This window comes from Peribacillus sp. FW305-BF15 (assembly GCF_058783805.1).
In genome coordinates this window covers 1-46,715 of the sequence record NZ_JBYSYV010000032.1, presented here as the reverse complement: position 1 = coordinate 46,715, position 46,715 = coordinate 1, and the positions used below count along the sequence as shown (strand labels likewise).

Sequence of the window (46,715 nt, the reverse complement as noted above, 5' to 3'; positions counted from 1 at the left end):
CAGGAAAAAATTCAAAGGGAATCTCAAAAAGGGGTTCGGAATTTTTTAATTCCGAACCCCTTTTGTCTACAAACTGAAAGGGGGAGTTTATCCCCCTTTCAGACTGAAGACAAATTCGAAGAAGCGAGTTTGTCTACTTTTTTATGGTGAAAATTATATTCGATTTCAGAAATCCGCTCCCTTTCCGCCGACTGTCTGCCAAGCCTCCTCGACGCAAGTGTCTCGGCTAGCCAGTTATTCGGCAGGAGTGTCGCAATCCTGTGAGTTTCAATTAAAACAGTAACAATACATGTGGATTACTCGGTCTTGTTTTAAAATCATGGCAATGATCCCATGATAAAATTTCATTCGGGATAAGACCATTCAATCCTCATTAGGCCGACTGACCGAACGGGTGTTTTACCTCTCTATTTCTTATGATTCAAAGTCTTTTGCACTGACTCAAACGCGCTCCAGCATTCTGTTTAATGCTAGGATGGCATTATCCGCAATGTTCTTCTCCACTTTTATCGGATTGATGATGATACCTTCTTCAATGGATTCAAGCGCCCATAGCAGGTGAGGCAGATCAATCCGGTTCATTGTAAGACATGGACACATATTCGGATTTAATGAGATGATGTTCTTGTCAGGATTATTGGCGATAAGACGCTTGACAAGGTTCATTTCCGTGCCGATTGCCCAAGAACTACCTGGTTCGGCTTTTTCAATCATATTTATGATGTACGATGTCGAACCCGCGTAATCTGACAGGGCGACTACCTCACGGCGGCATTCGGGATGAACGATGATATTCATTTCAGGCTGCTCCGCTCTAAGCGTTTCAATATTCGCCGTAGTGAAATTTTCATGGACTGAACAATGTCCTTTCCAAAGAAGTACCTTCAGATCTTCCAGTTCCCCTTCATAGATCAATTCATCCTTATGCGGGTCCCAGACAGCCATTTCATTCAATGGGATTCCAAGGTCAAAGGCGGTATTCCTCCCAAGATGCTGATCGGGAAGAAAAAGGATTCTTTCTTTTTGCGAGAGGGCCCACGAGACCATCCCTTGTGCATTGGAAGACGTCACCGTCGCCCCGCCATTTTTCCCTACAAAAGCTTTGATGGCCGCAGTTGAATTCACATAAGTTAGCGGAAGGATCGTATCGCCAAAAAGATCCTGAAGCTTTGTCCACGCCCGTTCCGTTTGTTCAATATCGGCCATATCCGCCATGGAGCAGCCTGCACGCATATCAGGAAGGATAACCGTCTGCCCTTCTTCCGTCAAAATATCCGCTGTTTCAGCCATGAAATGCACGCCGCAAAACACGATATAATCCGCTTCACGATTTTGCGCGGAAAGCTGGGCCAATTGAAGTGAATCCCCCGTTGAATCCGAAAATTGAATGACTTCCTCCCGTTGATAATGATGACCTGGGATATAAAGACGGTTCCCCAGACGTTTCTTGATGTCATGGACCCGATTCTCCATCTCTACCTTTGTCATCGTTTTATACTTTTCAGGCAATGTATTTCCTGCTGTTTTAGCCATCTCCAATATGTTCATTTCAATATCCCCTCCTGCTCTTTGACCTTTGCGCTGATATCAAGTGCCCTGACACTGTGCGTCAAGCTGCCCAACGAAATATAATCTACCCCTGTTTCCCGATATGAGGCTAGATTGTCTAAATGGATTCCTCCAGAAGCTTCAGTAATGATGTGGGCGGGAACCAATTTGATCAGTTGCTTGATTTCTTCGGGGCTCCGGTTATCGAACATGATGATATCTGCACCGGCTTCCACTGCTTCAAGCACCTGCTGTGGTGATTCCGTTTCCACTTCCACCTTAGTGGTATGTCCCAGTTTGGATTTTACCGTTTGAACCGCTTTCGTTATGGACCCAGCGAAAGAAATATGGTTGTCCTTTATCATGACTGCATCATACAGACCATATCGGTGATTGAATGCCCCGCCGGAACGGACCGCATATTTTTCAAGCATCCGCAGGCCCGGTGTGGTTTTCCTCGTATCAGAAGCTCTCGTCTTCGTCCCCGCTAATATCATGGCAGCTTTATGGGCCTGTGTCGCAATTCCGGACATACGCTGCACCAAATTCAAAACGACCCGTTCCCCTTTTAAAAGGGAGGCCATATCGCCGGTCATTTTTGCAAGCTGCTGTCCTTCTTCGAAAACTTCGCCATCTTGAACAAAAAGGAAAACCTCGATTTGCTCATCCAGCAATGCAAATCCCGTCTTGATGACGTCCCCTCCACTGAAGACCCCGCCTTCTTTTGCGATGAACGTCAAAGTACCTTGTTCACCTTGATCAAAAATCGTATCGCTCGTTACATCGCATTCCCCTATATCTTCCATTAAAAATTGTTGCAGCATCTGCTTAAGCTTCAATATATTCATATAGTCGTCTCCCTTTCACTCGGTTTTTTACATCCGTGCAAGCAAGGATAACCGAATTTTCAAGCCATTGGGTGTCATCTTCGTTAGGATAGTCACTGCGGAAATGACCGCCCCTGCTTTCCGTTCTGGTCAATGCGGATTCGGCAATCAGCCACGCCACGATGATGGCATTGATTTTCGTTATTTCCTGTATCGGTAATGCCGTCACTTCCATTTGCAGCAATTTTTCGATATTAAATGTCTCAAGATAATCCTTCAGTCGGGTTAAACCCGCTTCATTTCGAACGATTCCCGCTTCGTTCATTAATTTTTCCTGCAATGTCGTGAGTTCAGGTAGAAAGGAAATTTGACTGGAACTTTTGGTCTGCTCTTTTTCTTGCGGTATCGACCTTGCCGGCACTTTAGCAAGGAAACGGCCAAGCGTATTTCCAAAAACCAATCCTTCGAGAAGGGAGTTGCTTGCCAATCGGTTTGCACCATGTACACCAGTGCATGCCACTTCACCAACTGCATACAAAGAGGGTACAGAGGTTTGCCCCGATTCATCCACATCAATCCCTCCCATTAGAAAATGGTTTCCAGGTGCAACCGGGATTTTCCCCAATTGAAGGTCCAGCCCGCTTTTTTCACATAATGAGCTCACTGTCGGAAAACGATTTTTAAAATCCTTGAACATCGAAATATCCAAAAATACCTTTTCACCGCGCTTCAAATAAGAAAAAATCGTCTGTGCAACAATATGCCTTGGTGCTAGATCCTTCAAGCTATGGACATCCTCCATGATCGGCTTTCCCATTTCCGTCACTAATCTCGCACCATCCCCGCGAACCGCTTCTGAAACCAGCCCTTTCACTTTGCCATTCACAAAAAGCAGGGTCGGATGGAATTGTATGAATTCCATGTCACGCACTTTTGCACCGGCCTTGAATGCAAGTGCGATCCCATCACCTGAAACCGTTTGTGAATTTGAAGTGAAATGGTATAGGGAACCACAGCCGCCTGTTGCCAAAACCGTCCGTTCCGCGTGATAGGCAACAAGTTCCCCTGCCTTATCAAGTGTTTTGACGCCTATGCAAGAATCATCTTTCCCGATGATCAACTCCACTGCAGCAACATTCTCCATCACAGTAACCGATGATTTTTTCAAGCAGCCTATAAGATGTTCCATCATGTACTTTCCGGTAGCATCCCCGTGACTATGGAGGATTCTTCGTTCACTGTGGGCCCCCTCCATGCCGAGCAATAAAGTTCCGTCATCATCTTGGTCAAATCGCATACCCGAAGCAATAAGTTCAGCTATAACCGAAGGTGCCTCTTCAACGAGTTTTTCCACTGCCTTCACCTTGTTATATCGCTGACCAGCCGCCAGCGTATCTTTTTTATGAAAGGATATTCGATCACGATCAGATATTGCAGCAGCAATCCCGCCCTGGGCTAAATAAGAATTACCATGACGGATATTTGATTTTGTGATGAGTATCACATGCTTATGTTCACTTGCTTCCAATGCCGTTTTCAAGGCAGCAATCCCACTGCCTATCACGATGATATCCGCTTTTACCATTATTTCATTCCTCCTGTTTATGACAGGTGTCTTGACAACTATATTTACATATTATTAAACTATTATCAAGAGTTTTTTAAGTTTAAAGGATGGAAGTGATTTCTTGATTTATTTGGATTACGCCGCTACAACTCCGATTGATGAGGAGGCTCTTGACGTATTCAGCCAAGCATCCCGGAAGTTTTTCGGGAATGCGAGCAGTTTGCATGATATTGGCTCTGAAGCGGCACGTTTATTGGATATGTCACGGCAGCAACTCGCAGAAATGCTGAACATAAAAAAGGAAGGAATCATCTTTACGAGCGGCGGATCAGAAAGCAACATGCTTGCGATAGATACTTTCATCGCTTCGAAACCATCCTGGCAGAACCACTTGATTGTAAGCCGGACTGAACATGCATCTCTTGCCAACTTCGTCGAAAAGCTTGAACAAGATGGCTTCGAGGTTACTTATTTACGGCATTTGAAAGATGGCCGTGTTGATATTGAACATCTGCAGGAATGCATGTCGGAGAGAACATGCTTAGTCATTGTCCAACATGTGAATTCGGAAATCGGGGTCATTCAACCCATTGAGCAAATAAGTGAAATCGTTCGAAAACACCAGGCTTTTTTTCATGTGGATTGCGTCCAATCATTTGCTAAATTACCGCTTGGCAAGATAGCCGCCTCATGTGATGGACTATCCGTTTCCAGTCATAAAGTTTATGGTCCAAAAGGGACTGGGGCCGTCATTTTCCCGGCCATCCATCAGTTGAAGGCTTCGGTACCGAATATCACTCATGAATATGGTTTCAGACCAGGAACAGTGGACGTCCCCGGGATAGCTTCCTTCGTGACCGCTGCTAAGAAATTGGGCGACATCATGGAAGATGAACGAAAACGGATCTCCGCACTTAGGACGCAATTGATTCAACGGCTGACGGAAAGGAAAATTGATTTTCAAATCATCGAAGCAGAATACGAGCAATTGCCTCACATATTGGCGCTGACCTTCGCTGGATTGCAAGGACAGTACATCATGCTGGAATTAAACCAGAAAGGATTCGCCGTTTCGACGGGAAGCGCCTGCCAAATCGGTAAACAGGATCCTTCAAAAACGATGATGGCCATTGGAAAAAGCGAAGATGAAGCCCATCAATTCGTCCGCTTTTCCTTTGGCAAAAACACGACGGCCGACGACATTCACAAGTTGGCGGACTGCATCGAAGGAATTGCTTCCATTCGATAAAACCCTCCAATCTGTGTTAGAATGTTTGTAATTAAAGAGGTGAATGTTTATGGAAAGAAAGAAATTACTTGGGGAAGAAAGACGGACGAAACTCTTACATTTATTGCAAACAAGCACGGAGCCTGTAACGGGCAGCGAGCTTTCGCAAATAACGAATGTAAGCCGGCAGGTTATCGTTGGTGACATTACCCTCCTGAAAGCGCGGAATGAACCTATCATTGCCACAAGCCAAGGCTATCTGTACCTGCAATCGGGGAGCACGCAGAAGCCGGAAAGGATCATTGCTTGCCAGCACGATCCTTCCCGGACCCAAGAAGAACTATATTTACTAGTGGATATCGGTATCACGGTGAAAGATGTCAAAATCGAGCACCCCGTATACGGCGACCTAACCGCTTCCATCATGGTCAGCAGCCGTAAGGAGGTCCAGCAATTCCTTTCAAGGGTGACGGCAACGAATGCATCGTTTTTATCGGAACTAACGAACGGCATCCATCTCCATACACTGAGCGCATCATCTGAAGAACTGCTCGACGAAGCGGAGTGCGCTTTGAGGGATGCCGGCATTTTAGTCGATTGAATGAACGAAAAATCCTCAAAAGATAGGGCTTTTGAGGATTTTTTTTATGGACTCGCATGCTCACTCATCATTGAAATTGCTTTCATTTGAGCTTCCATTCCCGGAGTTTTCATCTTCGTTACTTCTCAACTGCCCTATAAGGCTAATGACGGAACCGACCGCCTGTACCCAGCCCCCCACCACTTGGATTAATTCTCCATCAGATGGCTTCTCTTCCAAATTAGGATATTGATATTTTTGCTGTTCCTGCTCCTTATCTTGTTCATCTTGTTCTTGATCCTTATCTTGGTCTTTTTCTAGAATGCTATTTTTAAGTTCGGCAATTCCACCCATCGCTTGCATCGAATTCCCAATCGCCTGCAACAAATTTCCCGTAGCATTGAAGGCCTGTTCCGGTTCATCCGGATTTTCGTATGCCCCCGCCAAAGCGGTTCCTCCTCCCAACGCTTGAATCAGATTGCCTTTGATGATTAATTCCTGTTTCGTTATTTCATCAAAATCAATGACTAGGCCTAAGATAACAGTCGAATTTCCGATTGCCTGTATTATATTCCCAAATTTATCCAGTGACCAGGTTTCTTCCGCGTCGGCCAATAAGGCATTTCCTGTTGCTTGAAGTTCATTTCCAATCAAATCCAAGTTAGTGCGAAATTTTTCGTCCAAGACATGTGAGGGTGTACCCGCTATAGCAGAAATGACAGTTCCTATCGCTTGAATCCAAGAACCGAAAGTTTCTTTGAATTGATTATCCATCTCTGCTGATCACCACCCTCTCCCTGTATTTTTTTTGATAAAAAAGGTGCATCCACTGAATTAGTTTTCAAAATATGTATTGCGAGTTCCACATGTGGCCCACCGAGATTTACTTATTGTATTTGCTTTCAGCACAATCGGTGTTTGTTTTCCATCCAGAATCATAGGCACTTTTTATCATGAAAAACTTCGCCATCTTCCCAAAATCCAATAAACCTGCCTATTGCTATATATTTCATCAAATGACAGCCCACCATTTTAGGAACTTGTACACAAAGGAAATACAAATCTTAACGAACACAAAAAATGCCCCGGAAATAATCCCGGGGCACCCTTCTTATTCATTGTACTCAGCTTTTAACATTCATCGTTGCGGTACACCAGTTTGGACTTTAAAGCATGTATAGCTTCCCATGATCGATACCGTACATCCTAAGGCCTCGAGCTCAGAGATCGCTCCTGGGATCAGGACATCGTCAAGGGACATTTCGATGTCGATGATGAAGAAGTAATTGCCTAATCCTGTTTTCATGGGTCTTGATTCAATCTTGGAAAGGTTAAGTTTCCTCCAGGAAAAAGCGGAAAGCACTTGGTGCAGCTGCCCTGAGTGGTCGGCAGGCAGCTGAATCATCAAGGTCGTTTTCTTATCCCCTTCAACGGTCAAATGCCCTTCATAGTCGACTTCACTGTTGGATACGACGATAAACTTGGTGTGATTATGTTCATAATCGTGAATATTTTGTTTGACAATCGTCAAACCGTACTCCTCTGCAGCCATATCATTTGCAATCGCCGCAATATTGATATCGGGATTCTCCATCACCATCTTCGCAGCGGCTGCAGTGGATGTGACATACTCATACGGAATGCCCCTTAGCTCATTATGTAGGAATTTGCGGCATTGAGCGATGGCATGGGAATGCGAATAAACCATGTCAGGTTTGAAACCAGGATATGCATGATCCGGGTGCACCATATAATGCTGTTGGATTGGAATCGTCACTTCGCCTTTCATCGGCAATGTGACTTCATGGACTAAGTAATCCATCGTTATATTTACCGAACCCTCTAAAGCATTCTCGATCGGCACGAGCGCGTGATTAACTTCCCCGTCCCGAACAGCATCAAGGCAGTCCGGAATCGTGTTCATCGGTATTTTTATATCATAAGGAAATAGTCGCGATACAGCTAAATCCGTGAACGTTGCTTTTGGTCCAAGAAATGCAATTTTCGCTGTCATATTATAAACTCCTTTTCACGGAAAATCTATTGTTTATGTTATGCCATTTTCTGATTTTTTACAATAGTTAATCGTTAATTTCCTCTTACAAATGAAAACAGCCTGAAGACAAACCCGATAATAAATGAGTTTGTCTTCAGGCTAATTTATGTTTTTAAACGTTGACCGTTGATTTTCGCTCCAGGCACTCGCTTTCCGCGGACGGTCACCTGTTTGAACAGATTTACTATTGCATCTTAATGAAAGCTTCCGGATTATTTCGCGGAGCTACTATCTACGGTCTGCACCGCATGAAACGAATAGGCAAACTTTTTTGTTCAGTATCAGTTGGAAAAGGTTTGGGAAACCTTTTGTCTACAAACTGACAGCCTGTACATGTGTCATGTACAGGCTGTTTTCATGCGCCGTTACCAATGATTTCGACTTTTTCGACGAACTCCATTTTACGCAGTTTAGTGAGCAGTTCATTAATATCCATCGTCATCCCACCCGTATTCAGGGATAGGGTGACATTCGCACGTCCCTGTAAAGGAATCGTTTGGTGGATGGTCATGATGTTGCAACCGGATGAGGCGACGAGCCGTAAAAGCTCCGATAGAGTACCAGAACGATCTTCGAGATAGAAGAACAGTGTAATCAGCTTTTCCTTAACAACTGTATGAAACGGAAAAACCGTGTCACGGTATTTGTAAAAAGCACTCCTGCTTAGGTCCACTCGCTGTACCGCTTCCCAAACTGATTCCGCTTTTCCCCGTTCAATCATTTCTTTTGCATCCAGCGTTTTTTTCATCGCTTCGGGAAGGACATCCTCTCGAACGAGGAAAAATTTCTGATCGGACTTATTCAAACTCCGCACGCCTCCTTTTGCCTGCCATCATGGTCTCCAATCAATCAACAAATTCAAATTCATATTCAAGGATACGGACGATATCGCCATTTGTCGCACCTTTTTGGCGAAGGCCTTCGTCGACTCCGAATGAACGAAGCTGTCTGGCGAAACGACGTATGGACTCTTCACGGGTGAAGTCAGTCATTTTGAATAGACGCTCGATCTTGAATCCTGATACGGCAAAGCTGCCATCGGGTTCGCGTTCAATGTTAAATTCATCCGACTGTGATGTATGTTTATATAGAACCCGGTGGATTCCAGTATTCTCTTCTTCATGTTCAAGAGGGAACTCAGGGGTCTCTTCGATTTTATCAGCGATTGCATAAAGAAGCTCACGGATCCCTTCACGCGTCACGGCAGAAATCGGGAAGACAGGATAGTCTTCTTCCAGCTTTTCTTTGAAAGCAGCTAAGTTATCTTCCGAGTCCGGCATATCCATTTTACTTGCTACAATGATTTGCGGACGTTCAGTCAAGCGCAGGTTATACTCTTCCAATTCTTTATTGATTGTTTGGTAGTCTTCATATGGATCCCGGGCTTCAAGACCCGACATATCGATTACATGAACGATTACCCTCGTTCTTTCAATATGGCGCAGGAATTGATGTCCAAGTCCCACTCCTTCTGAAGCGCCTTCAATCAGACCAGGTAAATCGGCCATGACGAAGCTGCGGTGATCTTCCGTTTCCACCATTCCGAGGTTCGGTACGATCGTTGTAAAATGATATTCGGCAATTTTTGGCCTTGCTGCGGATACGACAGAAAGCAAAGTGGATTTCCCTACACTTGGGAAACCAACCAAACCGACATCAGCCAACAGTTTCAATTCCATGACGATATCGCGTTCTTGGCCGGGTTCGCCATTCTCCGCGATTTCAGGTGCAGGATTGGCAGGCGTGGCAAAACGGGAATTTCCCCGGCCTCCGCGGCCACCTTTGGCGATAACGGCGCGTTGTCCATGCTCAACTAAATCAGCAATGACTTCCTTCGTTTTATCATCGATGACAACGGTGCCAGGTGGAACCTTGATGACCATATCTTTTGCAGCCGCACCATGCATGTTTTTGGACATGCCATGTTCTCCGCGAGGTGCCTTAAAGTGACGTTGGTAACGGAAATCCATTAATGTACGCAAGCCCTCTTCCACTTCAAATACGACATTGGCACCATTACCGCCATCTCCGCCAGCTGGTCCGCCTTTAGGTATGAATTTCTCACGACGATAAGCAACTATCCCGTTACCACCGTCTCCGCCTTTTACATAGACTTTCGTTTGATCGACAAACATGCTATCACTTCCTTGTTTTCTGCAAGTCAATTCTTGCTGTATACTTCTCTAAAAGTTAATATCCATCTTAAAAAATATTTCATCCTCATTACATTCAAGAATTTCAATTGATTGCTCGGCCGTTAATGAACTCTCCAAAAACTCGATCACTGGGGATTGATCAATGAACCTGCCTTGCATATGAAATGTACAGTGCATATCGCTCACTTCTTTTTTACACATAGAAACAGCGAGTATATTTTCAAAAAACGGATCCAGGTTTTTATCCAGAATCTTGAAGAAATCGTTTGTCCAGCGATACATCAGCCCGTCCATCTCGGCTGAGCCTTCAAAAACATCAATGATTTCATATTCGCAATAAAATGATCCATTATTCCAATTCGACGTCAACAGCATCTCGGTGAACTTAGGCAAATTCAAACTGGAAAGTCGTGCTTCATTCTGGGTTTCAACAATGATTTCATCAATGATGCCCTTGACACGATCAATTCTGTTCAACTCCAGATTCCCTTTGATGATTTGAATTTTATTCAGCCAGTCATGCCTGGTTTGACGCAGAGTTTCAATAGTCGTCCAATTTTTATCCATTATTAACACCTTCAATTATGATAAAGAAACTTTTTTCAGCTCTATCATGTTGAATACTTCCATTTGTACAGTATATCAAAAAAACAACAAACAGGAAATGAAGCTCGATTCACATGCCTTCACATGAAAGCCCCCGTCCAAAAAATACAGCCGCACACCCTGAGTTCTTTGGACGATGGTAGAGCCATTTGAACTAAAAAAGAGAATGGGCCTTATTTATGCACCAATTGGAGATATTATAGTTGAATTGGAGTGTCTATTTGGTTTAACCAAATCGGATGGATGAATAATCTTGGATTTACCCCCTGAAAGTTTAAGAAAGCCCGCCTATTGGCGAGCCTTTTGTAAGTCAGAGGTTGTTTCCTTATACTAATGACTAAAGTCTCCTGCAAAATGCTGGTTCGTTCCTATAGTATAAATAAAGGGCCGGACCCCTTCATCACTATATAGCATACCATTATTAATAATGACGCGGTATATAGTGTCTTGTAGAAGGAATCAGACCCTTTTGAGTCAGCCTCTGTTCAAAGATGCCAATTATGCTTCTTGTGCAACTGGATATACGCTTACTTTTTTACGGTCACGTCCGAAACGTTCGAATTTAACAACACCGTCTACTTTAGCGTATAGAGTATCGTCTCCACCACGGCCTACGTTCTCACCAGGATAGATTTTTGTTCCGCGTTGACGGTAAAGGATAGAACCACCAGAAACGAATTGACCATCTGCACGTTTAGCGCCAAGACGCTTAGATTGAGAGTCACGTCCGTTCTTTGTAGAACCTACTCCTTTTTTCGAAGCGAAGAACTGAAGATTTAATCTTAACATTTGTTCCACCTCCTATTGGTTGAGGATAATTTTCATGTATTTACCATAATCACGTTCGATAGTTTGCAGCGATATGAGCATTCCGTTCAAAAGCAGCTGAACCTTCTCTTCCGATTCCGGCGAAAGATTCCCCGGAATGGCGCAGCGAAGATAGCCGCCTTCTCGCCCTTGCTCAATCTCAGGCTCTACGTCCGTTAAGGACATGATGGCATTGACTGCCCCGAAGGAAACAGCCGATACACCTGCACAAACGATATCAGAACCTTTTTTAGCAAAATTAGCATGTCCGCTTAAGGTGAACGAAGCAATCCGTTCCTGCGGAGCATCAAATACAACTTTAATCATCTAGAATCAGCCCTTACGCGTTGATTGCTTCGATAACAACTTTAGTGTATGGTTGACGATGACCTTGTTTTTTACGATTGTTTTTCTTCGCTTTGTATTTGAAAACAGTGATTTTCTTTTGCTTACCTTGTTTTTCGACAGTACCTGTTACAGTAGCGCCTTCAACTAGTGGAGCACCGACTTTCACGTCTTCGCCACCTACGAATAAAACTTTGTCAAATGTAACAGTTTCGCCTGCTTCTGCGTTTAATTTTTCAATGTAAACCGCTTCGCCAGCTGCTACTTTAATTTGTTTACCGCCAGTTTCGATAATTGCGTACATACTTGCACCTCCTTAAATGTCTCAGACTCGCCAATCACAGGCGTTTTACCAAAAAGGCAAAAGCTTAAAACCTGATGTTGAGCGGTTGTAGCACGGGTGCTACAAACATAACATTAAAATCCTACCATGAAACAGGAAAGGCTGTCAATATATTTATAACAATTCCCGCTCTTCACTCGAAAGCCCGCCCGATTTCCTGAATGCTTCCGAATCGCTTGATGGAATAGGCATTCGTCAAACCTGGGATAAAAGACAGGAATATCTTTTTAGCGATCAATTCCTCCAATGCCGGCCGATATGATTCCTTTTCACCAAGCAGCACGTCCGCCACCGCTTTACTGACCTCCACCCATACCGCTTCATCATCCGTCTTCCTGTGCTCCAGCAGTTCACGTTCCAACCGGAAGGCCACCGTTTCCGGGCTCTCGATTTTACCGCTTCCGCTGCACACAGGGCAAGGTACCGTCGTCATTTCACTTAAAGACGGGGAGGTTCGCTTTCTCGTCATTTGTAAAATGCCCAGTTCCGTAAAACCGATGACCTGGATTCGCTTTTCATCCCTCACCGCTTCCTTTTTGACGATTTCGATGATTTCCTGCTTATGCCGGGACTGGTCCATATTGATGAAATCTATCAGGATGATTCCGCTGATATTCCTCAATCTCAGTTGACGGGCGACCTCTTTCGCCGCAGCCTGATTGACCGCAAACAATGTTGCTTCCTTCTCCACCTTGCCGGTGAACTTACCTGAATTGACATCGATTACGGTGAAAGCTTCCGTTTCTTCAAAAATTAAATATCCGCCATTATCAAGCCAAACGATTTTCTTGGCCATTTTCTCAACTTGCGCTTCCACATTCCATTCGGAAAAAATATTCCTGGTACCCGCTACATGGGATATTTCCCACTCCTTACGGTTTTCCTGTATCCACTTTTTCAACTCGAGATAGGTCTCGAAGTCATCGATGGCAAGTTCCCCGTTCGCCGTTCCCGACATTTCGGAAATGATCATATCAAGGTATGCGTCCCTTTCATAGAGAAGGGACGGGGCCTTTAGGGACGCAGCCTTGACTTCAAGCCCTTTATGTAGCTCCCGCAATCCAGTTAACCTGTCAAGGAAGACCGATTCACTTTCGTTCTCCATCGAGGTGCGGACAATCAGTCCCTCATCAGGATTTTTATGCTGCATGGCCGTTTCCCGCCATTGCTTCTGAAGATCGTCGTTTTTGAATTTCTTTGAAACACCAACATAATCTATTCCATGTATGTAAACGAGGGACTCCGTTGAAAACTCGATCAGCCCCGTCAATTTAGCTCCTTTTGTTCCCGTTTCATCCCGGGTCACCTGAACTAGCAGCTTTTCTCCCTGACGGATAAATTGACCGATGGGTGCTTTCCCATCACTTTTTTTTGTAAGCTGGAAGGAGGGAATCTCGTCACGGTGTAAAAAACCATTCTTCTCTGCACCATAATCAATGAAGGCGGCATCCATTCCCGGCAGCACCTTCGTCACCTTCCCAAGATAAATATTACCGACCGTACTGCGCTTTTGAGGCGGCATGATTTCAAGTTTACGTAAAACATCATTCTCAAGGACGGCCACTCTTTTTTCGCGTGAAGCTAGGTTCGCGATCATTTTTTTCATCAAAAAAAATCCTCTCCTCAATTTGAAGAAAGGATAACATATTTAATAAGAATATAATAGGTCGCCGATTTTCCCGTTCGTCATTTTCTCCGAAAAATAGGCGTGAAGGATTTCCGTTTCATCCAACGAGCCGCTCTCTTTCCCGTTTTTCATGATGATGACGGGGTGTTTACAGCCGCGTTGAAACAGTTCCAGCACTTTATAAATCGGTTCTTGTGAATCCACCGATATCGGCTTCAGTTTCGCCAAATCATTCGTATGCCCGTAATGGCGCTGCAAAAGAAAGCGGATGAACGCGTAATACCTCTGCCGCCATTCCATGACGAGTGAGAGACTTATGAAAAAGATGATGAGCCAGATGTTCAAATTGAGCGGATCCAGTATGATCCAGGTCAAAAAAGCCAGGACAGCGAATACTGCAGAAAAGTGAAGGGTATGCTTCTGCGCTTCCAAAAAGGTGCAGTATAGGGAAATACCGATGAATAGCAAGCGTCCCCCGTCCAAGGGCCAAATTGGCAGCAGATTAAAAATCAGCAGCATGAGGTTCATATACAAAAAGGGCTGATACAGCTCATATGGGATAATAGTGAAGAAATAGAGCAAAAAAGCTGCGCCAATGAGCCAAACATGTTGAAGCGGACCGGCAAGCACCACCGCCAAATCCTCCTTCAAACTCTTATTTCCATACTCCTCAGTCTCGACTGCCCCGCCAAAAGGAAGCAGCTGGATTGACTTTATCCGCCATTTGAAGTGCTGGGCACAGACAGCATGCCCCATTTCATGAATGAAGACGATGAGCAGGAGCATCATCATTTCAACGAAATGGGCTGTGAGGATGGCGATGCCAATGACAAACCACAGTGTCGGGTGCACCCTGATTTTAAACAGTAACTTCGCATATTCACTCAAAGGAAATCACCTTTTTAGGATCGACGAAAGCATCATTTTCTTTTATAGCTAAATAAAATCTGCCCTTGGATCCATCTTCACTTAGTGTAACCTGTCCGACTTCATTGCCTTTTTTAACGAACTCATACAATTTCACATCAATTTCTTTCAGCTGCCCATACCAAGATTCAGTTTTATTGGCATGCTGAATGACTACCGTCTTTCCGATCCCCTCCTTTTCACCGGCAAAAATGACGACCCCTTCATTAACGGCCTCGACCTTTGAGCCTTTGCTCGTTTCCAATATGATTCCCTCACCGTTCGTCTCGAAGTTTTGGGTAATCTTCGCAGAAGCTGGCATTGCATATTCCTCATTCGAATCAACAGTTTCCGTATTAGCTTCATTCGGTAAAAAAGCGATTGGTTTACCAAACGCACTTTCGTACCAATTGGAGATTGAAGCGAACTGAAATTCCTTGTTCATGTTCTCCGTGACAAAACTTCTGGCAGGGTCCAGCCGCACAGAAGGGTGTTTGAACATCACCGCAACTATCAGGAACAGGCATACACTGGCAAGGATTTTAAAGAAAAAATATTCTTTCTTGAAGAGCGGATGATCTTTCTCGGAATACCCGTTATATGAATCAATCCCATATGGTTCCTCATTGTTGATTTCCGTCCAACTGCTGCTTCCTGCCGGCTTATCATTAAACTTGCGTCTCTTGGCAATACGATTTCGGATATCTTTCCTGCGATCATCCATTCCAGATTCCCCTCCCTGCTCATGTCAAAGCGCTATATTACAACGTATGAGCAACTTGTCCAGACTATGACGGAGAAAAGATATTCTTTCTGCACATCCTGAAAAATTTTTTCCAATGAAAAATCATCAAGAAACCAATGAATTTCCAAGGTGATTTCTGTATCGATTCAGAAAATCTAATAATTGAGATTGATATTGTTCCCTGAAATTTGTTATAATAAAGTGGTTTTAACATTATTGAGGGGGAACAATTTTTTATGTCAATCGAAATAGGCAGCAAAGTACAAGGTAAAGTAACAGGTATCACTAATTTTGGAGCATTCGTAGAATTACCAGGAGGCTCAACAGGTCTTGTGCATATCAGTGAGGTAGCAGATAGCTATGTAAAAGACGTAAATGACCATCTTAAAGTAGGCGACCAAATTGAAGTAAAAGTGATTAGTGAGAAAGACGGAAAAACTGCCTTGTCCATCAAAAAGGCTATAGATAGACCCGAAGGGCAAACCTCTTCTTATACCAAACGCCCACCACGCCAAGGGGATAGCCGTTCTAAAGATTTTCGTTCAAAAGGTAATTTCCAACCAAAGGAAAATTTCGAAGATAAAATGGTGCGCTTTTTAAAGACTAGCGAAGAAAATTTATCGACTCTTAAACGCAGCACTGAATCAAAACGCGGCGGCAGAGGCGGAAGACGCGGATAACCCGCTGCATTTTAGCATATAGAACAGGCAAGCCGGGATACGGCTTGCCTTTTTTATTTTCCTGAAGTTCCGTCCAAAAAAAAAGCGAGGGCATCAAATGCTCCCCGCTTCTTGACAAAGGAATATAGATTTACCGCACGCTAAAGAATTTTTTCAACTTGGACATGAAGCCCTTTGGTTCGCTGCCAATTGGAGTCAAAGGCACAGATTCACCAAGGATCCTTCTGGCAATGTTCCGATAGGCAAGCGAGACTCGATTGTCCGGATTGTATGCAATGGGTTCCTTTTTATTCGCTGCCACAATGACCTGGTCATCATCAGGAATGACGCCGATCAAATCAATCTTAAGAAAATCGGCAACTCCATCGATATCCATTTCTTCATCCTCATGAAGCAAATGGCCGCGAATCCGGTTGATGATCAATTGAGGCGGTTCAATATGCTCTTCTTTTTCAAGCAGGCCAATAATACGGTCAGCATCCCTTACAGCCGGTCTCTCTGCCGTCGTAACGATAATCGCCTTGTCTGCCCCAGCTATGGCATTCCTGAACCCCTGTTCGATGCCTGCAGGGCAATCAATGATGACATAATCATAGTCAGGCTTCATATCGCTTATGAGTTTCCTCATCTGCTCTTCATTCACCACTGTTTTATCACTATTTTGCGGAGCTGGAAGCAAATAAAGCAAATCCTCGAAATGTTTATCCTTAATGAGCGCCTGGTGAATCTTGCAGCGCCCTTCGACCACATCGACCAAATCATAGATGATGCGATTCTCCAATCCCATGATCACATCCAGATTCCGAAGACCAATATCCGTATCAATCAAGCAAACCTTCTTGCCTAGAAGAGCTAAAGATGTTCCTAAATTGGCGGAGGTGGTCGTTTTCCCGACACCACCCTTACCGGATGTTATAACTATTGCCTCTCCCACGATTAGAGACCCCCTTCTAATCTATTTAAATTAGGTCTATATTTCTTTAAAACTTGCAGTTTTTCTATAATGATATTTTCTTCTTCATCCATGAAGGCACATTCCAAGTCATGTCCCCATTTTGAATATTGATCGGGAGATAAGTTCACTTGTCCGGCAATGCGCAGCTGGGCAGGCTTCATGACAGAGGCAGCTATGATGGCCTCATTATTCCCTTTATATCCGGCATGGGCTATTCCCTTTAGCTGTCCCATGATATATATGTTGCCACCCGCACGAACCGTTCCGTCGGGATTGACATCCCCAATTAACAGTAAGTCACCGGGAACTTCAAAAACCTGTCCCGACCTTATCACCTTTGTCACTGTCGTCACTTGGTTTTCTTCTTTCCATCGTTTCGCTTCATCCTTCGTCAGGACATTCGAAATCATCTCAACCACGAAAAGCTTCTTCTTTTTATGGATGACCTCTTTAATCTTTTCTTCTTGTTGTTCATCAAGATAGCGGTTCCCTGTATGTACTTTTACGGAAATGGACGGGTCATTTTCTTGAAACTGATAGTTTGCCGAAAGCTTCACTTCTAACTCTTTCAATAATTCGGAAAATGAGCAAGAATCATCGAGATGAAGCATAAACCCGTCTTTTGTTCCCTTAATCATGACATTTTGCTGAATTCTTTTATTCATGACGTTTGTTTCACCTCAATGAAATATAATTCGACATAGGAAAACAAATTTCCTTTTTCTACGTACACGGAAAAGAGAAAATACATTTCCCACCTGCTTCTTAAAGACACAGGAACGTTATTCCGTTTCTCCTTGCAAATCAAGCATTTCAATCATTCTTTTTAAAGGATAGCAGCTGATGATAATGAATGCGAGATTCAATAATAATGTCGGAATCAATCTCCGTTCCGCAAATTCACCAAATCCCATATCTGCAAATGATAGGATGATATTCATCTGAAAGATGACAACCTCTAAAACTGCCGTGAATAAAAGCGCAGTAAGGCAGGCAACCAAAATATTATTTTGCAGGATTTTCATGCTTTTCGATATCAGATAGGCAAGAAAAGGCAGCAGGAACATGTAAATTCCAAGGATTTCCGTATATACGACATCATAAGTCAACCCAAGAATCGCCCCATAAAGCATACCCATTTTCCTGGACCCGTACATGGTCAGGAAAAAAACGAATATCATCATGAAATGGGGCACGACGATTTTATCGGCCCCGAATGCATCTCCAGCGAACATCTGGGCGAAGATGCTTTCAAAAACAAAAAAAACCAAGGCTATGAAAGAAAGGATGAAATATCTCACTCAGCTTCATCCTCCCCTTCACTTTCTTTCGTTACACCGTCCACTTCACGCTGAACGACCATGACATTATTAATATCATAAAAATCCGTCGAAGGTTCGATATATGCAGTCTGGTTCAATCCATATTGATCCACTTTGACATCGACAACTTTCCCGATCAGCAGACCCTTCGGAAAGATTCCTCCATAACCGGATGTGATGACCAATGAATTCTTCTTGATCTTTTTATCGTAAGGAATCCGTTTCATCAGCAAAAGGTTCTTCTTATCATCGAACCCTTCAATCAAGCCATATGCTTTATCATCACCCTGAACGATGGCTGAGACACGGTTGGCTTTATCGATTGAACTTAAAAGTTGAACCGAGGCCGTGAAATCCGTCGCCGATTTCACCTTACCGACTAACCCATTGGAAGTGATGACAGCCATGTTTTTTTCTACCCCATTACGCTTCCCTTTATTGATCGTCAGCATTTCATGCCAGCGGTCGGGATTACGGCCGATGACCGTCGCCTGAGTGGGCGAATACTTCCGCAGGTCATCTTCTTTTTTGAGGTTGTCGCGAAGTTCTTCATTTTCTTCCTTTAAATCTTGGACTTGGGTTTTCAATAATACATATTCATCCAAGCGGGCTTTCAATTTTTTGTTTTCATCGTATGTATGTTGAAGGTCTTTTAAGCCCCCTACAAAACCTGTTATACCCGATACTGGCTTATTAAACACATTTCCGACCCAGCCTGTCGTATCTTTCAGGAATTGCTCCGGCCAGGTCAACTCTTCTCTCTCCCTTAATGAAAAACCGATCAATGCCACGAGAACGATAATACTAACGAGCAAGAGAAGGAGCTTTTTATTAAAAAACTGTGGCATGGTGATTACACCTCTATCTAAAATTTACTCTATGGTTTTTTTAAATTACACTATGGATTTAATGAAACAGCAAAACATAAGAAAACCGGCTCAAAATTGCACCTTTTGTTGAGCCGGCCCTATTTGAGAAGTAATGCTTATCGCGAATCTCTTGATTTAGTCTTGAATAAATGAATGTGGTCCAGCGCTTTTCCCGTTCCGATCGCAACACAATCCAGAGGATTTTCAGCGATGATCACCGGCATTTGCGTTTCTTCACTGATGACTTTATCCAAATTGCGCAGCAAAGCACCCCCGCCTGTCAGTACAATGCCTCTGTCCATGATGTCAGCGGCTAATTCAGGTGGTGTTTTCTCTAAAGTGTTTTTTACGGAATCCACAATTGCAGAAACAGTGTCGCTTAATGCTTTGGATATTTCCTCAGCTGTAATTTCGATCGTTTTTGGTAATCCGGTCAATAGGTCACGGCCGCGAATTTCCATGTTTTCGACGCCTTCCGTGTCTCCAGCAGAACCAATTTCCATTTTGATCGCTTCAGCAGTACGCTCACCGATCATCAAATTGTAGTTCTTACGGATGTAGACGATTATGGCATCATCCATTTCGTCACCGGCAATACGGATCGATTGGCTTGTAACGATTCCGCCAAGGGAAATGATGGCCACTTCCGTCGTCCCTCCGCCGATATCGACGACCATGCTGCCTGTAGGCTCCCAAACGGGAAGGTCCGCACCGATCGCTGCTGCAAACGGTTCTTCGATAGGATATGCGTCACGGGCTCCAGCTTGTCTTGCTGCATCGATGACTGCACGCTGCTCAACTGCCGTAATTCCAGAAGGCACACAAATCATAACATATGGCTTGTTGCCGAATACGCCCTTCTTTTGAGCTTCCTTCATATAGTACTTCATCATGGTAGCCGTCGTTTCATAATCGGCAATTACTCCATCCTTCATCGGGCGCAGGGCAACCACGTTACCAGGTGTACGGCCGATCATGTTTTTCGCATCGTTTCCGACTGCAACGATTTGTTTTGTATCTGTTTGCACCGCTACAACCGATGGTTCACGTACTGCGATGCCTTTTCCCTTCACATAGACAAGCGTATTCGCCGTTCCTAAATCAATCCCTATATCTCTTGCTCCAATTCCAAACATTCTGGTATCTCCCTTTCGTAAACAAAAATGCCTTTTTATAAGTTCAAATAATAATTTGTCGTTTTTTGACAATAAGAGTTTTGAAAAAGTTTCCTCTTTTAAAAATCATAAACAATATTATATCGTATCGTCAAAAAATTTGATAGTGTCATAAATAACCTTTTTCCTTCAAGCTAACATATTTATGTTCCCCGATGATGATATGGTCCAATACTTCAATGCCGATTATTTTACCACATTCGACTAACCTTTTCGTCACTTCAATATCTTCTCTGCTGGGAGAGGGGTCTCCGGAGGGGTGGTTATGAAGACAAATGATAGAGGCAGCTGACCTTTTGAAAGCCTCTTTAAAGACCTCGCGCGGATGCACGATCGAGGCATTGAGGCTCCCGATGAATATCGTAGTTTTTTGTAGCACTTGATTTTTCGTATTTAAATAGAGACAGACGAAATGTTCCTGTGATAAAAACCGCATTTCCTCCATGCAATAATTAGCTCCATCTTCAGGAGATCGAATCACATAACGGTCTTGGTCATTCAAATTGTTAATTCTCCTGCCAAGTTCGACAGAGGCCAGGATTTGTATCGCTTTTGCTTCACCAATCCCTTTAATCACGGTCAGTTCTTCCACTGAGGCTTCTTTTAGCAGGCGCAGGCCCTTGAAGGAATTGATGAGCCTGCCGGATAGTTGCAGGACTGATTCTTCCCTTGATCCCGTCCTCAATAGCAAAGCAAGCAATTCCTGATTGGAAAGACTTTGCGGCCCGTCCTGGAGAAACCTTTCGCGCGGCCTCTCTTCTTTCGGGTAATCCCGTATTAACATTTTTTCGCTCAAAAGATCAACCCTTCCTTAGAAAAGGGAAGATGCCAGGGGAAATCTGATTATCCTAACTCTTCCTGCATCGCTTTAAGTTCCCGGGCCAGTCTTGAGACCGGAAGCCCGACGACTGAGAAATAGTCCCCTTTGATTTGTTTGACAAGAAGAGATCCGTATCCTTGAATCCCATAGCCGCCAGCTTTGTCAAAAGGTTCCCCGCTATCCAGATATCGTTCGATTTCAGCCTCTGGCAGCTCCCAAAATGTCACTTCCGTTTTTTCTGCAAATACTCTGCGATGCTTTCCGAACAGGATGGCGACGCCTGTGTATACTTCATGTGTCCGTCCTGATAACATTTCCAGCATTCTTTTTCCATCGGCCCTGCTTACCGGCTTACCCAAAATCTTACCATCAAGGACAACAACGGTATCCGAGCCGATTACCCAGCTTTCCTGAAATTTTGCTGCGATGGCTTCCGCTTTACGGGATGCCAGTTCTTTCACCGCTGCATCAGGACACATGTTTTCATCAATACTTTCATCAACATTGGAATTCATGCTTTCAAAGGGGATTTGAAGAAATTGAAGAAGTTCTTTACGACGTGGTGATGAGGAAGCTAAAATCAATGGCTGCATAATATAAAAGTCACCTTTCTTTACATAGGGAGATACATATCTATCCTATCAAATAATGGTGCAATCCACAATTATTGTTTACTAGGAATCGACAAATCCCTGTAAGTATTTCCCGGAAAATAAAAAAGGTGTCACAGATGGTTTCATAATGGGAGGCTTGTCCCATTAGGCAGCCCCCCTTTTTTCTTTACTTTTGGTAATTCAATAAAAAATTCAGAAGACTTTCTTGAGCCTGGAATAGCTTTTCTTCATTTTTGGAAGTCTCATATTCATCAATCGACTTTGCCGCAGCAGTCAGGTCATCGTTCATCTTTGAAAACGCCGGCGATAATTTCCCCGCCTTCAGTTCATCCATGTTTTTTTTCAGGGTTTCCCCGTTTACCGTCCCTGCCTTTCCGCGAAGCTTTGTTGCGGATGTTTCTGCCAACGAAGCATATACTGCCTTCATCTTGTCGAGGGTTTTTTCATCTTCTTGGCTTGTCCCGGCCGCTTCAAAATTGATTTCCTTCCAATATACATCCACATCATATGACTTTAAGAACAAGGCCAATTCTTTACTTGCAGCTAGACTCTCTGCCGACCCCAGAAATAGATAATAGCTTTCTTCCAATTTGAAGATTTCAGCAGGAACCTGCTTTTCAATGATTTTCTTTTGAATTTGCCTTGCCGCATCCTCGCTGCTGAATACTCCTCCCTGTACAAGGAATGTCTTCAGCTGGTTTCCCGGTTCAGTCACTGCCGCTTTTTTATCTTCAACAGTGGCTTCGGTTGGAATCGGGGTCTCGACCGAAGATACTTGGGCTTTTTCCTTTGTTATCGTTTTAACGGCGATCAAGCCAAGAATCGACCCAAAAAACACAGCACAAATGACTGCAATCATGAATGTCTTGATCGGTCTTTTATCCGAGCTTTTCAGTGACCCGGTACCAAAGCCGATGAGCTTCGGCATTTTCTTCTTTGGCGGTGTGGGTACCAATACGATCTTGCTTTCATTTGAATCCTCAGGGAGTATCCATTCGAAACTCTCATCAGTTTGTTCCTGTTCCTGCTCCTTACTCGCCGCCTCTTGACTTTCAATTTTTTTATCGCCAAATACTTTTTCTTCCCCATTTATTTTAATCGTTACACCCTTGCTTTGTTCCGGCTTGCCCAATTTTTTTCCTCCCCTCCTGATCATTTTTTTCATCCTATCATAGAGGGAAAAAAAAATAACAAGACTTTTGTCGTCTTGTCATTAATAGGTTTCGTCAAATTTCCCTATTCATATATGGGTAACAAAAAAGGAATTCCGTGTACTGGTACTATTGCTTCATGAACCATTCCATATCACCTCTCACGAATTACATACATCCCTCCATCATTTCATAATCTCTTGCCGTCAAATGGGGATGGTTCCCTACTGGGCTATTGTTCAGGTGATTTTTGACAAATTCCTCTTGATCAGGATGGTCCTTTAAGCTCATCTTAAAAATGTTACATACCAATGTAATAGCGAATCGCCCCAAAAATAAGCAGTCAATGTCCCAAAAACAATATACGGTCCGAAAGGAATAAGGGTTTTCTTTTTTAAGATTCCGGTCAGCAACCCGATGATGCCAAGCAATGCCCCATAAAAGCACGCAAAAAGCAACGATAACAGCACCATCTTCATTCCCAATACGAAGCCAATCACGGCAAACAGCTTGATATCACCGCCACCCATTCCACCCTTACTCACGACCGCGATTGATAACAGCAGGCTAAAGCCAATCGCTGCCCCGACAATTGAATCCCACCAGGGCGACAGCGGAAATGAGACTCTTAGAACGATAAAAATCACCGTAAAGAAAAGCAGTATTTTATCAGGTATGAGCATATAGGCGACATCAGTCACGAAGATGATCATAAATAATGAAATCAATGTCCAGCCAATCAAGAGTTCGCCCGACCAGCCAAGGAATATCGGAGCAGAGGCAAACAAAACACCGGTCAGCATTTCCACGGCCGGATAAAGGGGGGATATCCTTGCTTTACAGCCCCGGCATTTACCGACTTGCAACATATAAGAAATAACCGGTATCAACTCGAAGAATGTCAATGTACGCCCGCAAGAAGGGCAGGCGGAACGACGATTCGCGAATGAATGACCAGCTGGAACACTTAAACCGACAACGTTAAAGAATGAGCCTAAAATCAAGCCCAATACGAAGAGATAGATATGGATAGCCATCATTTATGCAACGTGCATGAGGATTCGATTGCCTTTCTTTGAAACCCTGATATAAAAGTCCCTTCCGCTATGTAATTAACCATTGGGTTCTTCATGCTCATCCCTCCCGTCATTTTATTAAGCAGATCCTACTATTCAACATTCATATGGAATGCAATATATAATCATATTTTAACAAATAAACTGGGTGATTTGTTATCAATCACTCTATTGGAGTTTTTTCTTTTCAAGAGGCTCTTTAACAAGAGAAAAGGACCTTTGAAAAGATCCTTTTCTCAGACTGTAGACAAACTCGATGAAAATTGAGTTTGGTTTTTTAGGGGTTTGTGCAATTTGAACGTTAATTTCCACTCCAGGCACTCGCTTTCCGCGGGCGGTCCGCCCTCGGCGCACTTGCGACTGTGGGGTCACCCTTGGACTCGCTATTCCCGCAGGAGTCTCGCACACCCGCTCCAATCAACTATGTTTAAAATTTCAGATGGAACTCCTTTTGCCTATAGACTATTTTGTTTTAAAATAAACTATTATAACCTGAGGTGATGAGGATGCTTTCGAAACATTATTCTATTCAGCGAGACCAACTTGAAATGATTGCTTTAGATCAACTGGTGCCGGCGAATCATTTGGTTCGTAAAATGGAGGCTGCCATTGACTTCACTTTCATTTATGATTTGGTGAAAGATATATATTCAGAGATAGGAAGCCCAAGTATTGATCCAGTTATATTAGCCAAACTGACTTTCATTCGATTTACCCTCGGTATTCGTTCAATTCATAAAGCAATTGAAGAAGTTGAAACAAATATGGCTTACCGTTGGTTCTTAGGCTTTGGTTTCCACGATAAAGTGCCTCATTGCGGTAATGCACATCCTTTAGGCATCTTCTCTGATGAGGAACTCCCTCACAAGTGAAAGGAAATGAAGGGACCCTGTAATGACAAGAATCTCTTTATCCCCCGTTTTCCTTCTGCCTTCCGTTATCGCCGCCTGCCAATCCTTGTTTATACTTTTATTTGGATGATTGCATTTTTCATAAAGCGTTTTCGCATCCGCCGCCCGTTCATGGCCGAATTCGGTAATGATGATTTCCATCGCCCCCGTTTCCAGTCCATGAAGCATCTCGGAATAGTTTTTATCTTTAAATGAGCTGAATACGAATCGGTACTTATAGTCGGGGTAATGCACTTTTAGCGTTTCCTTCAGTACGTCGATGCCAGCAGGATTATGTGCACCATCAATGATCACCAACGGCTCATCCGATATTTTTTCAAAGCGTCCATCCCATTTCGCTGCCCCTATTCCTTTAAGGATGCTTTTTTCATCGATATTTTCCATCCCTACTGTGACAGCAGCAATGGCCAGTGCCGCATTCTCCATTTGATGACGGCCCAGCATCCGCATTTCCACATTTTCAATCGACCTGTCGGCAAGCGAAAATGAGAAACTTTGCCCACTTTCACTTCGCTTCATATCGCTAACACGAAAGTCTTTGCCCAATTGGTAATAAGGTACGCCTAAAGCTGACGCTTTTTCTTCAATTACTTTTGCTGGTTCCCCGGCTGTGACTCCGCTGATGACCGGCGCTCCGCTTTTTATGATGCCTGCCTTCTCAAAAGCAATTTCCCCGAGTGTGTTACCCAGGATGTTCGTATGTTCCAAAGAGATCGAGGTAATGATCGAAAGAAACGGCTGGATGACATTGGTTGTGTCAAGCCTGCCTCCCAAACCGGTTTCCATCAAAACCAAATCGACTTCCTTTTTGCTAAAATAAGAGAATGCCATTGCAGTCAAAATTTCGAACTGGGTGGGACCATTCCCCTTGCTGTCCATCTCATGGATGATCGGCCAAAGCTTCCGGAAGACATCGATGAATTCCTGATCACTGATTTCATCCTCATTCACCTTCAGCTGTTCATTCATCCGTATTAAATAAGGAGAAGTGAAGGAAGCGACCCGAATCCCTTGGGCAAGCAGAATCTCTTTAATATATTGCAGTGTCGATCCTTTCCCGTTGGACCCCGCAATGTGAATATACTTTAGCTCCTTGTGCGGGTCGCCTAATTCAGTTAACAATGTTTCCATCCGTGACAGGCCAAAATTCATGCCCAATCGAACTTGGCGCCGTTCAAAAAATTGATTGATTTCCTTCATGGTTGTAACCATTATCGTGGAGCCTCCTCTTTCTTTATACCGCTCTTATGCGTTAAGATTATTTTATCAATATATGTACGATTAACCTAGATGAAAGGTAGTGTTTTACCATGAAAACTTCAGATTTCCACTGTTGGATTGTCGTCAACGGCTATTTACAGCATGATAAGTTTTCCAGTTTAGCTTTGTTCATTAAAGAGGCGGCTGAAAGGAAAGATATCACGGCAACCCTTATCCGCAATTCAGATCTCATGCCCATAATCGAAAAAGGAGTGCCGCTGCTTAAAGGAAACTTTGATAAGCTGCCGGATTTTGTTCTGTTCATGGATAAAGACATTCATTTGGCGCGCCATTTGGAATTGCTCGGCATCCCCGTATATAACAGCAGTGCAGCAATCGATATATGCGACAGCAAAGCAAAAACACATCAAGCCTTAACAGGGCATGACATACCGATGCCGAAAACCATATTTCCCCCTTTTACGTACGAAGGGATTGAAAGGGTCAATATGGATGCTTTTATCCAAATCGGCAATGAACTCGGTTATCCTCTTATCGTTAAGGAAGCATACGGTTCTTTTGGGGAACAAGTATATTTAATCCAATCAGAGGATGAGTTACTGAAGACGGTTCGTGATCTTGGCCACAAACCATTTATCATCCAGGAATTCATCGAGCACAGTAAAGGTCGGGATATTCGCGTCAATGTCGTGGGCAATCAAGTCATAGCAGCGATGCAACGTCATTCCGAACAGGACTTCCGAGCTAATATGACTGCCGGGGGGCAGGCTGCACCATATATCCCCACCAGTGAAGAAGCACACCTTGCCATTCGATGTGCGCAAATTCTGGGTGCCGACTTCGCTGGCGTCGATTTGCTGTTTGGTGAAGAAGGTCCGCTTTTGTGCGAAGTGAATTCGAATTCGCATTTACTGAATATTTTTGAATGTACAGGCATCAACATCGCCGATAGCATGTTCGATTATATCTTGAAAGAATTAGAAAAAGGAAGTGCATCTGATGAAAAAACAAGCAGGCTGGTTGATTTATAACCGTGAGGATGCCTTGAAAAATAAAGGATACATAGATTGGATGCTTGACGAAGCCAGTAAGCTTGATCTTGATTTACACTTTCACTTTCGGGAAGACCTTAGGATCGGACATCGTTTCAACAAGTTGTATGTGGAACATGAGATGCAGCCAATTTCATTGCCGGACTTTGCCATCGTCCGGACCATCGATCCTTTTTTCACTAAGCAACTTGAGCAATTGGGGATTGCTTGCTTTAACTCCTCCTTCGTATCGGAAATCGCGAATGACAAAGCAAAGACGCATCAATATTTGTCCTCGCTGGGGATTCCAATGGCCGATACCGTATATTGTAATGGAAGGCCGAGTGCCGATGACATGGAGCTCCCTTTCATTGCTAAAGAAACAAGCGGCCGCGGCGGGAAACAAGTATTTCTAATCGAGCATGCCGATGATCTTGCCCAGCTGAAAGATGGGAATTGGATAGTTCAAAAACCTGGCTTATTCGGTAGGGATATCCGCGTTTTTGTAATTGGAAAAAAAGTGAAGGCTGCTGTACTCAGGGAATCCGCTTCCAGTTTCAAGGCAAATTATACGCTGGGCGGATCGGCTTCGCTATATGAGCTGACTGCATCTGAATTAGCCCTTGTTGAAAGAGTAATGGGTTCATTTGATTTCGGCCTGGTCGGTATCGATTTCATATTTGCCGAAGATGGCAGCCTCATGCTGAACGAAATTGAGGATGTCGTTGGGAGCCGGACATTAAGTGCACTAAGTGATATGAATATCGTATGGGAGTACCTTACATTCATAAAAGAAAGCATATCCTCTTCTTAAATAGCATGTAAACAGAAAAAGGATGAACCGGCTTCAAGCTGGTTCATCCTTTTGTATTACAGTTGTTTCAGTTCGCTGATCCTGTGGATTACAGAGTCGCGTTTTTCGCTATAGTCTTTTTCCTTGGCACGTTCTTCTTCGATGACGCTTGCCGGCGCCTTTTTAACGAAGCCCTCGTTGCCTAATTTTTTCTGTACACGCTCAACTTCTTTATTAAGTTTGTCGAGTTCTTTTTCAAGACGTTTCACTTCTTCGTCAATATTGATCAGTCCTGTAAGCGGAAGGATTAGTTCTACGCCAGTTACGACAGCTGTCATGGCTTGAGCAGGCTCTTCGACTTCGATTCCGATCGTCAATTGTTCAGGATTACAGAAACGCTCGATATAGCTGCTGTTTTTCTGTAATGTCGCTAAGATGGCCTCATCTTTCGCTTTTAAAATCAAATTGATTTTTTTGCTTAACGGTGTGTTCACCTCAGCACGGATATTACGGACGGAGCGGATGATTTCAACAAGCAGCTTCATTTCCTCGGCTGCAGCCGTATCTGTCAACTCTTCATTCACTTCCGGCCAAGCGGCAACAGTGATGGACTCACCTTGATGCGGTAGGTTCTGCCAGATTTCTTCGGTAATGAATGGCATGAACGGGTGTAACAATCTCATTGTGTTATCCAGTACATACGCCAGGATCGAGCGCGTCGTTTTCTTAGCCGCTTCGTCTTCTCCATATAGCGGAAGCTTCGCCATTTCAATATACCAGTCACAGAAGTCATCCCAAATGAAGTTGTATAGCACACGGCCCACTTCACCAAACTCATAACGGTCCGCAAGTCTGGTTACGTTGGAAATCGTTTCATTCAAACGCGTCAAGATCCATTTATCGGCTACAGACTTCTCACCGCTTAAATCGATTTCGTCATACGTCATGCCATTCATGTTCATCAAAGCAAAACGGGATGCGTTCCAGATCTTATTGGAGAAATTCCAAACTGCTTCGACTTTTTCCGTACTATAACGAAGGTCCTGGCCTGGCGAGCTGCCCGTAGATAAGAAGTAACGCAGGGAATCGGCACCGTATTGATCGATGACATCCATCGGATCGACACCATTGCCTAGCGATTTACTCATCTTGCGCCCCTGTTCGTCACGAACCAGACCGTGGATCAGCACATCTTCAAATGGTCGTTCACCTGTGAACTCAAGAGCTTGGAAAATCATCCGCGATACCCAGAAGAAAATGATATCATAGCCTGTCACAAGTGCCCCGGTTGGATAGTAACGTTGGAAATCGACACTGTCCTTGTCAGGCCAGCCCATAGTCGAGAACGGCCATAATGCCGAGCTGAACCATGTATCAAGGACATCTGTATCTTGTTCCCAGTTTTCAGCGTCCGCCGGCTCTTCATGACCTACATACACTTCACCTGTTTCTTTATGGTACCAGGCGGGAATGCGGTGTCCCCACCAAAGCTGACGGGAAATGCACCAGTCGCGGATATTTTCCATCCAATGCAGGTACGTTTTCTCGAAACGGTCCGGTACGAAATGAACTTTTTCCTCATCGGTTCCTTTTTGAAGCTCAACGGATGCATCAGCCAGCGGCTGCATCTTAACGAACCATTGTGTCGAAAGATATGGTTCAACAACAGCACCGCTTCTCTCTGAATGGCCTACTGAGTGAAGGTGATCTTCGATTTTGAAGAGTACTCCTTCTTCCTGAAGGTCCTTGACGATTTGCTTACGGCATTCAAAACGGTCCATGCCTTCATATTTACCGGCCTTTTCATTCATCGAGCCATCTTCATGCATGACAAGGATGCGCTCCAAGTCGTGACGGTTCCCGATTTCGAAGTCATTCGGATCATGAGCAGGAGTAATTTTGACCGCGCCTGAACCGAATTCCATATCGACATAATCATCACCGACAATCGGGATTTCCCTGCCTGTAATTGGCAAGCGGACCTTTTTGCCGATCAAGTGTTTATAACGGTCATCTTCAGGGTGTACAGCAACAGCAGTATCGCCAAGCATCGTTTCTGGACGGGTGGTGGCAATTTCAATTTCACCCGATCCGTCAACCAATGGATATTTCATATGGTAAAATGCGCCTTGCACATCTTTGTAAATGACCTCGATATCGGATAACGCCGTTTTCGTTGATGGATCCCAGTTGATGATGTATTCGCCGCGATAAATCAAGCCCTTGTTATAAAGCGAAACGAACACTTCGCGCACTGCTTTTGAAAGACCTTCATCCAGGGTGAAGCGTTCACGGGTATAATCAAGTCCAAGACCTAGCTTTGACCATTGTTCACGGATATGGCTCGCATATTCCTCTTTCCATTTCCATGTCTCTTCCACGAATTTTTCACGCCCAAGGTCATAACGGCTCACGCCATCCGCACGAAGTTTCTGTTCTACTTTCGCTTGAGTGGCAATACCGGCATGGTCCATGCCTGGTAACCATAAAACATCATAGCCTTGCATCCTTTTCATGCGTGTCAATATATCTTGAAGTGTCGTATCCCAAGCGTGGCCAAGATGCAGCTTACCTGTAACGTTAGGCGGCGGGATGACAATCGTGTATGGTTCTTTTTTATCGTCACCCGTCGTTTCGAAAAACTTTCCATCAAGCCACCATTTGTAGCGGCCTTTCTCTATCGTCTGCGGATCATATTTAGTCGGCATTGAAATTTGGTTCTCTTCCATATCATTTCCTCCTTTTGGGCATAAAAAAAACTTCCATCATCTCAAAAGGACGAAGGAAGTTGTTCGCGGTGCCACCTTTTTTCCGAAAAAGAAAAGAATCCCTTTCGGCTCTCAAATCGGATAACGGCTCTTCACCGGCCTTCGTTACTAAGAAGTTCACGAAGACTGCTCGCGGACGACTTCGGATGCTGCTGCCTGGAAACCTCGCACCAATTTGGTTTCCTCTCTGAAAAGTGCATTTCATCTTACTATTTCCGGTCTTTGCATTGATTTATATTCATATGTAAAAACATTGAATGCATATAGTATATAGTACAAAAAACATGGGGCTCCAGTCAATCATCTTTTCGCTTACTTTCTCAGGAATCATCCCATTTGATGCATTCATGTTCATTTTCTTTATTTTATCCTCCAGAAACAGTGAATGTGACGGCTGTTTCACCTTTTTCACTGCCCACCCATAGAATATAAGAAGTCCTAAAAAGGAAGGTAATAATATGAAGCGAAGATATACTCCCTATACTTTACCGCCTTGGGTGAAAAAATTCCGCGGTGTCTGCCAGCAGTTCATCGTCCCCTTTATCGTATTCCAAGGATTACGTACGCTGATTTTCCCGACTTTTTTCGATATGCTCCTGCTTATCGCGTTTATTTTCCTGGCCATGTCTTTGTATTTCGAATGGATTTAATTATTCCCTTACAGCAAAAAAATATACATGACTGGAGATGATCCAATCATGTATATTTAGCTTGGGGGTGATTGTTCTTCTTTGGCAGCCTCGGCAGCCGCCTTTTTCTTCTGTTCGATTTCTTCGATTCTCATCACCATATATTCAATATTTTTCAATAGCCAAAATTGCCGCTGTAGTTGCGTGACATTATCAAGCTCTGAACGATGGCCCCTGCCATCGGAATAACCCTTCACTAATTCCAAAGCTGATCCAGGGAATGCCAGATAACTTTGCATGAGCAATAATTCTTCTTCTTTTAACGGAAAATAACGAAAATAGTTATATAGCCAGTCAACACAGTCATCGCATTGGACAGGATAGGTCCTGGCCGCTTTAACGAGAAATGGCAGTAAATCGAAATGCGGCGGAGCCGTATTCGAATTCTCAAAATTGATGAAGTAGCCATATCCCCGCTCATCATAAACGAAATGTTTCAAAGAAACCTTTCCGTGCGTTACCACGGTTCGAACCTTTTCACTATCCTTCGTTTTTTCATACCAGGTTTCAAACTTCTTGATCGAGTACTTCAGCGCCTGTGAAATATCAGTGTAGAAAGAACAAACCGTGAGTTCGAATGGAGACATATACCACTTCTTTTCACAGCTGACAATATACTCTTCTATAAATTCCTTTTCGTTATTCCAGGCATCAAGCGTCCGCTCATAATGTGCTTCCCGTTCCTCAATATCCACTTGCATTTCCTTAACAGAAAGTGTATGCATCCGAGCAAGCTCCCTGAACAATTGCTTATGCTTTTCATCGCGCTCCCCGTCCCTTTCATCATTGAGCCAGGGCATCAGGTAATACAAACGTCCATTATGCAGAACGGCGTAACGCTGATCCATCGTTTGATAAATGGGAACGATTCGATTATAGCCGCGATGGTACAGTTTTTGAACATTTTTGATAAAATCAATGCCGTTATGCGGTGACATGGATTTCAAGGCAAATGTACCGCGATCACTGTATACTTTTTTTACACGCCCGAAGTCCTCAATATATTGTACATACATGGCATATTCCTTCAATACGGTCTCCGTGTCCCGATCCCGATTGGCAGGCTGCTGATTCTCGTTTTCCCTCACGAGACTCACTCACTTTCTCTAAAAAAACTAAACAATCCGCTTCCTCTAGCATTTAAAAAACAGGAGCAGAGCATATGCCCTGCTCTCTGTCCCGGTCAATTCTTATACGCAACCGCCTTCGGTATATAAATGACTTGCCCTTCATGGACGTTCTGATTCGACTCCAATTCATTGCTGAAAAGGATCGATTGAACCGTAACATCATATCGTTGAGCCAAGTCATCAAGCGTTTCCCCTTGCTGAACAATGCAAACCTTCATCCTTACCAGTTCTTCTTCTTGTTTCCGTCCGAATAAATCCATGATGGAAAGCTGCTTTTCATCATGATCGGCCGTTTCTTTTTCATCACGTTCCGCTGCTTGTTTCCTGCCTTTGAAACTCTTACCCTCCTTAGCCGGAGGCGCAGGTCTTTCCCTCTTTTTGAATAGATCGCTTATGGACGAATTAGATTCCTCTTCCTGCTCCACCTTCACATTCTCATTAAGGATAGGACCCGCTGTAACGGCATCGTCTTCCTGCCGGATGACATCCTCGGTTTCTACATTTAAAACTGGGCTACTTTCATGATTGGTTGCTTGACTTGGCTCTTCTTCTACTTCTTCTACTTCTTCTATAAATGTCACTCTAGGAATCTCCAAGGAATCCTGCCTGCTTGGTTCTTCCTCCAATTTTGCCTCTCCCATGGAAGGTACCTTTTCCGGGGAGTCAGGCGGATCACCAATTACTTCTTCCTCCACAGCTTGAGCTTCTTCCTGTCTATGCACTTCCGTTTCCCATTCCTCCTCTTCAGGATATGGTGAAACCGGAATTTCAAAAACGGGAGCATTATGCTGATCGCTTAAATAAATCGGTTCCTCTTCTTCTTCTTCATTTGCTTCAGAAACCCGTTTTGACTCTGCAGAAAAAGGCGCGTATAACTCTTCTTCCTCCTCATCACGGAAAACGGGCTGAAAATCCGGGATTGGCGGCACTGCGGCTGCATAAGGAATATATGACTCATTTTCCCCATCCGTTTCTTCCTGATCCTCCGTTTCCCCAACTTCCTGCTCAGTATCAAACCGTTCTTCCACATATGAATCATTATAGATTCCGGTTATCAAAAGGTCAGCCTGCAATTTCAAGCAGTTATGCTCTGGCATGGCATAATCAAAGCTTTGAATCGAGACATCAACCTCATCCAAAGAGGCAATCCGATTATTCGGAATCGTTATATCAACCGGAAAACGGTGTGTGAACTCATTAAGTCCATTGGGATGCCTCTCGACCTTTTGAACCGCTTTTGGCAAAAAGGTCTGCGAAAACTCCTCTTCTTCACCATTTTGCGAGTCTTTGTATTCACCGCTTAAATCCAACGAGCCTCGTATAAAAACATACTGATCACTTTCTTGAATCGACACATTTGGATCAAGGGAAATAGAGTATAGCTCAGCCACTTCCTGTCCCTTCTGGAACCAAACGGATTCCTCTAAAGAAAATCGTAAATACGATTCATTTTCTTGCGACAAGACAACTCCTCCTTTCAGCTTCATGAAACGGTACCTATACCAATATCAATCTATGAAGGGAGGAAGCTGTTTATTCCTTAATTCATTTGCAGCTCCCCTTAGATATTCCCTGAATTAAAAGAAAGAGGTTCAATTTTCAGGCTAAATCAAGCGGGAATAACAATCAGCTAGAAAAGCTGCTCGGCATACCGCCATATTAATTCCCAACAGCCTATTAATTCTGCATTCTACCAATTATACCATCTCCAATTAATTCGGCCGTGAACGTTAAATTCGGTTCTTCCACGTACGGATTGAATTCAAAAAAACTGGCTGCATTTCTCCAAAAGTTTTTGGAAAAATGGCAGCCAGTTCAAATTTATCATTATCGAATATCGCGGTAGCTCATGAAGCCTTGAATCATTTTTTTAATTTGGCAAAAGCCTGTTCTGCCGCAGCAATGGTTTTTTCGATATCTTCATCACTATGTGCAGTGGAAAGGAATAACCCTTCAAACTGTGACGGCGGCAGGTAGATGCCTTGATTCGCCATTTCCCTATAGTAGGAAGCAAAGAACTCTAAATCGGATGTTTTTGCTGTATCATAGTTTACGACATCCTCATTAGTAAAGAAAAGTCCAATCATGGAACCGGCACGGTTGAATGTATGGGGAACACCGTACTTATCCGCTGCCGCTCCAATTCCTTTTTCGAGCATATCCCCTTTTCGGGTGAACTCAACATAAGATTCTGGAGTCAATTGGCTCAGCGTTTCAAGGCCGGCCGTCATGGCAAGAGGATTACCGGACAATGTTCCCGCTTGATAGATTGTCCCACTCGGGGCAATTTGTTCCATGAATTCGCGCTTGCCTCCAAATGCTCCGACAGGCAAGCCGCCGCCAATTACTTTCCCAAGGCAAGTCAGGTCAGGTACGATGCCAAAATAGCCTTGTGCACAATTATAGCCGACACGGAACCCTGTCATGACTTCGTCAAAGATCAATAAAGCCCCGTATTGGGTCGTCACTTCACGTAAGCCTTCGAGGAAACCAGGTTGTGGCGGAACCACACCCATATTCCCTGCAACAGGTTCTACGATGATACAGGCGATGTCTTCGCCAAATTGTTCAAACGCATATTTGGTTGCAGCAAGATCATTATATGCTACGGTAATCGTATTTTTTGCAATGCCTTCCGGTACACCTGGGCTATCCGGTAAACCTAATGTTGCAACGCCGGAACCCGCTTTGATCAGCAATGAATCGCCATGGCCATGATAGGAACCTTCGAATTTCAGGATTTTATCACGGCCTGTTATGCCTCGTGCCAGCCTTAGCGCACTCATCGTCGCTTCGGTTCCTGATGATACCATCCGGATCATTTCAATCGAAGGCACCCGTTCCATGACCAGCTTGGCCAGTTCATTCTCAATCAGCGTAGAGGTTCCAAAGCTTGTACCTGACTCCGCTACTTTTTTCAATGATTCCACGACACGGTCATTCGTGTGACCCAGGATGAGCGGTCCCCATGAAAGAACATAGTCGATATATTCATTTCCATCGATATCATACATTTTCGAGCCTTTTCCACGCTCCATGAAAATGGGATCCATGTCCACAGATTTGAAGGCACGTACCGGGCTGTTCACGCCGCCTGGCATCAAATTTTTTGCTTCGGCAAAAGCTTCTTTCGATTTTTCATATGACCGCATGATTCAATCCCCTTTTTCCATTACAGGTTATATTTTTTTATCATTGATTATCTTCGTTAATCCAGCGTGCTACCTCTTTTGAAAAATACGTGATGATCAAGTCGGAACCTGCGCGTTTCAAGCCTGTCAGCATTTCCATCACTATCGCTTTTTCATCAATCCAGCCGTTTTGGGCAGCAGCTTTGACCATTGAATATTCACCGCTGACATTATAGGAAACGATCGGAAGATTAAAGTTATTCTTAACGTCCCTGATGATGTCCATGTAAGAAAGGGCCGGTTTCACGATTAGGAAGTCCGCACCTTCAGCAACATCGCTTTCAGCTTCACGAAACGCTTCAAGGCGATTGGCGGGATCCATTTGGTAAGTTTTCCTGTCGCCAAATTGCGGCGCACCATTCGCGGCATCACGGAATGGGCCGTAAAAAGCCGAAGCATATTTCACCGCATAGGACATGATCGGAATATCTTCATAACCCGCTTCATCCAGACCTGCACGGATGGCCGCAACGAAACCGTCCATCATATTGGAAGGCGCAATGATGTCTGCGCCGGCCTCAGCCTGGCTGATTGCCGTTTTGGCAAGAAGGTCAAGAGAAGCGTCATTAAGGATTTTTTCCCCTTCAACGACCCCGCAATGGCCATGGCTTGTATACTCGCAAAGGCAGGTATCCGCTATGACAATAACTTCAGGATATTGTTTTTTAATAAAGCGGGTTGCTTCTTGCACAAGTCCGTTGTGATGAAATGCCCCTGTTCCCTGTTCGTCTTTATCATGATCAAAAGGGACACCGAATAAAATGACTGATTTAATGCCCAGACTCACGACTTCATCCATTTCGGCACCCAGATTATCCATGGATAGCTGATAGATACCTGGCATGGAGTTGATTTCATTTTTCACATTTTTCCCGTCGATGACGAAGATCGGATAAATCAAATCCTCTTTATGCAATTGTGTTTCACGGACTAAAGCCCTCATGCCAGCACTTGCACGCAAGCGGCGGTGGCGATTGAATGGAATGTTTTTCATTTGAAAGTTCCTCCCTGTTTATTTCTTTTCAAGATAAAGCGTATTAACTCCGCAACCATGGCATCCGTCGTATAAACATCTGGACAGACATCGACGGATAGCCCATGTTTTTCAACAGTTTTAGCGGCAATCGGCCCGATGCAGGCGATGATGATCCGGTCTATGTATGTATCCAATTCATGGCTTTTCATGATCTGTAAAAAATGATTGACCGTCGATGAACTCGTAAAGGTCATGATGTCGATTTCATGGTTCTTTATAAGCTGCACCAGTTTTTTTTCACTGCTTCGAGGAAGCACTGTATGATAAATTATCACTTCATCACAGATTGCTCCAGCTTCATTGATCGCCTCCGCTATAACCGCCCTTGCGAGATTTCCTTTTGCCAGCAACACTCGGGCACCCGGATCTAGCAGGGTATTGAACTCCGCCACGAACCCTTCGGCAACAAACTGAGCTGGAACGAAATCCGCCTTATAACCATGCCGTTTCAGGGCCGCTTCTGTTTTGGAGCCGATTACGGCTATTTTCGGAAGCTTCAAAGGCTGGTTTCCAAGAAGCCTAAAGAAGAAATCCACCCCATTTTGACTGGTCAGAATGATCCAGTCATATGTAAGCAACTCTTCAAAACGCTGATGCACATCTTCCATATGATCTGGAAGGGTGAACTCAAGCAATGGAACAAGAAGCGGCGTTCCGCCATTTTTTTCGATCGACTCTTTTAAACCATCTGCCTGTCCTTTCCCTCTGGTGATCAATACCTGATAATCCTTAAGAGGTTGAACTGGGTTCATTACTGATTAAGCTCTTCTTTTACGCGATCGATCAATTCTTTACCGCCCATTTCGCTAATCTGTTTGGCAGCAGCATGCCCAACCGCCTCTGGATCAGCACCTTCAACCATTTCTTTATATATCACCTTTCCATCCGGGGCAGCGACCAAAGCCGTCAAGGAAACGGACCCATTATCTTTTGCCACCGCAAATCCAGCAATCGGCACCTGACATCCGCCTTCCATTTTATCCAAAAAGGCACGTTCCGCTTCAACCGTCCTTTTCGTTTTTTCACAGGTCAATTTCGCAAGTTCCGCCAGCAGTTCTTTGTCGTCTTCACGGCATTCAATGGAAAGAGCTCCTTGTCCAACTGCCGGAATGCAAATATCTTCATCTAAAAATTCCGTTACGATGTCCTGCTCCCAACCCATTCTTGATAGTCCGGCTGCCGCTAAAATGATAGCATCATAATCTTCCGTTTTCAGCTTATTCAGACGGGTATCGATATTTCCGCGAATCCATTTAATTTCAAGGTCCGGCCTTCTAGCCAAAATTTGCGCGCCACGCCGCAAGCTGCTTGTACCTATGATGGAACCGGGCTTCAGTTCGGAAAGGGTTTCATGGTTCTTTGAAATCAAGGCATCCCGATGATCCTCCCTCGGTGGTATGCAGCCGATCGTCAAACCTTGAGGCAGCACTGCCGGCATATCCTTCATACTATGTACGGCCATATCAATTTCTTTATCCAGCATCGCTTGTTCGATTTCTTTAACGAATAAGCCCTTTCCGCCGACCTTGGAAAGTGTTACATCAAGGATTTGGTCACCCTTTGTGACAATTTCCTTCACCTCGAACTCGTATGGGACCCCAAGTCCTTTAAGTTGATCGATCACCCAGTTCGTTTGGGTGATCGCTAATTTACTACGTCTTGAACCGACAATTATTTTTCTCATAGTTTCCTCCTATGTATTCCAAAAGTGGAATGTTGAAAGGCTTCCGAAAAGGAAAAAGTTAATTAACACAATCATGAAAGATCCAATATTCAGAAAGGCTAGCGTCCTTCCATACATTTGTTTCCGAATTTTCAAGTATAAAAACATACTGTAAGCAATAAGCAAAATAAATGAGCCGATGATCTTCATGTCCAGCCAGGATACCCCAGGGACTTTTATATAAGCCCATTGAATCCCGAGGATGAGGGAGACCACCAATAATGGAACACCTATAACTGCGAGGACATAGGACATATGCTCGAGCTTTGTTAAATCGCCGAGTCGAAGCAGGCGTTTTCCCCACTTCTTCCGTTTCAATAAATCATATTGAATTAAGTATAAAACTGAAAAAACGAAAGAAAGCGTGAATGCCCCATATGATAGGATCGCAAAAGTGATATGTATGAGCAATAGCTCTGAAACCAGGCGCTGTGCAAGCACTTGAGATTCTATCTGAACAGGTGCAAAGGTATGGATGGCCATAACCATGAAACCTAATACATTCGTAAAAAAGACCGTAAAATCGACTCTTAGCAATCGGTTAATGATCAATGATAGCGATATGAGGACCCAAGCATAAAAATATAAGCCTTCAAAAATCGTCAATACCGGGAACCTTCCCGTTTTCAACACATACAGAAACAAAAAAATTGTTTGCAGCACCCAAACAATAGAAAGCAACCAGAAGGCGACCCTGTTCGCCTTCTGGTTATTATTAAGGAAATCAATAAAGTATAAAAGCATACTGATGGCATACAGCAAAACAGTGGCTTCATGCAATCTTGTCATTAGTAATTCCATATCTACCTCATTACTGGACAGGAACTGGATTCAATAGGGATGACTTGGAGCTGTTCCGTTCTTTTTCATCCCCAACCAGCTGGTCTTCAATCAATTCCTCTAAATGGAAGATTTTCACGAAATTATTTAATTGCTCTTTTGCATTCGGCTCATCTGCCAGCTCTTTTGCATAAAGTATCGGATCTTTCAGCATTTGGTTGATGATGCTTTTCGTATGCTTGTTCAGGACTTTTTTGTCACGTTCGCTCAAATGCGGAAGCTTTCTTTCGATGCTTTCCATCGTTTCCCTTTGTATCGATAGGGATTTTTCCCGTAAAGAAGAAATGACGGGAACCACACCAAGTAAATTAATCCACTGGTTGAAGTCCACGATTTCTGATTCGATCATCATTTCTATTTTCTCGGCTGCTTTTTTACGTTCTTCGATATTGGCTTGCACGATCCCTTCCAGATCGTCAATGTCATACAAGAAGACATTTTCCAGCTCGGCCAATGTTGGATCAAGGTCACGCGGCACTGCGATATCGACCATGAAAATAGGACGGCCCTTACGAAGCTTATTGATGAATGACATCATTTCTTTTGTTACAAGAAGATCTTTTGCACCAGTGGAAGTAATCAGGATATCGGTATCCACTAAAGCGCATTGAAGCTCTTGCAGCTGTTTGGCCGTACCATTGAATCTCTCAGCCAGGTCGACCGCTTTCTGAAAGGTGCGGTTAATGACCGTAATGCTGTCGGCGCCATTGCTATGCAGATTTTGAATGGCCAGCTCACCCATCTTACCGGCCCCAAGAATCAAGACATTCTTGCCATTCAGGCCTCCAAAGATTTTTTTTGCAAGCTCGACTGCCGCATAGCTGACGGAAACGGCATTGGTATTGATTTCGGTTTCCGAATGAGCTTTTTTAGCTAATGTAAGGGCTTGCTTGAAGAGATGGTTAAAAACGGTACCGATCGTATCTTCCTTCTGCCCTAACAAATAGCTTGAACGTACTTGTCCCAAAATCTGAGTTTCTCCCAGTATCATGGAATTCAAACCGCAGGTAACTGAAAATAAATGCTCGACAGCCCCATCGCCTTCATAAATGAACAGATATTTAGAAAATTCTTCTTTATCGATGTTAAACCATTCCGAAAGAAATTCCTTGATATAATACCTGCTTGTATGGAGCTGGTCCCCGACCGCATAGATTTCCGTCCTGTTACATGTTGAAATAATAATATTTTCCAAGATGCTTTTTTTATTTTTAAGAGCTTTCATTGCCTCGGCAAGTTCGGCTTCGTTAAACGATAGTTTTTCCCGAATTTCTACAGGGGCAGTTTTGTAATTTATACCAACCGCTAGAATATGCATCCTTTTGTTTTGCACCCCCAAAATTTTTCATGTAAATTAATTATACCATGTACTAAAATGGATTCACGCAAATAATATGAACAGTTTATGAAAACATATGCTACCATGAAAAGACAGCCAAAACGCCTCAATGCTACAAAAGGTGTCTAAGCGGGATTTGTAAAGTTACATACATATTTCGACATTGTGTACAAAAGTACCATATCAAAAATGGCAAAAAACTTCAAGTAATCGAATTGCATAGGAGGATAAAATGAAAACGCAACGTATTTTCCCAGGAATCGTTTTAATCGGTTTCGGGCTCTATTTTTTTCTTGAACATTCCCAAATCGAAATCTTTCCGGGCTTTTTCAGCTGGCCCACTTTATTATGTATTGTCGGTGCCGCCTTCCTGATTCAGGCATATAGCGGTAATGAATATGAGTCCATCCTGCCAGGCGTCATCTTACTTGGGTTCGGTGCCCACTTCCACATCGCCGAGAACCTGGAGATTTGGCCGGATGATATAGGTATCTTTATTTTAATCATCTCACTGGGATTTATTCTCCGGGCACGTAAAACAAATTCTGGAATGTTTCACGGGATGGTCATATTCATCGTCTCGATCACATTCTTATTCTACGATAAAATCACAACGTCTTTCGGGATTGTTGAAACAACCACCGCGAACATCGAAAGGTTTTGGCCCTTTGCCTTGATGGCGATCGGCATTTATTTTTTGGTTCGAAAAAAGTGAAGATTTTCGATTACATAATGAAAAAGGGTATTCCAGATGCGGAATACCCTTTTCTTTTACATATATTTCTTAAGGACGCCCCATGCTTGTTCCTTACCTTCGCCTGTTTCACCAGAGAATAGAAGCAATTCATCTTCTTTTTCCATATTTAACGTTTGGCGCGTGATTTTCAAGTGTTTCTGCCATTTGCCTTTTGGAATTTTATCCGCTTTGGTGGCAATGACGATCCGGGGCAGGTCATAATGCTTCAGGAATTCATACATTGCGATATCATCCTTTGTCGGCGGATGACGCAAATCGACGATCAGAAGCGCAGCGCGGAGCTGGTCACGGGAAGTGAAGTACGTTTCGATCATCTTCCCCCAAGCATCACGCTCCGTCTTGGATACTTTTGCATAACCATAACCCGGTACATCCACAAAATGGAGTGCTTCATTTATGATATAAAAATTCAAGGTCTGCGTCTTACCCGGTTTAGAGGATGTGCGCGCCAAGTTTTTTCGATTGATCATTTTGTTGATGAAACTGGACTTCCCAACGTTGGAACGGCCTGCCAAGGCAAATTCCGGTATTGGAGTATTGGGATATTGTTCAGGCTTCACTGCACTGATGACAATATCTGAACTTGTTACTTTCATTCGTTCACACCTACCAATGCATGCTCAAGGACTTCATCGACGTGTGAAACTGGAACAAATGTTAATGCTTTACGGACACTTTCCGGGATATCATCAATATCCTTTTCGTTATTTTGCGGGATGATGATTTTCGTAAGTCCTGCGCGATGGGCCGCTAAAGATTTTTCTTTAAGCCCGCCGATCGGAAGAACCCGTCCGCGTAATGTAATTTCGCCTGTCATGCCTACCTCTTTTCTGATCGGCCTATTTGTAAGGGCCGATATTAACGCTGTTGCAATCGTGATGCCTGCAGAAGGGCCATCTTTTGGAACCGCACCTTCGGGGACATGAATATGAATATCATATTTTTCATGGAAGTTCGCATCAATCTGAAGTTTCTCGGTTTTTGAACGGACATAACTGAAAGCAGCCTGGGCTGACTCTTTCATTACATCGCCAAGCTTTCCTGTCAGGATCAGCTTCCCTTTACCTGGTGATAAGGAAACCTCGATTTGCAGCGTATCGCCACCTACCGACGTGTATGCTAAACCATTAGCTACACCAACTTGGTTCTCGACCTCCGCCTGTCCATAATGGAACATGGTTTTCCCTAAAAACTCCTCGACATTCTTTTCAGCAATGACGACCCGCTTTTTATCTCCGGACACGATGATTTTTGCAGTCTTCCGACAGATGCCTGCAAGCTGTCGTTCCAGACTCCGAACACCGGCTTCCCGAGTATAGTAACGGATGATTTTTGTAAGTGCTTCCTCACGGACTTGCAATTGTGTCTTCAATAAACCATGGTTTTCAAGCTGTCTAGGCAGCAAGTGATCCTTGGCTATATGAAGCTTCTCTATCTCAGTATAACCTGCAATCGAAATGATTTCCATACGATCACGAAGTGGACCAGGAATCGATCCCAAATTATTTGCCGTTGCGACGAACATGACTTTGGAAAGATCGTAGGTTTCTTCAATATAATGATCACTGAAATTATGATTTTGCTCTGGATCGAGCACCTCAAGCATCGCTGCAGATGGATCTCCCCTAAAGTCATTGGACATCTTATCCACTTCGTCCAGTAAAAAGACCGGATTTATCGTTCCAGCTTTTTTCATGCCTTGAATGATCCGGCCCGGCATTGCCCCTACATATGTGCGGCGATGTCCGCGGATTTCTGATTCATCGCGCACCCCACCTAAAGATATACGGACGAAATTCCTATTCAGGGATGAAGCGATCGATTTAGCCAAGCTCGTTTTCCCGACTCCTGGCGGTCCCACCAAGCAAAGGATCGGTCCCTTCAATGATTTGGTCAATTGCTGTACGGCCAAATACTCAAGCACACGCTCCTTCACCTTTTCCAAACCATGGTGGTCCTGGTTCAGGATTTTTTCGGCTTTATGAATATTCAAGTCATCTTTGGTCGCTTTGGTCCAAGGAAGAGAGATCAGCCATTCGATATAATTGCGGATCACGGAGCTTTCGGCTGAGCTTGAAGGAACTTTTTCATAACGGTCCAATTCCTTTAATGCCGTTTCTTTGATATGCTCAGGCATATCCGCTTCTTCTATCTTTTCGTTCAGGACTTCAATTTCCCCTGTTTTTCCTTCTTTATCGCCCAATTCCTTTTGGATCGCTTTCATTTGCTCTCGTAAATAATATTCCTTTTGAGTCCGTTCCATCGAACGTTTAACACGCTGGCCGATCTTTTTCTCGAGAAAAAGAACTTCTTTTTCGTTATTGATGATCTCGATTACACGGCTAAGACGCTCTTTCATATCAATGGTCTCAAGCACTTCTTGCTTCTCCTTCAATTTCAAAGGCAAATGGGAAGCGATTATATCCGCTAATCGCCCAGGCTCTTCAATATCGGAAGTGGACGAAAACGTTTCACCGGTTATTTTCTTGGACATTTTTATGTATTGTTCAAAATAATCCAGTAGTGTGCGCATTAATGCTTGATGTTCAGCATCCTTTTCATCACTGTCTTCATATATTTTAATCTTGGCACCATAATGTGTCTCATAATCGTAAAATTCCATGACTTCTGCGCGGTTCAACCCTTCCACCAACACCCGGATTGTACCATTCGGAAGCTTCAACATCTGTTTTACCTTTGTTAAAGTTCCCATTGTAAATAAATCTTCTTCACCTGGTTCGTCCAACGAAACATCTTGTTGTGTCGTCAAAAATATAAGATGGTCTTCCACCATTGCTTTCTCAAGGGCTTGTACCGATTTATCTCGGCCTACATCTAAATGAAGTACCATCGTTGGATATACAAGCAGTCCTCTAAGCGGCAGGAGGGGGACGATGATTTCTTTATCAGTCATTTCCTGACACCTCCATCTAATTAGTATCGTCGTTGTAAACTATTTACCCATGTTCTCAACCTTTTAACAATTCTATCCTATTTATATAGAAGTGTCTATTCGTTTACCTTAACACGTTTCGACTGCTATTATTATCTCCAATATTAGATAAAAAAGCACGCCTGAATGCGTGTTTATTTTTTACGGCAGGGTGGCCGAGAACGCCAATTTTGTCCTTAAAATGCCCCGGTTCTATTTTTAGCCGGGGCATATCCTTTATACACTTTCTTTTTTTGATAGGTCCAAGGTTGTGAGGATTTGTTCCGACATCAATTCTTTCTTCAGTGCCTGATCCAGCACTTCTTTCACATTCGAAACAGGAATGATCTCTATATCCTTGATTTCAGATAGAAGCGGCTGCATGTTTTCGGCTGGGATGATCACCCTTTTTGCCCCGGCAAGTTTAGCCGCCTTAATTTTCGGAATGACACCGCCGATCGGTTTAACGCCGCCATGAATGCTTATTTCCCCAGTCATCGCCATAGTATGATCAACAGGGATTTTATATATGGCCGAGTATATGCCTGTGGCCATTGCAATTCCTGCAGAAGGGCCATCCACTGGACTTCCGCCCGGAAAGTTCACATGAATATCGAATTGATTGGCAGGCACTCCCATCGACCGTAAAACCGTAATGACATTTTCAATCGAACCTTTCGCCATGCTCTTACGTCGAACCGATTTGCCACTCCCGCCGCCGATACTTTCTTCCTCAACGATACCGGTAATGTTTATCGAACCTTTTTCATCAGAGGCAGCCATTACCGTAACCTCTATTTCCAGCAATGCCCCGCTGTTTGGACCATAGACTGCAAGACCGTTGACAAGGCCTATTTTGGATTTCGCTTCTATTTTCCTGTCCATTCTTTGGGTCAGCTGGCTGCTATGGGCCATCCAATCTATATCTTCTTCCCTGATGAAAGTCCTGTTTTCATTAATTGAGATTCCTGCAAGAGTCTGAATCATGTTGACAGCTTCCCTGCCATTTCGGGCATAATCCGAAATCGATTCCAAGCCTTTATCACTGATGGTGATCCCCACTTTATCTGAGGCATTCTTGGCCACGGCGATTATTTCTTCCCGGTCCAGTTCACGGAAAAACACTTCTATGCATCTTGAACGTATCGCAGGCGCGATTTCATTTGGCGTTCTTGTTGTAGCACCAATCAACCGAAAGTCAGCCGGCAGTCCATTTTTAAAAATATCATGGATGTGAGTGGGAATATTTTGATTTTCCTCTTGATAATAGGCACTTTCCAGAAAAACCTTACGATCTTCCAATACCTTTAAAAGTTTATTCATCTGTATCGGATGAAGCTCCCCTATTTCATCTATGAACAGTACGCCTCCATGTGCATTGCTGACTGCACCCTGCTTTGGCTGCGGAATGCCTGCCTGTCCCATTGCCCCGGCTCCTTGGTAGATTGGATCGTGCACAGAACCGATGAGCGGATCGGCAATCCCTCGTTCATCGAACCTGGCTGTGGTGGCGTCCAATTCAACAAAAACGGCCGAATTCTTAAAAGGGGACTTGCCATTTTTCTTCGCCTCTTCCAAAACAAGTCTGGCAGCTGCCGTTTTCCCTACCCCAGGAGGACCGTAAATTATCACATGCTGGGGATTCGGCCCACATAAAGCAGCTTTTAAAGATTTAATCCCATCTTCTTGACCGATGATTTCATTAAATGTGCTTGGTCTAACTTTTTCTGCCAATGGTTCTGTTAACGAAATCGATCTCATCTTCCGTAATTGGTCCATCTCCTTACGTGAATCACGGTCAATGGAAACTTTTTGTGTCCGTTGGCCTTTCAATAAGTTCAAAAAATACAATCCAATAATAATCCCAAAAAACAGCTGGATAAACAACGCCAATCCTGTCCAATTCATCTTATTCCCTCCTGCACTCTCCTAGTTTGTCATTTCTGTTAGTATCTCCTTTGGAAGGGCGAAATTATCCAAGAAATTCGTGTTGAAAAATTGGCGTTTTTATCCTAAATACAACAATTTAGAAAAAAGGGAAAAGAAATAGACTGCCAGGATGAACTGGCAGTCTCAGACTGTAAACAACTCGAAATTATCTGGTTTTACCCTACTGTTTTGAGGTTTTAACGTTGATTTCCACTGCAGGCACTCGCTTTCCGCGGGCGGTCTGCGCCTGCGGGGTCTCCCTCGGACGCGTATTCCCGCAGGAGTCCCGCACCTTCCGTTACAATCAACTTTGGTCTAAAAACAAGGCTGTTTTCGCATACTTTTTTGCTATTTACGAAGTAGTGCAGTGTGGTTGATTTCCCCTCCAGGTGCTCGCTTTCCTTGGTGCGGGCGGTGAGCCT

General features: G+C 43.8%; 44 protein-coding genes, 1 pseudogene and 2 other annotated features. Of the genes and pseudogenes, 8 read left to right on the top strand and 37 right to left on the bottom strand.

From position 1 onward, the window contains the following. Positions 1-441: 441 nt before the first annotated feature. Genes nadA through nadB form a run of 3 tightly spaced genes read right to left on the bottom strand, consistent with a single transcriptional unit; the run spans position 442 to position 3,960 of the window. On the bottom strand, positions 442-1,548 hold the full coding sequence (gene nadA, locus AC3WLU_RS24290; protein ID WP_095679652.1) for a quinolinate synthase NadA: 1,107 nt from the start codon (positions 1,546-1,548) through the stop codon (positions 442-444). After that, positions 1,545-2,396, bottom strand: a complete 852-nt coding sequence (gene nadC / locus AC3WLU_RS24285) for a carboxylating nicotinate-nucleotide diphosphorylase (RefSeq protein ID WP_492598062.1) — start codon at positions 2,394-2,396, stop codon at positions 1,545-1,547. The genes nadA and nadC overlap by 4 nt, the downstream gene beginning before the upstream one ends. Beyond that, complete coding sequence (gene nadB / locus AC3WLU_RS24280; protein WP_492598061.1) at positions 2,377-3,960, bottom strand: L-aspartate oxidase; 1,584 nt, start codon at positions 3,958-3,960, stop codon at positions 2,377-2,379. The genes nadC and nadB overlap by 20 nt, the downstream gene beginning before the upstream one ends. A 103-nt stretch (positions 3,961-4,063) precedes the next feature. Here nadB and AC3WLU_RS24275 point away from each other — a divergent pair, with 103 nt between their 5' ends. Both AC3WLU_RS24275 and AC3WLU_RS24270 read left to right on the top strand, forming a co-directional pair. Further along, positions 4,064-5,191 carry an IscS subfamily cysteine desulfurase gene (locus tag AC3WLU_RS24275; RefSeq protein ID WP_492598060.1) on the top strand — a complete coding sequence of 376 codons (1,128 nt, stop codon included), beginning with the start codon at positions 4,064-4,066 and terminating at the stop codon, positions 5,189-5,191. A gap of 49 nt (positions 5,192-5,240) precedes the next feature. Further along, complete coding sequence (locus AC3WLU_RS24270) at positions 5,241-5,771, top strand: transcription repressor NadR (RefSeq protein WP_492598059.1); 531 nt, start codon at positions 5,241-5,243, stop codon at positions 5,769-5,771. A gap of 60 nt (positions 5,772-5,831) precedes the next feature. On the opposite strand, the gene AC3WLU_RS24265 is transcribed toward AC3WLU_RS24270, so the two are convergent. The 11 genes from AC3WLU_RS24265 to AC3WLU_RS24215 form a co-directional block, all read right to left on the bottom strand. Continuing rightward, entirely contained in the window at positions 5,832-6,524 is a 693-nt protein-coding gene (locus tag AC3WLU_RS24265) for a DUF6944 family repetitive protein (RefSeq protein ID WP_492598058.1), read from the bottom strand. 364 nt (positions 6,525-6,888) lie between these two features. Further along, positions 6,889-7,764, bottom strand: a complete 876-nt coding sequence (gene pheA / locus AC3WLU_RS24260) for a prephenate dehydratase (RefSeq protein WP_492598057.1) — start codon at positions 7,762-7,764, stop codon at positions 6,889-6,891. 397 nt (positions 7,765-8,161) lie between these two features. Continuing rightward, positions 8,162-8,611, bottom strand: coding sequence for an ACT domain-containing protein (locus tag AC3WLU_RS24255; protein ID WP_034308837.1), 450 nt, complete (start codon positions 8,609-8,611; stop codon positions 8,162-8,164). 40 nt (positions 8,612-8,651) lie between these two features. After that, positions 8,652-9,941: a GTPase ObgE gene (obgE, locus tag AC3WLU_RS24250; protein ID WP_492598056.1), complete on the bottom strand. Its 1,290-nt coding sequence runs from the start codon at positions 9,939-9,941 to the stop codon at positions 8,652-8,654. Positions 9,942-9,989: 48 nt separating this feature from the next. Continuing rightward, positions 9,990-10,529, bottom strand: a complete 540-nt coding sequence (locus AC3WLU_RS24245) for a Spo0B domain-containing protein (RefSeq protein ID WP_063575560.1) — start codon at positions 10,527-10,529, stop codon at positions 9,990-9,992. Positions 10,530-11,066: 537 nt separating this feature from the next. Next, positions 11,067-11,357 carry a 50S ribosomal protein L27 gene (gene rpmA, locus AC3WLU_RS24240; protein ID WP_034308845.1) on the bottom strand — a complete coding sequence of 97 codons (291 nt, stop codon included), beginning with the start codon at positions 11,355-11,357 and terminating at the stop codon, positions 11,067-11,069. Between the two features lie 12 nt (positions 11,358-11,369). Then, positions 11,370-11,702, bottom strand: coding sequence for a ribosomal-processing cysteine protease Prp (locus AC3WLU_RS24235; protein WP_048688952.1), 333 nt, complete (start codon positions 11,700-11,702; stop codon positions 11,370-11,372). Between the two features lie 13 nt (positions 11,703-11,715). Next, a complete protein-coding gene (gene rplU, locus AC3WLU_RS24230; protein ID WP_034308849.1) occupies positions 11,716-12,024 on the bottom strand; it encodes a 50S ribosomal protein L21 in 309 nt (102 codons plus the stop codon). 13 nt (positions 12,025-12,037) lie between these two features. Further along, positions 12,038-12,121: a sequence feature (ribosomal protein L21 leader region), on the bottom strand. Positions 12,122-12,196: 75 nt separating this feature from the next. Next, a complete protein-coding gene (locus AC3WLU_RS24225) occupies positions 12,197-13,669 on the bottom strand; it encodes an Rne/Rng family ribonuclease (RefSeq protein WP_400448467.1) in 1,473 nt (490 codons plus the stop codon). A gap of 42 nt (positions 13,670-13,711) precedes the next feature. Then, positions 13,712-14,578, bottom strand: coding sequence for a M50 family metallopeptidase (locus tag AC3WLU_RS24220; protein ID WP_034308855.1), 867 nt, complete (start codon positions 14,576-14,578; stop codon positions 13,712-13,714). Continuing rightward, positions 14,571-15,320: a M23 family metallopeptidase gene (locus AC3WLU_RS24215; RefSeq protein ID WP_034308857.1), complete on the bottom strand. Its 750-nt coding sequence runs from the start codon at positions 15,318-15,320 to the stop codon at positions 14,571-14,573. Before AC3WLU_RS24215 ends, AC3WLU_RS24220 begins: the two co-directional genes overlap by 8 nt. A 257-nt stretch (positions 15,321-15,577) precedes the next feature. Here AC3WLU_RS24215 and AC3WLU_RS24210 point away from each other — a divergent pair, with 257 nt between their 5' ends. Beyond that, the gene (locus tag AC3WLU_RS24210; RefSeq protein WP_034308861.1) at positions 15,578-16,021 is read left to right on the top strand and encodes a S1 domain-containing RNA-binding protein; all 444 of its coding nucleotides are present in this window, start codon (positions 15,578-15,580) and stop codon (positions 16,019-16,021) included. A 130-nt stretch (positions 16,022-16,151) separates the two neighbouring features. Here the strand turns inward: AC3WLU_RS24210 and minD are convergent, their stop codons facing one another. The 9 genes from minD to AC3WLU_RS24165 form a co-directional block, all read right to left on the bottom strand. Next, complete coding sequence (gene minD / locus AC3WLU_RS24205; RefSeq protein ID WP_034308862.1) at positions 16,152-16,955, bottom strand: septum site-determining protein MinD; 804 nt, start codon at positions 16,953-16,955, stop codon at positions 16,152-16,154. Between the two features lie 2 nt (positions 16,956-16,957). Further along, complete coding sequence (gene minC, locus AC3WLU_RS24200) at positions 16,958-17,641, bottom strand: septum site-determining protein MinC (RefSeq protein ID WP_034308864.1); 684 nt, start codon at positions 17,639-17,641, stop codon at positions 16,958-16,960. Between the two features lie 117 nt (positions 17,642-17,758). Next, positions 17,759-18,277 carry a rod shape-determining protein MreD gene (gene mreD, locus AC3WLU_RS24195; RefSeq protein WP_057276634.1) on the bottom strand — a complete coding sequence of 173 codons (519 nt, stop codon included), beginning with the start codon at positions 18,275-18,277 and terminating at the stop codon, positions 17,759-17,761. Continuing rightward, entirely contained in the window at positions 18,274-19,146 is an 873-nt protein-coding gene (gene mreC, locus AC3WLU_RS24190; protein WP_057276635.1) for a rod shape-determining protein MreC, read from the bottom strand. The genes mreD and mreC overlap by 4 nt, the downstream gene beginning before the upstream one ends. A 137-nt stretch (positions 19,147-19,283) precedes the next feature. Beyond that, entirely contained in the window at positions 19,284-20,303 is a 1,020-nt protein-coding gene (locus tag AC3WLU_RS24185) for a rod shape-determining protein (protein WP_034308871.1), read from the bottom strand. Positions 20,304-20,451: 148 nt separating this feature from the next. Then, the gene (gene radC, locus AC3WLU_RS24180) at positions 20,452-21,126 is read right to left on the bottom strand and encodes a RadC family protein (RefSeq protein WP_063577662.1); all 675 of its coding nucleotides are present in this window, start codon (positions 21,124-21,126) and stop codon (positions 20,452-20,454) included. A 59-nt stretch (positions 21,127-21,185) separates the two neighbouring features. Further along, on the bottom strand, positions 21,186-21,755 hold the full coding sequence (locus tag AC3WLU_RS24175) for a Maf family protein (protein WP_098186765.1): 570 nt from the start codon (positions 21,753-21,755) through the stop codon (positions 21,186-21,188). Between the two features lie 187 nt (positions 21,756-21,942). Next, entirely contained in the window at positions 21,943-22,908 is a 966-nt protein-coding gene (locus tag AC3WLU_RS24170) for a hypothetical protein (RefSeq protein WP_278088456.1), read from the bottom strand. 306 nt (positions 22,909-23,214) lie between these two features. After that, a complete protein-coding gene (locus AC3WLU_RS24165; RefSeq protein WP_492598055.1) occupies positions 23,215-23,967 on the bottom strand; it encodes a prepilin peptidase in 753 nt (250 codons plus the stop codon). 542 nt (positions 23,968-24,509) lie between these two features. Between AC3WLU_RS24165 and AC3WLU_RS24160 the strand changes: the two are divergent. Beyond that, a pseudogene (locus AC3WLU_RS24160) lies at positions 24,510-24,818 on the top strand (transposase); the annotation flags it as partial. Positions 24,819-24,836: 18 nt separating this feature from the next. On the opposite strand, the gene AC3WLU_RS24155 reads toward AC3WLU_RS24160, so the two are convergent. Beyond that, the gene (locus tag AC3WLU_RS24155; protein ID WP_492598054.1) at positions 24,837-26,126 is read right to left on the bottom strand and encodes a bifunctional folylpolyglutamate synthase/dihydrofolate synthase; all 1,290 of its coding nucleotides are present in this window, start codon (positions 26,124-26,126) and stop codon (positions 24,837-24,839) included. A gap of 98 nt (positions 26,127-26,224) precedes the next feature. Here AC3WLU_RS24155 and AC3WLU_RS24150 point away from each other — a divergent pair, with 98 nt between their 5' ends. Next, complete coding sequence (locus tag AC3WLU_RS24150; RefSeq protein WP_492598053.1) at positions 26,225-27,166, top strand: ATP-grasp domain-containing protein; 942 nt, start codon at positions 26,225-26,227, stop codon at positions 27,164-27,166. After that, the gene (locus AC3WLU_RS24145; protein WP_187049834.1) at positions 27,135-27,980 is read left to right on the top strand and encodes an ATP-grasp domain-containing protein; all 846 of its coding nucleotides are present in this window, start codon (positions 27,135-27,137) and stop codon (positions 27,978-27,980) included. Before AC3WLU_RS24150 ends, AC3WLU_RS24145 begins: the two co-directional genes overlap by 32 nt. 56 nt (positions 27,981-28,036) lie before the next feature. On the opposite strand, the gene AC3WLU_RS24140 is transcribed toward AC3WLU_RS24145, so the two are convergent. Then, entirely contained in the window at positions 28,037-30,688 is a 2,652-nt protein-coding gene (locus tag AC3WLU_RS24140) for a valine--tRNA ligase (RefSeq protein ID WP_034308891.1), read from the bottom strand. Positions 30,689-30,730: 42 nt separating this feature from the next. Next, positions 30,731-30,959 (bottom strand) — a binding site (T-box leader). A gap of 226 nt (positions 30,960-31,185) precedes the next feature. Here AC3WLU_RS24140 and AC3WLU_RS24135 point away from each other — a divergent pair. Next, entirely contained in the window at positions 31,186-31,377 is a 192-nt protein-coding gene (locus AC3WLU_RS24135) for a YszA family small membrane protein (RefSeq protein WP_034308896.1), read from the top strand. Between the two features lie 56 nt (positions 31,378-31,433). Here the strand turns inward: AC3WLU_RS24135 and ysxE are convergent, their stop codons facing one another. The 8 genes from ysxE to hemA all read right to left on the bottom strand — a co-directional run bounded on the left by ysxE (position 31,434) and on the right by hemA (position 40,654). Continuing rightward, positions 31,434-32,504 carry a spore coat protein YsxE gene (ysxE, locus tag AC3WLU_RS24130; RefSeq protein WP_492598052.1) on the bottom strand — a complete coding sequence of 357 codons (1,071 nt, stop codon included), beginning with the start codon at positions 32,502-32,504 and terminating at the stop codon, positions 31,434-31,436. Positions 32,505-32,599: 95 nt separating this feature from the next. Then, positions 32,600-34,009 (bottom strand): LysM peptidoglycan-binding domain-containing protein, encoded by a 1,410-nt coding sequence (locus AC3WLU_RS24125; RefSeq protein ID WP_492598051.1) that lies wholly within the window; start codon positions 34,007-34,009, stop codon positions 32,600-32,602. A gap of 399 nt (positions 34,010-34,408) precedes the next feature. Next, positions 34,409-35,698, bottom strand: coding sequence for a glutamate-1-semialdehyde 2,1-aminomutase (hemL, locus tag AC3WLU_RS24120; RefSeq protein ID WP_492598050.1), 1,290 nt, complete (start codon positions 35,696-35,698; stop codon positions 34,409-34,411). Between the two features lie 40 nt (positions 35,699-35,738). After that, a complete protein-coding gene (hemB, locus tag AC3WLU_RS24115) occupies positions 35,739-36,731 on the bottom strand; it encodes a porphobilinogen synthase (protein ID WP_048688903.1) in 993 nt (330 codons plus the stop codon). Beyond that, positions 36,728-37,525: a uroporphyrinogen-III synthase gene (locus AC3WLU_RS24110; protein ID WP_492598049.1), complete on the bottom strand. Its 798-nt coding sequence runs from the start codon at positions 37,523-37,525 to the stop codon at positions 36,728-36,730. The genes hemB and AC3WLU_RS24110 overlap by 4 nt, the downstream gene beginning before the upstream one ends. After that, entirely contained in the window at positions 37,525-38,457 is a 933-nt protein-coding gene (gene hemC, locus AC3WLU_RS24105) for a hydroxymethylbilane synthase (RefSeq protein WP_492598048.1), read from the bottom strand. The genes AC3WLU_RS24110 and hemC overlap by 1 nt, the downstream gene beginning before the upstream one ends. A 9-nt stretch (positions 38,458-38,466) precedes the next feature. Continuing rightward, positions 38,467-39,297 (bottom strand): cytochrome C assembly family protein, encoded by an 831-nt coding sequence (locus tag AC3WLU_RS24100; protein WP_283928974.1) that lies wholly within the window; start codon positions 39,295-39,297, stop codon positions 38,467-38,469. A gap of 10 nt (positions 39,298-39,307) precedes the next feature. Next, a complete protein-coding gene (hemA, locus tag AC3WLU_RS24095; protein ID WP_283928975.1) occupies positions 39,308-40,654 on the bottom strand; it encodes a glutamyl-tRNA reductase in 1,347 nt (448 codons plus the stop codon). A gap of 253 nt (positions 40,655-40,907) precedes the next feature. Between hemA and AC3WLU_RS24090 the strand changes: the two genes are divergently transcribed. Continuing rightward, entirely contained in the window at positions 40,908-41,390 is a 483-nt protein-coding gene (locus AC3WLU_RS24090; protein ID WP_063575548.1) for a LiaI-LiaF-like domain-containing protein, read from the top strand. A 56-nt stretch (positions 41,391-41,446) separates the two neighbouring features. Here AC3WLU_RS24090 and yihA read toward each other — a convergent pair whose 3' ends face one another. The 4 genes from yihA to AC3WLU_RS24070 all read right to left on the bottom strand — a co-directional run. After that, positions 41,447-42,028, bottom strand: coding sequence for a ribosome biogenesis GTP-binding protein YihA/YsxC (gene yihA, locus AC3WLU_RS24085; protein ID WP_034308918.1), 582 nt, complete (start codon positions 42,026-42,028; stop codon positions 41,447-41,449). Then, complete coding sequence (gene lon / locus AC3WLU_RS24080; RefSeq protein WP_057276651.1) at positions 42,025-44,346, bottom strand: endopeptidase La; 2,322 nt, start codon at positions 44,344-44,346, stop codon at positions 42,025-42,027. The genes yihA and lon overlap by 4 nt, the downstream gene beginning before the upstream one ends. A 255-nt stretch (positions 44,347-44,601) precedes the next feature. Further along, positions 44,602-46,272 carry an ATP-dependent protease LonB gene (lonB, locus tag AC3WLU_RS24075; RefSeq protein WP_413010244.1) on the bottom strand — a complete coding sequence of 557 codons (1,671 nt, stop codon included), beginning with the start codon at positions 46,270-46,272 and terminating at the stop codon, positions 44,602-44,604. Between the two features lie 218 nt (positions 46,273-46,490). Continuing rightward, the coding region (locus AC3WLU_RS24070) for a hypothetical protein (protein ID WP_492598047.1) at positions 46,491-46,715 on the bottom strand (225 nt) is incomplete at its 5' end.

Bases quoted from the DNA above. Each gene is read 5' to 3' on its own strand.
- nadA (WP_095679652.1), bottom strand. From the start codon at position 1,548: ATGAACATATTGGAGATGGCTAAAACAGCAGGAAATACATTGCCTGAA.
- AC3WLU_RS24150 (WP_492598053.1), top strand. From the start codon at position 26,225: ATGAAAACTTCAGATTTCCACTGTTGGATTGTCGTCAACGGCTATTTA.
- hemL (WP_492598050.1), bottom strand. From the start codon at position 35,698: ATGCGGTCATATGAAAAATCGAAAGAAGCTTTTGCCGAAGCAAAAAAT.
- pheA (WP_492598057.1), bottom strand. From the start codon at position 7,764: ATGACAGCGAAAATTGCATTTCTTGGACCAAAAGCAACGTTCACGGAT.
- AC3WLU_RS24215 (WP_034308857.1), bottom strand. From the start codon at position 15,320: ATGGATGATCGCAGGAAAGATATCCGAAATCGTATTGCCAAGAGACGC.
- minC (WP_034308864.1), bottom strand. From the start codon at position 17,641: ATGAATAAAAGAATTCAGCAAAATGTCATGATTAAGGGAACAAAAGAC.
- AC3WLU_RS24245 (WP_063575560.1), bottom strand. From the start codon at position 10,529: ATGGATAAAAATTGGACGACTATTGAAACTCTGCGTCAAACCAGGCAT.
- AC3WLU_RS24100 (WP_283928974.1), bottom strand. From the start codon at position 39,297: ATGGAATTACTAATGACAAGATTGCATGAAGCCACTGTTTTGCTGTAT.
- AC3WLU_RS24165 (WP_492598055.1), bottom strand. From the start codon at position 23,967: ATGATGGCTATCCATATCTATCTCTTCGTATTGGGCTTGATTTTAGGC.
- AC3WLU_RS24185 (WP_034308871.1), bottom strand. From the start codon at position 20,303: ATGTTTGGAATTGGAGCAAGAGATATAGGGATTGATTTAGGAACGGCG.
- hemB (WP_048688903.1), bottom strand. From the start codon at position 36,731: ATGAAAAACATTCCATTCAATCGCCACCGCCGCTTGCGTGCAAGTGCT.
- AC3WLU_RS24265 (WP_492598058.1), bottom strand. From the start codon at position 6,524: ATGGATAATCAATTCAAAGAAACTTTCGGTTCTTGGATTCAAGCGATA.
- rpmA (WP_034308845.1), bottom strand. From the start codon at position 11,357: ATGTTAAGATTAAATCTTCAGTTCTTCGCTTCGAAAAAAGGAGTAGGT.
- lon (WP_057276651.1), bottom strand. From the start codon at position 44,346: ATGACTGATAAAGAAATCATCGTCCCCCTCCTGCCGCTTAGAGGACTG.
- mreC (WP_057276635.1), bottom strand. From the start codon at position 19,146: ATGCCACAGTTTTTTAATAAAAAGCTCCTTCTCTTGCTCGTTAGTATT.
- nadB (WP_492598061.1), bottom strand. From the start codon at position 3,960: ATGGTAAAAGCGGATATCATCGTGATAGGCAGTGGGATTGCTGCCTTG.
- hemA (WP_283928975.1), bottom strand. From the start codon at position 40,654: ATGCATATTCTAGCGGTTGGTATAAATTACAAAACTGCCCCTGTAGAA.
- AC3WLU_RS24135 (WP_034308896.1), top strand. From the start codon at position 31,186: ATGAAGCGAAGATATACTCCCTATACTTTACCGCCTTGGGTGAAAAAA.
- rplU (WP_034308849.1), bottom strand. From the start codon at position 12,024: ATGTACGCAATTATCGAAACTGGCGGTAAACAAATTAAAGTAGCAGCT.
- lonB (WP_413010244.1), bottom strand. From the start codon at position 46,272: ATGAATTGGACAGGATTGGCGTTGTTTATCCAGCTGTTTTTTGGGATT.
- radC (WP_063577662.1), bottom strand. From the start codon at position 21,126: ATGTTAATACGGGATTACCCGAAAGAAGAGAGGCCGCGCGAAAGGTTT.
- AC3WLU_RS24155 (WP_492598054.1), bottom strand. From the start codon at position 26,126: ATGGTTACAACCATGAAGGAAATCAATCAATTTTTTGAACGGCGCCAA.
- obgE (WP_492598056.1), bottom strand. From the start codon at position 9,941: ATGTTTGTCGATCAAACGAAAGTCTATGTAAAAGGCGGAGACGGTGGT.
- AC3WLU_RS24145 (WP_187049834.1), top strand. From the start codon at position 27,135: ATGAAAAAACAAGCAGGCTGGTTGATTTATAACCGTGAGGATGCCTTG.
- yihA (WP_034308918.1), bottom strand. From the start codon at position 42,028: ATGAAAGTAACAAGTTCAGATATTGTCATCAGTGCAGTGAAGCCTGAA.
- nadC (WP_492598062.1), bottom strand. From the start codon at position 2,396: ATGAATATATTGAAGCTTAAGCAGATGCTGCAACAATTTTTAATGGAA.
- AC3WLU_RS24140 (WP_034308891.1), bottom strand. From the start codon at position 30,688: ATGGAAGAGAACCAAATTTCAATGCCGACTAAATATGATCCGCAGACG.
- AC3WLU_RS24175 (WP_098186765.1), bottom strand. From the start codon at position 21,755: ATGCAGCCATTGATTTTAGCTTCCTCATCACCACGTCGTAAAGAACTT.
- AC3WLU_RS24110 (WP_492598049.1), bottom strand. From the start codon at position 37,525: ATGAACCCAGTTCAACCTCTTAAGGATTATCAGGTATTGATCACCAGA.
- AC3WLU_RS24270 (WP_492598059.1), top strand. From the start codon at position 5,241: ATGGAAAGAAAGAAATTACTTGGGGAAGAAAGACGGACGAAACTCTTA.
- hemC (WP_492598048.1), bottom strand. From the start codon at position 38,457: ATGAGAAAAATAATTGTCGGTTCAAGACGTAGTAAATTAGCGATCACC.
- AC3WLU_RS24235 (WP_048688952.1), bottom strand. From the start codon at position 11,702: ATGATTAAAGTTGTATTTGATGCTCCGCAGGAACGGATTGCTTCGTTC.
- AC3WLU_RS24225 (WP_400448467.1), bottom strand. From the start codon at position 13,669: ATGAAAAAAATGATCGCGAACCTAGCTTCACGCGAAAAAAGAGTGGCC.
- AC3WLU_RS24090 (WP_063575548.1), top strand. From the start codon at position 40,908: ATGAAAACGCAACGTATTTTCCCAGGAATCGTTTTAATCGGTTTCGGG.
- AC3WLU_RS24210 (WP_034308861.1), top strand. From the start codon at position 15,578: ATGTCAATCGAAATAGGCAGCAAAGTACAAGGTAAAGTAACAGGTATC.